This is a genomic window from Geobacillus sp. C56-T3, assembly GCF_000092445.1.
GTDB lineage: Bacteria > Bacillota > Bacilli > Bacillales > Anoxybacillaceae > Geobacillus > Geobacillus thermoleovorans.
On the sequence record NC_014206.1, the window covers coordinates 2850120 to 2906657 of the forward strand.

58 protein-coding genes, 1 pseudogene and 1 other annotated feature (2 of these 60 running past the window's edge) are annotated in these 56538 nt (G+C 52.6%); of the genes and pseudogenes, 19 read left to right on the top strand and 40 right to left on the bottom strand.

The features are described 5' to 3' along the window. From GC56T3_RS14055 to GC56T3_RS14070, 4 genes are all read left to right on the top strand, one after another. Positions 1-11 carry the end of an NAD(P)-dependent oxidoreductase gene (locus GC56T3_RS14055; protein WP_013146055.1) on the top strand. The gene continues 946 nt to the left of window position 1, outside the view, so only the last 11 of its 957 coding nucleotides appear in the window; its start codon lies beyond the left edge, outside the window; the stop codon is at positions 9-11. After that, complete coding sequence (locus GC56T3_RS14060) at positions 8-1162, top strand: glycosyltransferase family 4 protein (RefSeq protein WP_013146056.1); 1155 nt, start codon at positions 8-10, stop codon at positions 1160-1162. The genes GC56T3_RS14055 and GC56T3_RS14060 overlap by 4 nt, the downstream gene beginning before the upstream one ends. A 254-nt stretch (positions 1163-1416) precedes the next feature. Then, on the top strand, positions 1417-2511 hold the full coding sequence (locus tag GC56T3_RS14065) for a CotS family spore coat protein (protein WP_013146057.1): 1095 nt from the start codon (positions 1417-1419) through the stop codon (positions 2509-2511). A 2-nt stretch (positions 2512-2513) separates the two neighbouring features. Next, a complete protein-coding gene (locus tag GC56T3_RS14070; protein WP_013146058.1) occupies positions 2514-4085 on the top strand; it encodes a glycosyltransferase family 4 protein in 1572 nt (523 codons plus the stop codon). Between the two features lie 159 nt (positions 4086-4244). Here GC56T3_RS14070 and GC56T3_RS14075 read toward each other — a convergent pair whose 3' ends face one another. After that, positions 4245-4655: a CotO family spore coat protein gene (locus GC56T3_RS14075; protein ID WP_013146059.1), complete on the bottom strand. Its 411-nt coding sequence runs from the start codon at positions 4653-4655 to the stop codon at positions 4245-4247. Between the two features lie 118 nt (positions 4656-4773). Further along, positions 4774-5550 (bottom strand): enoyl-ACP reductase FabI, encoded by a 777-nt coding sequence (gene fabI / locus GC56T3_RS14080; RefSeq protein ID WP_013146060.1) that lies wholly within the window; start codon positions 5548-5550, stop codon positions 4774-4776. A gap of 198 nt (positions 5551-5748) precedes the next feature. On the opposite strand from fabI, the gene GC56T3_RS14085 reads away from it, so the two are divergent. Next, the gene (locus GC56T3_RS14085; protein WP_013146061.1) at positions 5749-6924 is read left to right on the top strand and encodes an FtsW/RodA/SpoVE family cell cycle protein; all 1176 of its coding nucleotides are present in this window, start codon (positions 5749-5751) and stop codon (positions 6922-6924) included. 214 nt (positions 6925-7138) lie between these two features. Further along, positions 7139-7876, top strand: a complete 738-nt coding sequence (gene prpE / locus GC56T3_RS14090; protein ID WP_013146062.1) for a bis(5'-nucleosyl)-tetraphosphatase PrpE — start codon at positions 7139-7141, stop codon at positions 7874-7876. Here prpE and GC56T3_RS14095 read toward each other — a convergent pair. The 4 genes from GC56T3_RS14095 to GC56T3_RS14110 form a co-directional block, all read right to left on the bottom strand. Further along, positions 7873-8787 carry an RluA family pseudouridine synthase gene (locus GC56T3_RS14095; protein WP_013146063.1) on the bottom strand — a complete coding sequence of 305 codons (915 nt, stop codon included), beginning with the start codon at positions 8785-8787 and terminating at the stop codon, positions 7873-7875. The genes prpE and GC56T3_RS14095 overlap by 4 nt on opposite strands. 156 nt (positions 8788-8943) lie before the next feature. Beyond that, the gene (locus GC56T3_RS14100) at positions 8944-9759 is read right to left on the bottom strand and encodes an NAD kinase (RefSeq protein ID WP_011230331.1); all 816 of its coding nucleotides are present in this window, start codon (positions 9757-9759) and stop codon (positions 8944-8946) included. After that, positions 9756-10394, bottom strand: a complete 639-nt coding sequence (locus tag GC56T3_RS14105) for a GTP pyrophosphokinase family protein (RefSeq protein WP_011230330.1) — start codon at positions 10392-10394, stop codon at positions 9756-9758. Before GC56T3_RS14105 ends, GC56T3_RS14100 begins: the two co-directional genes overlap by 4 nt. Positions 10395-10529: 135 nt before the next feature. Continuing rightward, positions 10530-10901: a hypothetical protein gene (locus GC56T3_RS14110; RefSeq protein ID WP_013146064.1), complete on the bottom strand. Its 372-nt coding sequence runs from the start codon at positions 10899-10901 to the stop codon at positions 10530-10532. Between the two features lie 135 nt (positions 10902-11036). On the opposite strand from GC56T3_RS14110, the gene GC56T3_RS14115 reads away from it, so the two are divergent. The 5 genes from GC56T3_RS14115 (at position 11037) to GC56T3_RS14135 (ending at position 14275) form a co-directional block, all read left to right on the top strand. Beyond that, entirely contained in the window at positions 11037-11630 is a 594-nt protein-coding gene (locus GC56T3_RS14115; RefSeq protein ID WP_011230328.1) for a CYTH domain-containing protein, read from the top strand. Next, positions 11627-12250 carry a lytic transglycosylase domain-containing protein gene (locus GC56T3_RS14120; RefSeq protein WP_013146065.1) on the top strand — a complete coding sequence of 208 codons (624 nt, stop codon included), beginning with the start codon at positions 11627-11629 and terminating at the stop codon, positions 12248-12250. Before GC56T3_RS14115 ends, GC56T3_RS14120 begins: the two co-directional genes overlap by 4 nt. Positions 12251-12352: 102 nt before the next feature. Further along, the gene (locus GC56T3_RS14125) at positions 12353-12766 is read left to right on the top strand and encodes a hypothetical protein (protein WP_011230326.1); all 414 of its coding nucleotides are present in this window, start codon (positions 12353-12355) and stop codon (positions 12764-12766) included. Then, positions 12759-13652, top strand: coding sequence for a ClpXP adapter protein SpxH (gene spxH / locus GC56T3_RS14130; protein WP_011230325.1), 894 nt, complete (start codon positions 12759-12761; stop codon positions 13650-13652). Before GC56T3_RS14125 ends, spxH begins: the two co-directional genes overlap by 8 nt. Before the next feature lie 425 nt (positions 13653-14077). Further along, positions 14078-14275, top strand: coding sequence for a hypothetical protein (locus tag GC56T3_RS14135; RefSeq protein WP_013146066.1), 198 nt, complete (start codon positions 14078-14080; stop codon positions 14273-14275). 13 nt (positions 14276-14288) lie between these two features. Here the strand turns inward: GC56T3_RS14135 and pepF are convergent, their stop codons facing one another. The 4 genes from pepF to mecA form a co-directional block, all read right to left on the bottom strand. Then, positions 14289-16112, bottom strand: a complete 1824-nt coding sequence (gene pepF, locus GC56T3_RS14140) for an oligoendopeptidase F (RefSeq protein WP_013146067.1) — start codon at positions 16110-16112, stop codon at positions 14289-14291. After that, on the bottom strand, positions 16112-17440 hold the full coding sequence (locus GC56T3_RS14145; protein WP_013146068.1) for a competence protein CoiA: 1329 nt from the start codon (positions 17438-17440) through the stop codon (positions 16112-16114). The genes pepF and GC56T3_RS14145 overlap by 1 nt, the downstream gene beginning before the upstream one ends. Before the next feature lie 182 nt (positions 17441-17622). Next, positions 17623-19131, bottom strand: coding sequence for a cardiolipin synthase (gene cls / locus GC56T3_RS14150; protein WP_011230321.1), 1509 nt, complete (start codon positions 19129-19131; stop codon positions 17623-17625). Positions 19132-19227: 96 nt separating this feature from the next. Beyond that, positions 19228-19908, bottom strand: a complete 681-nt coding sequence (gene mecA, locus GC56T3_RS14155) for an adaptor protein MecA (RefSeq protein ID WP_013146069.1) — start codon at positions 19906-19908, stop codon at positions 19228-19230. Between the two features lie 210 nt (positions 19909-20118). Between mecA and GC56T3_RS14160 the strand changes: the two genes are divergently transcribed. Next, complete coding sequence (locus GC56T3_RS14160; RefSeq protein ID WP_013146070.1) at positions 20119-20778, top strand: TerC family protein; 660 nt, start codon at positions 20119-20121, stop codon at positions 20776-20778. A gap of 50 nt (positions 20779-20828) precedes the next feature. Here the strand turns inward: GC56T3_RS14160 and spxA are convergent, their stop codons facing one another. Continuing rightward, entirely contained in the window at positions 20829-21227 is a 399-nt protein-coding gene (spxA, locus tag GC56T3_RS14165; protein ID WP_011230318.1) for a transcriptional regulator SpxA, read from the bottom strand. A gap of 298 nt (positions 21228-21525) precedes the next feature. Between spxA and GC56T3_RS14170 the strand changes: the two genes are divergently transcribed. Beyond that, on the top strand, positions 21526-21708 hold the full coding sequence (locus GC56T3_RS14170; protein ID WP_011230317.1) for a hypothetical protein: 183 nt from the start codon (positions 21526-21528) through the stop codon (positions 21706-21708). Positions 21709-21796: 88 nt separating this feature from the next. Here the strand turns inward: GC56T3_RS14170 and GC56T3_RS14175 are convergent, their stop codons facing one another. The 5 genes from GC56T3_RS14175 to GC56T3_RS14195 form a co-directional block, all read right to left on the bottom strand. Beyond that, entirely contained in the window at positions 21797-22732 is a 936-nt protein-coding gene (locus GC56T3_RS14175; protein WP_013146071.1) for an ABC transporter ATP-binding protein, read from the bottom strand. Then, positions 22725-23786, bottom strand: a complete 1062-nt coding sequence (locus GC56T3_RS14180; protein WP_013146072.1) for an ABC transporter ATP-binding protein — start codon at positions 23784-23786, stop codon at positions 22725-22727. The genes GC56T3_RS14175 and GC56T3_RS14180 overlap by 8 nt, the downstream gene beginning before the upstream one ends. A 21-nt stretch (positions 23787-23807) precedes the next feature. Beyond that, entirely contained in the window at positions 23808-24830 is a 1023-nt protein-coding gene (gene opp3C / locus GC56T3_RS14185) for an oligopeptide ABC transporter permease (protein WP_013146073.1), read from the bottom strand. After that, positions 24827-25756: an oligopeptide ABC transporter permease gene (gene opp3b, locus GC56T3_RS14190; protein WP_011230313.1), complete on the bottom strand. Its 930-nt coding sequence runs from the start codon at positions 25754-25756 to the stop codon at positions 24827-24829. The genes opp3C and opp3b overlap by 4 nt, the downstream gene beginning before the upstream one ends. 120 nt (positions 25757-25876) lie before the next feature. Further along, positions 25877-27529: a peptide ABC transporter substrate-binding protein gene (locus GC56T3_RS14195; protein ID WP_013146074.1), complete on the bottom strand. Its 1653-nt coding sequence runs from the start codon at positions 27527-27529 to the stop codon at positions 25877-25879. A gap of 429 nt (positions 27530-27958) precedes the next feature. Between GC56T3_RS14195 and GC56T3_RS14200 the strand changes: the two genes are divergently transcribed. Continuing rightward, positions 27959-28333, top strand: coding sequence for a DUF3899 domain-containing protein (locus GC56T3_RS14200; RefSeq protein WP_013146075.1), 375 nt, complete (start codon positions 27959-27961; stop codon positions 28331-28333). Between the two features lie 50 nt (positions 28334-28383). After that, positions 28384-28617 (top strand) — a binding site (T-box leader). 49 nt (positions 28618-28666) lie between these two features. Continuing rightward, positions 28667-29653 carry a tryptophan--tRNA ligase gene (gene trpS / locus GC56T3_RS14205; RefSeq protein ID WP_013146076.1) on the top strand — a complete coding sequence of 329 codons (987 nt, stop codon included), beginning with the start codon at positions 28667-28669 and terminating at the stop codon, positions 29651-29653. 61 nt (positions 29654-29714) lie between these two features. Here trpS and GC56T3_RS14210 read toward each other — a convergent pair whose 3' ends face one another. The 5 genes and pseudogenes from GC56T3_RS14210 to GC56T3_RS14225 all read right to left on the bottom strand — a co-directional run bounded on the left by GC56T3_RS14210 (position 29715) and on the right by GC56T3_RS14225 (position 33392). Next, complete coding sequence (locus GC56T3_RS14210) at positions 29715-30455, bottom strand: YjbA family protein (protein WP_011230309.1); 741 nt, start codon at positions 30453-30455, stop codon at positions 29715-29717. Between the two features lie 85 nt (positions 30456-30540). Next, positions 30541-30747, bottom strand: coding sequence for a hypothetical protein (locus GC56T3_RS14215; RefSeq protein ID WP_013146077.1), 207 nt, complete (start codon positions 30745-30747; stop codon positions 30541-30543). A gap of 136 nt (positions 30748-30883) precedes the next feature. Further along, positions 30884-31075: pseudogene (locus GC56T3_RS18875) on the bottom strand (DUF2268 domain-containing putative Zn-dependent protease); the annotation flags it as partial. Between the two features lie 105 nt (positions 31076-31180). Next, on the bottom strand, positions 31181-32419 hold the full coding sequence (fabF, locus tag GC56T3_RS14220; RefSeq protein ID WP_013146078.1) for a beta-ketoacyl-ACP synthase II: 1239 nt from the start codon (positions 32417-32419) through the stop codon (positions 31181-31183). A gap of 40 nt (positions 32420-32459) precedes the next feature. Then, complete coding sequence (locus tag GC56T3_RS14225; protein ID WP_013146079.1) at positions 32460-33392, bottom strand: beta-ketoacyl-ACP synthase III; 933 nt, start codon at positions 33390-33392, stop codon at positions 32460-32462. Between the two features lie 258 nt (positions 33393-33650). Between GC56T3_RS14225 and GC56T3_RS14230 the strand changes: the two genes are divergently transcribed. After that, positions 33651-33902, top strand: coding sequence for a hypothetical protein (locus tag GC56T3_RS14230; protein WP_013146080.1), 252 nt, complete (start codon positions 33651-33653; stop codon positions 33900-33902). Positions 33903-34069: 167 nt separating this feature from the next. Here the strand turns inward: GC56T3_RS14230 and GC56T3_RS14235 are convergent, their stop codons facing one another. Further along, entirely contained in the window at positions 34070-34810 is a 741-nt protein-coding gene (locus GC56T3_RS14235; RefSeq protein WP_021321874.1) for an alpha/beta hydrolase, read from the bottom strand. A gap of 133 nt (positions 34811-34943) precedes the next feature. On the opposite strand from GC56T3_RS14235, the gene GC56T3_RS14240 reads away from it, so the two are divergent. After that, positions 34944-35132 (top strand): YjzD family protein, encoded by a 189-nt coding sequence (locus tag GC56T3_RS14240; RefSeq protein WP_011230302.1) that lies wholly within the window; start codon positions 34944-34946, stop codon positions 35130-35132. A 459-nt stretch (positions 35133-35591) separates the two neighbouring features. Here the strand turns inward: GC56T3_RS14240 and clpB are convergent, their stop codons facing one another. The 9 genes from clpB to argC form a co-directional block, all read right to left on the bottom strand. Continuing rightward, positions 35592-38186, bottom strand: coding sequence for an ATP-dependent chaperone ClpB (gene clpB / locus GC56T3_RS14245; protein WP_013146082.1), 2595 nt, complete (start codon positions 38184-38186; stop codon positions 35592-35594). Between the two features lie 107 nt (positions 38187-38293). Further along, complete coding sequence (locus GC56T3_RS14250) at positions 38294-38473, bottom strand: YjzC family protein (RefSeq protein WP_011230299.1); 180 nt, start codon at positions 38471-38473, stop codon at positions 38294-38296. Positions 38474-38665: 192 nt separating this feature from the next. Next, complete coding sequence (argF, locus tag GC56T3_RS14255; RefSeq protein WP_013146083.1) at positions 38666-39604, bottom strand: ornithine carbamoyltransferase; 939 nt, start codon at positions 39602-39604, stop codon at positions 38666-38668. Further along, positions 39601-42729: a carbamoyl phosphate synthase large subunit gene (locus GC56T3_RS14260; RefSeq protein WP_013146084.1), complete on the bottom strand. Its 3129-nt coding sequence runs from the start codon at positions 42727-42729 to the stop codon at positions 39601-39603. The genes argF and GC56T3_RS14260 overlap by 4 nt, the downstream gene beginning before the upstream one ends. Then, a complete protein-coding gene (locus GC56T3_RS14265; RefSeq protein ID WP_013146085.1) occupies positions 42722-43786 on the bottom strand; it encodes a carbamoyl phosphate synthase small subunit in 1065 nt (354 codons plus the stop codon). The genes GC56T3_RS14260 and GC56T3_RS14265 overlap by 8 nt, the downstream gene beginning before the upstream one ends. 88 nt (positions 43787-43874) lie before the next feature. Beyond that, a complete protein-coding gene (locus GC56T3_RS14270; protein WP_013146086.1) occupies positions 43875-45035 on the bottom strand; it encodes an acetylornithine transaminase in 1161 nt (386 codons plus the stop codon). Then, positions 45032-45808, bottom strand: a complete 777-nt coding sequence (argB, locus tag GC56T3_RS14275; protein ID WP_013146087.1) for an acetylglutamate kinase — start codon at positions 45806-45808, stop codon at positions 45032-45034. The genes GC56T3_RS14270 and argB overlap by 4 nt, the downstream gene beginning before the upstream one ends. A 12-nt stretch (positions 45809-45820) precedes the next feature. Beyond that, positions 45821-47053: a bifunctional ornithine acetyltransferase/N-acetylglutamate synthase gene (gene argJ / locus GC56T3_RS14280; protein WP_013146088.1), complete on the bottom strand. Its 1233-nt coding sequence runs from the start codon at positions 47051-47053 to the stop codon at positions 45821-45823. 17 nt (positions 47054-47070) lie between these two features. Beyond that, entirely contained in the window at positions 47071-48105 is a 1035-nt protein-coding gene (gene argC / locus GC56T3_RS14285; RefSeq protein ID WP_013146089.1) for an N-acetyl-gamma-glutamyl-phosphate reductase, read from the bottom strand. A gap of 323 nt (positions 48106-48428) precedes the next feature. Here argC and GC56T3_RS14290 point away from each other — a divergent pair, with 323 nt between their 5' ends. Then, positions 48429-49115: a Crp/Fnr family transcriptional regulator gene (locus GC56T3_RS14290; protein WP_013146090.1), complete on the top strand. Its 687-nt coding sequence runs from the start codon at positions 48429-48431 to the stop codon at positions 49113-49115. Positions 49116-49441: 326 nt separating this feature from the next. Here GC56T3_RS14290 and GC56T3_RS14295 read toward each other — a convergent pair whose 3' ends face one another. From GC56T3_RS14295 to GC56T3_RS14325, 8 genes are all read right to left on the bottom strand, one after another. Continuing rightward, positions 49442-49696, bottom strand: coding sequence for a hypothetical protein (locus tag GC56T3_RS14295; RefSeq protein WP_013146091.1), 255 nt, complete (start codon positions 49694-49696; stop codon positions 49442-49444). Positions 49697-49809: 113 nt separating this feature from the next. After that, positions 49810-50544: a DUF6426 family protein gene (locus tag GC56T3_RS18880; protein WP_013146092.1), complete on the bottom strand. Its 735-nt coding sequence runs from the start codon at positions 50542-50544 to the stop codon at positions 49810-49812. 653 nt (positions 50545-51197) lie between these two features. Next, entirely contained in the window at positions 51198-51926 is a 729-nt protein-coding gene (locus tag GC56T3_RS14300; protein WP_013146093.1) for a YwiC-like family protein, read from the bottom strand. A gap of 5 nt (positions 51927-51931) precedes the next feature. Continuing rightward, a complete protein-coding gene (gene moaD, locus GC56T3_RS14305) occupies positions 51932-52162 on the bottom strand; it encodes a molybdopterin converting factor subunit 1 (RefSeq protein ID WP_013146094.1) in 231 nt (76 codons plus the stop codon). Continuing rightward, positions 52159-52626, bottom strand: a complete 468-nt coding sequence (locus GC56T3_RS14310; RefSeq protein WP_013146095.1) for a molybdenum cofactor biosynthesis protein MoaE — start codon at positions 52624-52626, stop codon at positions 52159-52161. Before GC56T3_RS14310 ends, moaD begins: the two co-directional genes overlap by 4 nt. Beyond that, on the bottom strand, positions 52623-53123 hold the full coding sequence (gene mobB / locus GC56T3_RS14315; RefSeq protein WP_013146096.1) for a molybdopterin-guanine dinucleotide biosynthesis protein B: 501 nt from the start codon (positions 53121-53123) through the stop codon (positions 52623-52625). Before mobB ends, GC56T3_RS14310 begins: the two co-directional genes overlap by 4 nt. Beyond that, the gene (gene glp / locus GC56T3_RS14320; RefSeq protein WP_013146097.1) at positions 53120-54379 is read right to left on the bottom strand and encodes a gephyrin-like molybdotransferase Glp; all 1260 of its coding nucleotides are present in this window, start codon (positions 54377-54379) and stop codon (positions 53120-53122) included. Before glp ends, mobB begins: the two co-directional genes overlap by 4 nt. A gap of 49 nt (positions 54380-54428) precedes the next feature. Beyond that, positions 54429-54611, bottom strand: a complete 183-nt coding sequence (locus tag GC56T3_RS14325) for a hypothetical protein (RefSeq protein ID WP_041468527.1) — start codon at positions 54609-54611, stop codon at positions 54429-54431. Between the two features lie 200 nt (positions 54612-54811). Between GC56T3_RS14325 and ric the strand changes: the two genes are divergently transcribed. Next, the gene (gene ric / locus GC56T3_RS14330; protein WP_013146098.1) at positions 54812-55519 is read left to right on the top strand and encodes an iron-sulfur cluster repair di-iron protein; all 708 of its coding nucleotides are present in this window, start codon (positions 54812-54814) and stop codon (positions 55517-55519) included. Positions 55520-55606: 87 nt separating this feature from the next. On the opposite strand, the gene moaA is transcribed toward ric, so the two are convergent. Beyond that, positions 55607-56538: the 3' portion of a GTP 3',8-cyclase MoaA gene (gene moaA / locus GC56T3_RS14335; RefSeq protein WP_013146099.1), read on the bottom strand. Its footprint extends 94 nt past the window's final position; 932 of the gene's 1026 nt are visible here — the last part of the coding sequence; the start codon falls outside the window, past its right edge; the stop codon is at positions 55607-55609.

Here is a 56538-nt window from a genome sequence, read left to right on the forward strand (position 1 = left end):
AGCATTCATGAAAATCGCCTATGTCTGCACGGAAAAGCTGCCCGCCCCGGCAGTGCGGGGCGGGGCCATTCAAATGATGATCGATGGGATTGCTCCCTTGATCGCCCGACGCCACGAACTGACGATTTTTTCAATCGCTGATCCGCTTTTGCCGCCTGAAGAGACAGACGGAGACATCCGCTACATCCGTTTTCCAAAAGCCACGTATGAAACGGATGTGGCACGTGCGCTGGCCGCGCACAAATTTGATGTCGTCCACGTTTTCAACCGTCCTGTTCCACTCATCGATTACCAAGCGGCGGCTCCGCAAAGCGTCTTTGTGCTAAGTCTTCATAACGACATGTTTTCCCCGCTGAAAATGACAGCAGAACAGGCGAAGCGGGCGCTAGACGCCTGCACCTTGCTGACCGCCGTCAGTGAATACATCAAACGGACGGTGACTGAACGGTACTTGGTGAACCCGCAAAAAATCAAAGTCATTTATTCCGGAGTCGACCTTGCCCAGTACATCCCCGTCTGGACAGAAGAGGGCAAGCGCATACGCCAGGCAGAACGCGAAGCGTACGGACTCACTGATAAAAAAGTCGTTCTCTTTCTAGGCCGACTCAGCAAAACAAAAGGACCGCATTTGCTGATTCAATGCTTGCCATCCCTTTTGGTCCGCCATCCCGAGGCAGCGCTTGTCATCGTCGGCGGAAAATGGTTCGGCGACACCGGACGAAGCGAATACATCGACTGGCTTCATGAGCTCGCGGCGCCGATGGCCGATCGCGTTCTGTTTACGAATTACGTTCCGCACAGTCATATCCCCAAACTGCTCTTAATGGCCGATGTGTTTGTATGCAGCTCGCAATGGCACGAGCCGCTCGCCCGCGTTCATTACGAAGCGATGGCCGCCGGCATTCCGGTCGTGACAACCAACCGCGGCGGCAATGCCGAAATCGTCCGCCACGGCGAAACCGGCTTTGTCATCGATGACTACCAAAACCCGCACGCTTTTTTTGAAGCGATTGATTACATGCTTGTGAACAAACATGAAGCGGAAACCATGGCGAAAAAGGCAAGAAGGCTCGTTGAACAGCAATTTCAATTCCACCATGTGGCCAAGCGGTTTGAAACGGTTTATATCGAAGCATGTTCCTCCCTTTCCCCAAACCAATAAGGGCTGTCTAAGAGAAATGTTTTCGGGACAGCCTTTTTCTCTTTCTCCGATGAAATCAACCATGCCGCTCCTTGTGCATCTATCCCCACTCGTCACACTTTCGCCGCCCCCAGTTCGTCAAACTGCAGAGGCTTCGGGAAATATCCTCTATTTAATGAGCTTACCCAGTCCAATTTCGTTCTCCATACATATCCTAGTAGCAATCACACATATTTCGCTTCGTCCATTCCCAAATACCTGACAGGAGGGATAGCATGAAAGACATCGTTATTGAACCATGGCTCGTCGATGAAACGACCCATGAATTTTTTGTCCCTGAGTATATGATCCAGCTGGCAGAGGAAGTGCTGAAAAACTACGATTTATCCGTTCAAAACATGCAAATCGTTACGACAAAACCGGACAAGGGAGGAGCGATTTGGAAGCTCGAAACGAAATCAGGCCCGAAAAGTTTGAAGCTGCTGCACCGGAGGCCGACAAGGAGCCTATTCAGCCTAGGAGCACAAGAATATTTAGTGGAAGTGCGCAAGGCAAGAGTGCCGCCAATTGTAAAAACAAAGGATGGAAAAAGTTATGTCGAGGCAGGAGGAAAACTATGGTTTGTGGCGGAATGGATTGAACCGTTGACGCCAGTTACAAAGGATTTGGAAGGAGCAAGAAAGCTTTGTTATGCCCTTGGTGAATTCCATCGGCTAAGCAAAGGGTATGTCCCCCCAAAACAGGCGGAAATGGCTTCGCGGTTGCACAAATGGCCAAAAAACTATGAAAAAATGATTACGAAAATGAGCTGGTTTCGGAACATTGCCAAATACTACCCTGAAATGCCGGCAAGCCCACCGTTATTAGAGGTAGTTGACCGATTTGAAGAACAGGCGCGAAAAGGCATGGAACGATTCCTGCAATCCAGCTATGTTGAATTCGTCAAGCAAGGAACGGCTCATTGGGGGTTGGTTCACCAAGACTACGGTTGGTCCAACGGCCAAATGGGCGCGGACGGAATGTGGATTATTGATCTCGACGGAGTTGCCTTTGACCTTCCGATTCGTGATTTACGAAAACTCATTAGCGGCACAATGGCGGATTTATACAAATGGGATGCAACATGGGTGCGGGAAATGATTCTAGCGTATCATGAAGCAAATCCAATCACACCTGAATTATACGAGCTTTTGATGATTGACTTGGCCATGCCAAACGAATTTTATAAAAATATGAAAGAAGTCGTCTATGAACCGGAAATCTTTCTCAATGAACAAACCGCACAGCTCATTCAAACGATTGTCGAAACTGACCAGTCAAAGTGGCCTGTATTGGCAGAAATCGAAAATGACTGGAAAGGAGTGGGATAAATATGAGGATTTTGATGGTTTGTACAGAAAAACTCCCCGTTCCCCCTGTACTCGGCGGAGCCATTCAAACGTATATTTCCGGCATTCTTCCACATGTAAGCCAATTCCATGATATTACCGTTTTAGGCATCAGCGATTCGTCGCTTCCCGAGCAAGAAACGATCCAAGGCGTTCACTACGTGCGCGTACCGGGAAAAATATTTGAAATATACCGGGAAAACGTTGTTCGTTATGTGGAAGCGAACAAGTTCGATCTCATCCATATCTTTAACCGCCCCCGCCTTGTTCTGCCCATCCGGCAGGCAGCGCCCGACGCCAAAATGACGTTAAGTATGCACAATGATATGTTTCAACCGGAAAAAATCGATCCAGAAGAAGCAACGGCGGCCATCGCAGAAGTGGCCTACATCGTAACAGTGAGCGATTATATTGGCAATGTCATCCGCAGTCTATATCCGCAGGCATCGCCAAAATTGCGCACGATTTATTCTGGAGTAGACAGCGAACGATTTTTGCCGGGAAATCATCCAAAAATGCAGAAAATACGCAACGACATTCGGCGGGCACATGGGTTGGAAAACAAAACGGTCATTTTGTTCGCCGGAAGGCTGTCGCGCAATAAAGGGGTCGATAAACTCATTCTAGCATTGCCGGAGCTGGCAAAAAAATTTAAAAACTTAGCCCTGGTGATTGTCGGGAGCAACTGGTTTAGCGAAAATGACATTACTGATTATGTCGCATATGTAAGAGCACTGGCGAAACGAATGCCTGTCCCCGTTGTCACGACAGGCTTTGTCCCACCGAATGAAATCCAAAATTGGTTTGCGGCGGCTGATTTGTTTGTATGCACCTCGCAATGGCAGGAACCGTTGGCGCGCGTCCACTACGAGGCCATGGCAGCAGGCCTTCCGATCGTAACGACCGCGAGAGGCGGCAATCCGGAAGTCATTTTCGCCAATGAAAACGGCCTTATCGTAGAAAATCCGGAGGACCCGAGTGATTTTGCCAACAAGATTGCCCAAATATTATGGGATCAATCATTGATGAGAAGAATGGGAGAAAAAGGCCGGCAGCTTGCGATTTCGATCTATCATTGGGAGCGAGTCGCTTCCGAGTTATTGGAAGTTTGGGAGCAGGCGGAGAAAACAGAACAAGCTGTAGTGAGTGAAGAACAAGCAGCCGGCATGACAATAGAACCGCTGAAAGAAGATGCAACAGAACAACTGAACCGGCCAACCCCTAAAGCGGATGCAAAAGAAAAAGTCCACTCGAAAAAGAACGCGGCAGCGTCATCCGACAAAACGAAAAAGGGAAAAGCCAAAAAAGAGCGTGCCATATCAATGGAAGACCATCAACAAACAGCCAAACAAAAAGAAGCTGCGGCAGAGCGAACTGAACTCGCGAAAAGCGCCCCAGCTCCTAAACAGCCCCAAACCGGCCGCCACATAAAACCTTTTACCATTGCAAGCGGCAACCAACAAACGCTGGACGCGTCGCCTAAAACGCATTTGAACCGCAAATTGGCTCAAGCGAAACATGACACCAAACATTTTACGATTGCAAGCTCACACTAACACGAATCGAAAATCGCCAACGAAGAAAATGACGGACATCCAAAATAAAAATGAGAATACACTCCCACAGCAAATGAAGGAAACAAACCCTCATCATCCTTTCCTGGCGCCGCAACGCATTCGGATAAAGATGTGCTTCCTCACAGGAAAGGGAAGGCATTACTGCATAAACCCGATCATCGTCACCGCGAGAAGCTGCGCGCGCCCGATGACCGTTTCGTTTCCCTGTTCATCGGCGATCGTCAACTCGGTCGCCGTGCACTTCTTTAATATGCCTTCATAGCTCTTATCCTTCATGACAAATTGGCATTTCAGCGGCGGCAAATGGCCGGGCAGCTCCGCCAAAAAGGCCAGCCGCTCGTCGAGCGCCATCGCTTGGAATTCTTTTTTGGCAAAAAATTCAGTCGGTTCCTCCTCGCCGCCTCGTTCATCGCTGGAACTTCCTTCCTCTTCCTGTTGCATTCGGCTAGTCCACATAAACGTTTCTTGCATATGCGCCGCCGCCCGCATCGCTTTTGGCTGCACAATGTAAAGCAACGGCTCCGTCTCCACAACGTTTTGTTTCCGCACGTCGATCCCCCTTTCCATGCTTGCCTTACCTTATATATGTATGCCCGTGATCTCAATAATTGCCCAAGTCAAGCAAAAAACAGCCGCTCCATCAACAGGAACGGCTGCTCGCACGTTTTTAATATCCTAAAATGTGGTATCCCGAGTCGACGTGAATAATTTCCCCGGTGATGCCGCGCGACAAGTCGCTGAACAAAAACAGCGCCGCATCGCCGACTTCTTCTTGGGTCGTCGTCCGGCGGAGCGGAGCGCGTTCTTCGATTTGCTTTAAAATCGAGTTGAAATCGCTCACCCCTTTGGCCGACAGTGTGCGAATCGGTCCAGCGGAAATGGCATTGACGCGGATGCCGTATTTGCCTAAATCGTTCGCCAAATATTTCACGCTCGCATCAAGCGACGCTTTCGCCACACCCATAATGTTGTAGTTTTGCACGACGCGCTCGCCGCCTAAGTACGTGAGGGTGACGATGCTGCCGCCTTCCGTCATCAGTCCTTTCGCCTCGCGCGCGACCGCGGTGAGCGAGTAGGCGCTGATGTTGTGGGCGAGCAAAAAGCCTTCGCGGCTTACGTTCATATACTCACCGCTCAAGTCTTCTTTATTGGCATAGGCGATGCAATGAGCGACGCCATGGATGACGCCGACTTGTTCTTTGATTTGCGCGAAACATTGAACGATGTCTTCGTCTTTTGCCACATCGCATGGCAGCAGAAGCGAACGTTCGTCCCCAAGCGTATCCACAAGCGCCCGCACCTCTTTTTCAAACCGCTCTCCGGCATACGTAAACACCAACCGAGCGCCGGCAGCGTGAAGCGAACGAGCAATGCCCCAGGCGATGCTTCGTTTGTTCGCCACCCCCATCACGACATATGTACGTCCTTCCAACGATAAGACCATTCGTTCATCCTCCCAATTATCATTTATTCTTAGCACCAGGTGTTAATTCTATTATAGGCGATGCGGCGGGCGATGTAAATGCACGCTTCCCTTTTGCCTTCCGATTCCTTCATGCTGGCGGCGGTTTTTCCCACTTTGCAAAACCGGCGCGATTCGCTAATATGGTATATGGCACATTTGAATGGAGAGGATCGTTCCATGGATCATGATCGTTTTTCCAAATCGAAGCTTGATTACCATATGCTGTTCCTTTTATTCTTGATGGCCGTCATCAGCGCCATCGCCATCCATAGCGCAGAACCGATGCTGCCGGAGAAACTGCAAAACGTCAACTTCGCTTCGAAACAGCTGCAATGGTACGCCATCGGCGCTGTCGTGATCGCCTTGACGATGATCATTGACTATGATCGGCTGTTTCAAATCGCTTGGTATTTGTATGGATTCGGGATGTTGCTGTTGCTTGGGCTGGAATTGAATGTCCCAGGATCCGTAACCATTAAGGGGGCGACGAGCTGGTACCATCTACCTGGAGGCAACTTTCAGCCATCCGAGCTGATGAAAATTTTTATGATCATCGTCCTAAGTCGCATCATCGTCAACCATCGGGAAAAATATCCCGAACCGACGATCAGCGATGATTTTAAATTGCTTGGCAAAATCGCTTTGACCGTCTTGCCGCCGCTCATTTTGCTCGCCAAGCAGCCGGACATGGGCATGTCGATGGTGTTTATGGCCATCACCGCCACCTTGGTGCTCGTTTCCGGCATCCGCTGGCGCATCATTTTCGGCATTGTCTTTTCCGGTGTAACAATGGTGGCAGTCGTTGTGTTCATTTTCTTTTATTTTCCCGATTTCTTCCATAAATACATTATTAAAGAAGATTATCAGTTGAACCGGTTTTACGGCTGGTTGGCTCCATATGAATATTCCAACGAACAAGGCTTCCAGCTCATCCGTTCGCTCATGGCCATTGGGTCAGGGGAACTGTATGGGAAAGGATTGGGCAACTTACAAGTCTATTTGCCGGAGGCGCACACAGACTTTGTGTTTGGCGTCATCTCAGAACAGTTCGGATTTGTCGGCTCAAGCATCGTCGTGTCTCTCTTTTTCCTGCTCATTTATCGCATGATCCATATTGCCTTGGAGAGCAACGATTTATACGGCAGCTATTTATGCGCCGGCGTCGCGGGCATGATTACGTTCCAAGTGTTCCAAAACATTGGCATGACGATTGGACTTTTGCCGATCACGGGGTTGCCGCTTCCGTTCATCAGCTATGGAGGAAGCTCGCTGGCGACTTATATGCTGGCGATCGGCCTCGTCTTAAACGTTCATTCGCGAACGCGGAAGTTTATGTTCTCGAGCGATGAATAAAGCCGCTTGCTGTGTCCGCAGGCGGCTTTATTTTGGCCGTCACCCGGGCCAAGGCCCCTTCTTTGTTCCACTCTCCGCCGTGGCCTCTGCTCCCTGGACAGCGCCTCCGCTCGCACGCCTTCGATGGATAGAGCAGGCTGCCTCATCTTTTCTTTTCCTTGTCGAACGGACATACTGGTAGTATAACGATTCGGGCTAGAAAGGAGCTCATCCTATGCAGGTGGACATCATCGGCGACATTCATGGCTGCTTCCGCGAATTTGCCGCATTGACGGAAACACTCGGCTACCATTGGGACGAAGGGGTGCCGATTCATCCCGACGGACGAAAGCTCGGCTTCGTCGGCGATTTGACCGACCGCGGTCCTGAATCGCTGAACATGATCGAGATCGTCTGCGCCCTTGTTGAGCGAAATTTGGCTTACTACGTGCCAGGCAACCATTGCAATAAACTGTACCGCTTTTTTTTAGGACGAAACGTGCAAATCGCCCACGGGCTTGAGACGACTGTCTCCGAGTACCGCACCTTGCCTCCAAGCGAACAGGAGATGATCCGCCGCAAGTTCATCCGCCTGTATGAACAGGCGCCGCTGTATGCGGTGCTCGATGAGGGGCGCCTTGTCATCGCCCACGCCGGCATCCGTCACGACTATATCGGGCGGACGGACAAAAAAGTCAAGACGTTCGTCCTGTATGGGGACATCACCGGCGAAACGAACCCGGACGGGACGCCGGTGCGCCGCGACTGGGCGAAACGGTATCACGGCAGCGCATGGGTTGTATATGGCCACACGCCGGTCGAAAAACCGCGGTTTGTCGGGCGGACGGTCAACATCGACACCGGCTGCGTATTCGGCGGCGCGCTGACCGCCTTGCGCTATCCGGAAATGGAAACAGTCTCCGTTCCTTCCTCGATGCCGTTCGTTCCGGAAAAATTCCGCACGTTCTCCTAATCATCAGCGTACCGTCTGCGCGTTGCCTCGATGAGGAGCTCCATATCGTCAGGAAGCGGGGCGGAACATGTATACCAGCGCCCGGCAAACGGGTGAAAAAACGACAGCTGCCGGCTATGAAGCGCCTGGCGGCCGATCATCTCCCGGCTCCCGCCGTACAGTTCATCGCCGGCGAGCGGGTGGCCGAGATAAGCCAAATGGACGCGGATTTGGTGCGTGCGCCCCGTCTCCAGCCGGAGCGAAACGTATGTATAGCCATAAAGCCGCTCAAGTACACGAAAATGAGTGACAGCCGGCTTCCCGTCTTCCCGCACTTCGCGGGCAATGATGCTGTCACTTTGGCGGCCGATGGGGGCGTCAATCGTCCCTTCATCCTCGACGATGACGCCATGGCAAATGGCCTCATACGTGCGCACAACGTGCCCTTTTTGCTGCAATGCCGACAACAAATGATGAACGTGGCGGTGCTTGGCGACGAGCACGAGCCCGGACGTGTCGCGGTCAAGCCGGGTGACGATATGGACGGTCGAGTCGAGCTGCTGCTTTCGATAATGGTGAAGCAAGCCATTGGCGAGCGTCCCGCCCGGATGGTGGCGCGACGGAATCGTCGCCAATCCCGCTGGTTTGTTGACAACAAGGACGTAATCGTCTTCATACAGAATGTCAAGCGGCATCGCTTCTGCGTCCATCCAATCGCTTGTCCGCTCCGGCGGAAAGACAACCGACAGCGTCTCGCCGGCGCGCAGCACATGGCGGACGGTGACGGGCCGACCGTCAACCAACAGCGCCCCGCCATGGAATTTAATATCGGTAAGCGCCGTCCGCGAAATGCCGTTCTCTTGCAAAAACTGGCGCAGCAGCTTTCCGTCGTGCTGTTCATCGATGGAAAAGGTCATGGTAAACGGCGGCAATGTTCGTCACCTTTCTGATCAAAAATCTCCGTCTTGCTCATCGTGTTCCATCCACTTTTCTTTGGCGCCGCTAAAACGGAATCGGCATCCGCGCCAAAAGACCATCACCTCGCCGCAAACAGGAAGCGTTGCCTAACCAAGGAGGCGGGCTTTCCCTCAGTCGGCGATAAACGAGTCGCGCACCCGCCGCCAAAACGGAAACGGCCGAAAGCGGGCGAAACGCACCTTTTCATCGGCCACCCGGCATTGAATCGACTTCACTTCTTTATGCAACAGTGACAAATGGTCGATCGTAATTTGAAAATCGACGTGGTTGACCGGCTTGAGTAAACACGTATGGTGCGCCGGCAGCACGAGCGGCGAACCGATTGTCCGAAACACGCGGTTGTTGATCGACGCCATCTCGGTCACTTGAATCGCCTCAAGCGAAGGATGCAAAATCGCGCCACCGAGCGCTTTATTGTAAGCCGTGCTGCCGGTCGGCGTCGAAATGCACAACCCGTCGCCGCGGAACCGCTCAAACAAGTCGCCGCGAATCTCGACATCCATCACGAGCGTCCCGCTGACGCACTTGACTGTGCATTCATTGAGCGCTAAATACTTTGCCTCGCTTCCGCCGTTGAGATAGCGGATCGTCACCTCAAGGAGCGGGTATTCGACCACTTGGTACGGCGTCTTGGCGATGGCGATGACGAGCTTTTCGAGTTCCTCCGGCACCCAGTCCGCGTAAAAGCCGAGATGGCCAGTATGGACTCCGACAAACGCCGTCTTGTCCAACCGATGGCAATAGCGATGGAACGCATACAACAGCGTTCCATCACCGCCAACCGAAATGACGAGATCAGGTTCCTCTTCATCGTAACGCAAGTCAAAGTCAAGCAAATACGTTTTCATTTTTTGCGCCAGAGCGTTTGATATGTCGTCGCCTTTGGACGTGATGGCGAACACGAGCGGCGCGTCCGTCCGTTTCATTGCCCTTCTCCTTTTGCTTCTTGTTTTCGAGAAAAAGCAGCCTGCGCTTCTTGAATTTCAAAGCGGATTTTCGACATCTCCTCATCGAGGCGATAGGCCGCCTCCGCGGCGCGCTGCAACCGAACTTTGATATCTTCGGGGAAACGCCCGCTGTACTTATAGTTCAACGAATGCTCAATCGTCGCCCAAAAGTTCATCGCCAACGTTCGAATTTGAATCTCCGCCAAGATGTTTTTTTCACCGCGGATCGTCTGCACTGGATAGCGGATGACGACATGGTACGAGCGGTAGCCGCTCTCTTTTTTTTGCGTGATGTAATCGCGTTCTTCGACAATCGTAAAATCGTTGCGCTGGCGCAATAGCTCGACGACGGTCTTAATGTCATCGACAAACTGGCACATGATGCGCAGCCCCGCAATATCTTGCATCTCTTCCTCGAGACGGTCGAGCGGGATGTTTTTCTTTTGCGCCTTATCCAAAATGCTGGCAACTGGCTTCACCCGTCCGGTGACAAACTCAATCGGCGAGTGCGCTTCAATCATCTCGAATTGGGCGCGAATGCCCCTTAGCTTCACTTTCAGCTCCTCAACCGCCTGCTTATACGGGGCTAAAAACAAATCCCAATGGTTGACCATCGTACCACCTGCCTACATGTTTTCGATCTCCCGCGGCTTACGTCTCTTGTTGCTCGATGGAACCGCTCATCTGTCGAATTCACCGGGCCGCTCCCGATCCTAACGCGCCGGAAAGGGAAACCCCCGGCTTATTGCTCAAAAAAACACGTCTTGCACCGCCTGTTCAAGCGCCTCGCCATAGTTGGCGTTGCCGCGAATATTTTCAAGCAAATAAGACAGTTCATCGTGAAACTGTTCAAGCTCAAGCGTCCTCTCTCCACATCGAAGCCAGACCGGCTCCTTGGCGTCAAGCGCCGCCTTTAGCTCAGGCCACCACAGCTTCGGAATCATGACATATAGAAAGCGGTCATCGGTTTCCAAAATGTACGCAAACGCCAACGCATCCGAGTCGACAAGCATATGGCGTTTCGGCGTTACGCGGGCAAGCGGAACCGGAGCATCATTGACATACAGCCAAAGCCGGCCGCCTTCCCGCTCCGCCCGCTCGACGATCCATTTTTCGTTCATGTTTTCTCTCCTTCCGCATCAACCATCCGCCCTTTATTTTACCATATTCACCCTATACAGGCGAAATAATTGATATTCGCCGGAAAACAGCTGATAATAGAGGGAGACGACTATCCTGTCTGAAGGGGATTCACGATGCATCAAGAAATCGAAATCGAATTAAAAAACTTGTTAACGGCAGCGGAGTTTGCTGCCGTCCGCGCCGCCTTCCGCCTTGATGATGGCGCTTTCTTCCGCCAGGAAAACCATTACTTTGACACCCCGTCATTCGCCCTGAAAGAACGAGCGGCAGCGCTGCGCATCCGGGCGAAAGAGGGACGCCTGACCTTGACGCTGAAACAAACGCGGGCGGACGGGACCATTTTGGAAATCCATGAGCCGCTTTCGCTGTCTGAAGCGGAAGCGTTGCTTGCTGGTATAGCGGCGCCGCGCGGGGCGATCGCCGATTTGCTTGCAGAACTGGGCATCAACCCACACGAGGTGCGCTGCTTTGGCTCCCTTGTCACCGACCGAGCCGAATGGCCGCATGAAGGCGGCACGCTATGCCTTGACCATAACTGTTACTTGCAAAGCGAAGATTACGAACTTGAATATGAAGTGGATCACGTGGAAGCGGGTGAAAAGCGGTTTTTGCGCCTGCTTGAGGCGCTCGGCATCCCGCGCCGCCCGGCGCCAAACAAAATCGCCCGCTTTTACGCCCGCATGAAAGAAATGGAGGAAAGACGATGACCGTTTCGCCATTAAAGCTGCTCATCGAATGGCAGGCGCTCAATGCGTTCTCACCCGGACGCTCCAGCCTGTTGCCATCGCCGGTGCCATCCTTGTTTTCAAGCTTGCTTGCCGAATCTCTCAGCCGCGGGGAGGAATCCTCTGCCGAGGCGCCTCAAGCTGCCCTAAGCGGTCAGCCCCCGGCGCCCGCCGGCCATCGCAGCGCCCCGCTCGAACATGAAGCGGGTGCTGCAACCAACTCATCTTCTTCCATCGATGCTTTAATCGCGGCGGCAGCGGAAAAATACGATGTTGACCCGCAGCTCATCCGCGCCGTCATTCGCCATGAGTCAAATTTCCGTCCCGATGCGAAAAGCCCGGCTGGAGCGCTTGGACTCATGCAGCTCATGCCAAGCACGGCAAAAATGCTCGGCGTCCACAACCCGCTTGATCCGGCGCAAAACATCGACGGCGGCGTAAAATATTTGCGCCAGCTCCTTGACCGGTACAGCGGCAATATCACTCTCGCCTTAGCCGCCTACAACGCCGGGCCCGGGCACGTCGACCGCTATGGGGGCGTGCCCCCATTTGCCGAAACGCGGGCGTATGTCGAACGCGTGTTGAAAAGCTACCGCACATAAACGAGCGGTGCTCGAGTCACTTTGTTTGAGATCCATGCGTGCTGTTGATAAAATAGCAATCAAACGACAACGAATGATTTTCAAACAAAAGGAGCATCCGCGATGGGTGAACAATGGCAAACTCTTTATGAGGCGATCGGCGGAGAGGAGACGGTTGCGAAACTTGTCGAAGCATTTTACCGTCGCGTGGCCGCGCATCCGGACTTGCGGCCCATTTTCCCTGACGATTTGACGGAAACCGCCCGCAAGCAAAAACAGTTTTTAACACAATATTTAGGCGGCCCCCCTCTTTACACGGCAGAGCATGGACACCCCATGCTGAGGGCGCGCCATCTCCGCTTTGAAATCACGCCGAAGCGGGCGGAAGCGTGGCTTGCCTGCATGCGGGCAGCCATGGACGAAATCGGCTTGTCCGGGCCGGCGCGCGAACAGTTTTATCACCGGCTCGTACTCACCGCCCATCATATGGTCAATACCCCAGATCATCTGGACAGAAAGGAGCATACCCTTGAGTGAGAAGTTTGCTGGGAAGACGACATCAACTTGCTACCCTTCCCAGCCGCTAGGCAACACGAACAAACCGCTCGAGCTGTATTTGTTTATCGATCCTTTATGCCCGGAATGCTGGGGGCTTGAACCAGTCATCAAAAAACTGACGATCGAATACGGCCGTTTTTTTACCTTAAGGCACATATTGAGCGGAACATGGGCGACATGGAGCGCGCGCAAAGGAACGAAGCCGGAGGCAATGGCGAAAGCGTGGGAGTGGGCGGCGAACCGCACCGGCATGTCATGCGACGGCAGCGTTTGGCTCGAAAACCCGATTTCGAGCCCGTTCGCCCCATCGCTCGCCATTAAAGCGGCGGAAATGCAAGGAAAGCGGGCTGGCCTTCGCTTTTTGCGCAAGCTGCAAGAACAGCTCTTTCTCGAAAAACAAAATGTCGCCGATTTGTCGGTGCTCGCCGAATGCGCCGTCAAAGCGGGCTTGGATGTCGATGAATTTTTGCGCGACATGCACTCGCCGGGAGCGGCGAAGGCGTTCCAATGCGATTTAAAAATCACATCGGAAATGGACGTCGACGAAATTCCGACGCTTGTGTTGTTTAATGAAAACATTGAAGACGAAGGCATTAAAATTTCCGGATGCTATCCGTACGACATCTACGTCGAATTGATCGCTGAAATGCTCGGCTTCCATCCTGAACCGTCCTCTCCTCCTCCGCTGGAATCATTTTTAAGCCATTTTAAATTCGTCGCCACAAAGGAAGTTGCCGTTGTGTACAACTGGACGATCCAAGAAGCGGAAACGGAAATGAAAAAGCTGCAGCTAAAGCAAAAAGTGGAGCGGGTGCCCGTCAAACACGGAACATTTTGGCGCTATATCGATGATTCCCGTCCCTAGCAGCAGGGATGGGCGCAAGAAAAAGCCCGGCTGACGCCGGGCTTTTTCTTGTTGCCAAGACAACAAAGGGGATGGGAGAAATTGTTCACGGTCAAACAAAGGGGTATCAGGTTTTGTCTTCCGTTCACGTTTTTATCTTACCAAACGTCCAACCAAATTGGCAACCCGTTTGCTCGTTTGTTCACATTATTGTCATAATTCGCCCTGCGTCATGATCAGGCAGACAAACAGCATATAATCAACTAGGCTCTTCACCAAAAGTTGTACTTGATTTTTTCTGAACATACCCTATTTACGCTTGTGAGGGAAAATCAACAAATCAGTGATTTTTGCACATCTTTGTGCAGGAAACCGTATTGCTTGTCAAGTACATGTTGTGGTGAAGAGCCATCAACTAAAGCAAATGGGAAGAGGTGGCCATCGCCATGAAGCAGCGCATCGTCTTATCCCTTTGGGCGGCGGCATCCACTGCCGCCTTTATTCTGAACTTGTTGGGCCTCATGCAGCTCCTTCCGCTTTGGGCGACCATGCCGCTTTTGTTTCTCTCCTTGCTTGGATTGGTAGCGACATGGAACCGCCGCCATCAGTTTCGTGGATTTCCGTCCAAACGAATGCGGCTGTAGCGCCGCATTCGTTTCATTTCTCAAGCAGCCGCTCCATCTCATCAAGCTTCTCCGCAAACACTTGGCACGCTTGGCGGATCGGCTCGGCGCTCGTCATGTCGACGCCGGCTTTTTTCAATACTTCAATCGGGTAATCAGAGCTGCCGGCTTTTAAAAAGTCGATGTACCGTCTCACCGCCGGTTCGCCTTCTTCCAAAATTTGTTTGCTAAGTGCAGTCGCCGCGCTGAAGCCGGTTGCGTATTGGTACACATAGTAGTTGTAATAAAAATGCGGAATGCGCGCCCACTCGAGGCCGATTTCTTTGTCCACGACAATATCATCGCCAAAATACGTTTTATTTAAGTCGTAATAAAGGGACGTCAACGTCTCGGCCGTCAATGCCTCGCCTTGTTGCGCCTTCAAATGGATCAAATGCTCAAACTCCGCGAACATCGTCTGGCGAAAAACCGTGCCGCGGAACCCCTCAAGATAATGGTTGAGCAAATAGAGCCGCTTTTTCTCATCATCGATCGTTTTCAGCAAATAGTCGTTCAACAGCGCCTCATTGCACGTCGACGCCACTTCGGCGACGAAAATTGAATAATGCGCATACGGATACGGCTGCGTTTTGCGCGTATAGTAGCTGTGCACCGAATGGCCAAACTCATGCACAAGTGTAAACAAATTGTTCACATTGTCCTGCCAGTTGAGCAAAATGTACGGATGGGTGCCGTACGCTCCCGACGAATAGGCGCCGCTTCGCTTTCCTTTGTTTTCGCGCACATCGACCCAACGGTTGTCAAGACCTTCTTTCACGATCGCCACATATTCCTCGCCAAGCGGCGCGAGCCCTTCAAGCATATATTGCTTCGCTTCCTCGTACGTCACTTCCATTTTCACTTCTTGCACAAGCGGCGTGTACAAATCGTACATATGCAGCTCATCAAGCCCAAGCACTCGTTTGCGCAGCCGCACATACCGGTGCAGCAATGGCAAATGTTCATGAATCGTAGCAATTAGGTTGTCATAGACGCTCTCCGGAATGTTGTTCGCATCCAACGCCGCTTCCCGCGCCGAACGGTAGCGGCGGATACGGGCGAAAAAGTTGTCTTTTTTCACCGTGCCGGCAAGCGTATTGGCGAACGTATTTTGAAACTTCTCATACGTATGGTATACGGCGTAAAACGCATCGCGGCGGACGCGGCGGTCCGTGCTTTCTAAAAAGCGGATGAACCGGCCGTGCGTGACTTCGACTTCCTCGCCGTTTTCATCGATGATCGTCGGAAACGTCAAATCAGCGTTGTTCAGCGCGCTGAACGTATTGGATGTCGCCTGCATCACCTCGGCTGCCTGCGCCAAGATCGCCTCCTCTTCCGCCGACAGCACGTGCGGGCGCTGGCGCGTAATTTCGTCTAACGCGTGCGCATACAAGCGAAGCGGCTCGTATTGTTCCAAAAACGAGCGCAGCACCGCTTCATCGATCGCCAAAATTTCCGGCACGATAAACGCCATCGCGCTCGATGCTTCGCTGTACAAGCTTTTCGCCCGGGCGTCGAGCCCTTGGTAAAACGAGTTGGTCGTATCTTGATCATAGCGCATATGGGCGTATGTATACAGCTTGCCGAGGCGCATTGATACGTCATCTTGGCATTGCAATGCTTCATACAGCACTTCCGGCGATTCGCCAAGCCGCCCTTTGTATTCGCCAAGCTTTGGAATCATTGCCTTCACTTGTTTGAACTCTTCTTCCCAGGCGTCATCGGTGGGAAAAATGTCCTCAAGCCGCCACGTTTCTTCCACCGGAATCTCGCTTCGCAGCGGCAGCGACTTTTTCGCTTTCTTTTCCTCCACCGTCATCATTCCTCCTTATACAAATAATCGATACACGAATTATTATTCACCATTCCGTTCATCTTTTCCTGTTTTCTGTTCATTTTCTCCGCGTTTTGAAATTCAAGCGCCTCCCAATAGCGGCTAAGTGCTGGCGTTTGATGAATTTGCTCAAGAAGCGCAGCATCTTGATGAATCATCTGATCGACGGTCGACGGAAACGACAGCGGCTTCACCAAATGAAGCTGGTCGCCCTCTTCGCGGCGGAGATAGCCGAGCAGGCTCAACCAATGCAAATACTCGCCGACGGCCTCACGATACGTATCCCGGCCGACAAGCGGCAGCTGGCGCGGAACGAGGCGGCCGGTGCGGATTTTGTCGTCGAGCCACTGAAATAAAGATACTGCCGTTGCCGGCCGTCCGGTCTTTCTAAGAAGAAACAAAAGGACATACGTTTGCCAAATGAACGGCGCCGTCTCCCATAAATACCCGCGCGGCACTGGCCAGCCTGCTTCGGTCGGAAACAGTGACGGAACGATGCCCGCCTGGTAAAAATCAGCACAAATGCGGCGCACGGTTTGGTTCGGATAAAGCGGAAACGTCCGCCGCCATTGTTTTTTTCGTTCGAGCCATCGTTCCCAAAACTCGGATGGAAGCGGCAGCGGGCAGGAGGCCATCCAATCGGGGAACGAAAACGACGAAAGCGGAATCGAATCGACCGCGGCCAATGTTCGCTGCACCGATAGCGGCAACGGGCGAAAAAGGCGGATGAAGCGTTTCGTCTCTGGACTGTAGTACCATATATGTGGAACGACTGAATATGGAGCGCGATGGGCAAACAACCATTGAAACCGGGAGAGCTGCACTTCCCCCGAATATTTTGGCGAACGCCGCAAATGATGGGCTCCTAACACCCACAACGGGCGGATGCCAAGGAGACGGTAGCCGTCATTGCGTTCGCGAAACAGCGATTCATCGATCGTGGAACATTGGTATTCGAGGGCATAAAGGTGTGGGCCATGGCGGAACAATATGTCAGGACGCTGCTTGATGGCGGGCAAATACGGCTCGAGCTTCGCCTCCATGCCTTGGCGAATGAGCCACGCGAACAAGTCTCGCTTCCCAGTTAAGTGACGCTCCGACTCCGGTTCGTGCTCGACCGGGCAGGCCGCCCCTTTTCGATGGGCGAAATGCGGCAAACGGTAGCGGCCCGACCGGAGCACCACTTCTTGACGGCACGCGGGACAAAAAAACGGTTCCTGTCGTTTCAGGCGCATCAGCCCCTCTCGTTCCCATCTTTCCGCCCCGGCAAGCGAAACCGTCCTGCCATCAGCTGTGAGAGCGACAAACAACATGATCACTTCCTTTCCAGTAAAAAATAGTTGTCTGTGAGCGGGAACAGCTGGAATTGTTCTCTGCTGCCCCCTTCACGGTTCTTCCCTTTTATTCGTTGACCATCGCCGGTTTTCCTGCCCAAAGCCAAACTGCGCCGAAAAAAGTCCGCCGATTCGGCGGACTGGCGTTTACAAGCGGTTGGTTACAACAGAGGCGACAACAGCCGGGAGACCGATTCAGCGATACGCACCCGGAACGGGCGCTGTTGAAACTGTTCGTAGTCGATCATGGAAGCGTGGCGAAAATCTTCCAAAAAGTCGCGGACGAGTTTATGAATGCTGTCGGTATAATACAAAAAGGCGTTCACTTCAAAGTTTAAATGGAAACTGCGCATATCCATGTTCGCCGTGCCGATCGAGGCGAGCTCGCCATCGACGACGATGACTTTGCTGTGCAAAAACCCTTTCTCATACTCGTAAATTTTCACCCCAGCCTCGAGCAGCTCGGGAAAATACGAGCGCGAAGCGTAAAAGACAATTTTTTTATCCGGACGCTTTGGCGCCAGCAGGCGAACATCGATGCCGCTTAACGCCGCCACTTTGAGCGCCGTCAAAATGTCTTCATCCGGCACAAAGTACGGCGAGGCAACCCAAATCGACCGTTTGGCCGACGTAATCATGGCAAAATACAGCTGTTTGATCACTTCCCACTTTTGGTCCGGACCGCCGGCAATGAGCTGCACCCCGCCTTGCCCTTCCTCGACGATGAGCGGCGGCGACAAATAGTCCGGCGTCAACAAGCGTTCTCCCGTCATGTAATACCAATCTTGCAAAAAAATGAGCTGGAGCGTCCGGACGGCTTCACCGCGGATCAATAAGTGCGTATCGCGCCAAAATCCGAAATATTTGTTTTTTCCTAAATACTCATCTCCGATGTTCAGCCCGCCGACAAAGCCGACGCCTCCATCGATGACAATGATCTTTCGGTGATTGCGGAAATTGATTTGGTTGCTTAAAAACGGGAGGCGCACTGGTGAAAACGGGATCATCTCGACTCCAGCCGCGCGCAGCTCCTCGATATAGGCGTTTGACAACTTCCAACTTCCAACGGCGTCGTACAAAAAACGGACGCGCACCCCTTGGCGCGCCTTTTCCATCAAGACGCGCTTCAACTGTTGGCCGATTTCATCATGACGGACGATATAATATTCTAAATGAATATGGTGTTCCGCTTTTTCCAGTTCAGCAAAAATAGAAGAAAATGTCTCCTCTCCGTTCGTCAACACTGCCGTCTGCGAGGCGAGTGAAACCGGATGCTGGCCGATGCGATAAGCAAGGCGCAAAAGCGGACGCTGATGGGGCGCCATCGGCAGCCGCTCGACGGCAATCGGCGACGGCTCTTGAAACTTGAGCAGCACCGCCTCATCAAAATCGGCTTTCTTTTTATAGCGCCGTTGTTGCCAATAGTTGCGTCCGAACAATAAATAAAACAAAAAGCCGACAATCGGAAAGCTCCCCAGCACCGCCAGCCAAGCGATCGTCTGCGCCGGCTTTCGATTCTCAAGAGAAATGACCAGCGCAATAAAGATGACGGAACAAGACATCAATACGCTGAAAAGACCAAGCAGCTTCCCTTCCCAAAACCCGTTCGTCAATGCCAGCAACGCGCCGACAATGACGACGAGAATCGCCACTCTCGATGTGTTTCGCAACAAAACCCCTCCACCCGGCTCTTCATGATGGCCGTTTTTCTTCCGCTAACGTAGAAAACGCCGATTTCTGGCGGCGAAATCGGCGGAATGGAAACATTATGAGGCTGGAAAATACGTTTTGATCGTTTCGAGTGCATTGTCGCCCATAATTTCAGTCCCGTATTCTTCAAGTCGATAAATCGTCAGCTGGGAATCGCTTCCGTATTCCAACAGAAGGCTGAGCATATTGTCCACTTCCTGCTCGGTGTAGCGCTCGTCAAACTCCACGAACAAGTAATAGCGGCCTTCAAATTGGAACAGGCGGTTCGACAACCGAGAGAAGTCAGCGCGATGGGCCAAGGAAATGACATCCTCGATATCCTTGAACGAAAGGATGAATGGAAGGACATCTTGCTCTTCTCTCTCCTCGGCGTCCCCGTTTTGACCAAAGTGGAAATGGTGGCCGAACAGCGATTCCACCTTTTCATCAGCTGACAGCGAAAACTCGCGCCATTTCTCTTCTGGAAGCGGCAGCTCGAGCTTGCTTCCGTCTTTGGACAACTGCGCTTTCGTCACGACGACTTCAAGCCCTTTTTCGAGCGCCTGCACTTGGATCCAAAGCGGGCCATCGAGCGAAAAATCGCTTTCCCCATGAACTTCATCCATCATTTCCCAAAATAATTCTTCGCTTCGTTCCCGATTGTACCAAATTTCCTCGCGGTCAAAGCCGCGCTCCTCTATATCAACATAGGAAATGTAGAACTTCACCGTATGTTCATTGATGCGTTCGATTTCCATTTCTCAACTCTCCCTTCTAAAACAAAGAAATAAAAAAGGAAGGGATTGTGCCCCTGAAACTATTTAAATCAAAACTTATGATCTTGTACTTTTATTTTATGATAAAAAGCGAAAGAAGGGAAATAAAAAAACGCGTTTTTAAAAATTGGTTATGAAACCGGCCATGTCCTACTATAATGATGATGAACACGGACGGAATGAGGGACGCCTATGGTGGATGAATACATCGTTTCCATCTTGCTGATTATCGGCATTGATGTCATTCTTGGCGGGGACAATGCGGTTGTCATTGCGCTAGCAAGCCGCAACTTGCCGGAACAAAAGCGGAATGTGGCCATCATTGTCGGCACCGCGCTGGCGATCGCTGTTCGCATTGTCTTGACGGTGGCCGTCGTTTGGCTGTTGACGATTCCGTTCTTGCAGCTCGCTGGAGGCGTCGTCCTCTTTTGGATCGCCTTGAAACTGATCAGGCAAAAAGACGAAAAACCGACTATGATCAAAGCCGAACCGTCGCTTTGGAAAGCCATCCAGACGATCGTCGCCGCCGATGTCGCCATGGGTCTTGACAACGTCATCGCCATCGCTGGAGCGGCTCAAGGCCATATCGGACTTGTTGTGTTCGGTTTTCTCTGTTCCGTTCCTATCATCATTTTAGGCAGCAAAATCATCCTTTATGCCATGGAACGGTTCCCGATTCTCATTTATGCCGGCGGCGCCCTCTTGGCGTACACCGCTGGAAAGATGATCGCTGCCGAAGAGCGGTTGCGCCCGTTTTACCCCCCGAATGGGGAGGCGCTGTTTCCAATGGCGGCGGCCGTTCTTGCCGTTTTGCTCGGCTTGGCGGCCCACCGCCGGTCGCGCGCCGCATAAAGCAAATGATAAAAAACTTCTACATGGCAGACCATGTAGAAGTTTTTTTATTACCCGTTCACCAGCCGCTGCGCTTCACGAAGCTGATACGCCCGCACTTTGCGCGGCAGAAAGCGGCGGATTTCATCTTCGTTGTAGCCGACTTGAAGCCGCTTTTCATCAATGATGATCGGCCGGCGCAAAATGCCTGGGTTTTTTTGAATGAGTTCGTACAAATCTTGCAGCGGCAGAGCTTCCAAGTTAATGTTCAGCTTCTGGAATACTTTCGAACGGGTGGAAATGATCTCATCCGTCCCCGTTTCCGTCATCCGCAAAATCTCTTTAATCTCCTCGACCGTGAGCGGCTCGGAGAAAATATTGCGTTCGACATAAGGAATATTGTGCTTCTCGAGCCACGCCTTCGCCTTCCGGCATGACGTGCAACTCGGTGATGTGTATAGCTTGACCACTTCGATCACTCCTTTTGACAAGGAATCCCTTGCTTCCCTCGTCCGTCAGACGACAGACGTGCACCGCTATGCCGGTTTGACGTCTGACAGCATAGCGACACGGCTTGGACGCCAGTCTGGCGATCAGCCGCTTTGCCAATCGTTTGCAAATTGAAATGACTTTAACATGATATATTATACAATACATCGGCCAAGAAAGATATAGTTTTTCGATGATAAATGCAATTTTCTTTCCTCTTCCAAAGTGAAGGCAAATCCTCTACAATCAAAGTAGAAAAGGAAAAGGGAGGAAGAACCGATGGCCGGCTATTTCATCGACTTTGCCATTGCTTCGGCATTGATCGTCGTCCTCACCGCATTGATGGGGAACATCAGCAACACGATCGGAGAGCGGATGTTCGGCCGAAACAAAAGTGGAAAGCATGTCGAGGCCTCTCGCCGCATCCAACAAGGATGGAAAGTCGTCGGGGGAAAAAAATAACGCGCCAAGACAGGCGCATAGGTGGGCGCCGCCTCTTTCACCGTTCGCATCATGCGGCGATGAAGGAGCGGCGCTCTTTTCTATTCTGCTAGGCATACATCGCCCGATACCGCTTATACTCTTCCTCCGAACAAAGCACAAAATGGCCAGGCGTAATTTCACGGAATTCAAGTTCCTCTCCATCTTTGTAGCCATGTTGCGCCGGATCGTAAACGATCCGCTTGCGCGTCCGCTCCGTTTCCGGATCAGGAAGCGGAATGGCTGACAAGAGCGCCTTCGTGTATGGGTGGATCGGATTGCGATACAGCTCTTCTGATTCAGCAAGCTCGACCATTTTCCCGAAATACATGACGCCGATCCGGTCGCTGATGTATTTGACCATCGACAAGTCATGGGCAATAAACAAGTACGTCAACCCTTTTTCACGCTGCAGGCGCTTCAGCAAATTGACGACTTGCGCCTGAATGGAAACGTCAAGCGCCGAAATCGGCTCATCGGCGATGATGAATTCCGGCTCGACGGCAAGCGCCCGGGCGATGCCGATCCGCTGGCGCTGACCGCCGGAAAACTCATGCGGGTAGCGGCTGGCATGCTCGCGGTTCAAACCAACCGTCTCAAGCAATTCATACACGCGTTGCATCCGTTCTTCTTTCGTTTTCGCCAGCCCATGGATGTCGATGCCCTCAGCGATAATATCCGCGACCGTCATCCGCGGATTCAACGACGCATACGGATCTTGGAAAATCATCTGCATTTTCCGATTTAACTCTTTCAGCTCTTTTTTTGATTTTTTGCCGTGCACATTGACCCCGTTAAACAGCACTTCCCCGTCTGTCGCCTCATACAGCCGAATGATCGTCCGCCCCGTTGTCGACTTGCCGCAACCCGACTCGCCGACAAGGCCGAACGTTTCACCTTTATAAATGTCAAAGGTGACGCCGTCGACCGCCTTTACCACCTCACCGCGGCCGGCTGGGAAGTATTGTTTTAAGTTTTTCACCTCGAGCAGCTTTTCTTTAGCCACGCGGTTTTCCTCCTTTCCGGGCGACGATGTCAGCAAACCGTTTCATCCGCTCGCGCACGATAGCCGGCGGTTCCACTTTCGGCGCCATCTCATGCAACAGCCATGTCGCCGCATAGTGCGTATCAGACACTTGGAACATCGGCGGCTCGAGCTCGTAGTCAATTTTGAGCGCATACGGATTGCGCGGCGCAAACGCATCGCCTTTTGGCGGATTTAACAAATCCGGCGGCGAACCCGGGATCGAATACAGCTCCGTATCTTTATGATCAAGGCTCGGCATCGAGGCCAGCAATCCCCACGTGTACGGATGTTTCGGATTGTAAAAAATTTCATCCACCGTGCCGATCTCCACGATTTTCCCGGCATACATCACGGCCACTCGGTCGGCCATGTTGGCGACAACCCCTAAATCATGGGTGATGAAAATAATCGACATGCCGAGCTTTTTCTGAATGTCTTTCATCAACTCCAAAATTTGCGCCTGAATCGTCACATCAAGCGCTGTCGTCGGTTCATCAGCGATCAAAATTTTCGGATTGCACGCCAAGGCGATGGCGATGACAACACGCTGGCGCATCCCGCCGGAAAATTGGTGCGGGTATTGCTTCATGCGCAACTCGGCGTTTTTAATGCCGACCAGCTGCAATAGTTCAATCGCCCGTTTGCGCGCTTCATCTTTCGACAGCTTTTGATGCTTTAAAATCGCTTCCATAATTTGTTTTCCAATCGTCATCGTCGGATTGAGCGACGTCATCGGATCTTGAAAAATCATTGAAATTTTCGCACCGCGGATCGATTGCATTTCTTTCTCCGACAGCTTGGTCAAGTCTTTTCCTTCAAATAAAATTTCCCCTTGCTTAATCCGGCTCGGCGGTGTCGGCAACAGGCGCATCAACGCTTTTGAAGTCACTGATTTCCCAGACCCTGACTCGCCGACGATCGCCAGCGTTTCTCCCTTATACAAGTCGAACGTGACGCCGCGAACCGCCTGCACTTCACCGGCGTGGATGTCAAAGGAAATATGCAAATCGTTCACCTGCAAAATTTTCTCCATCGGTTTCACCCCTTCCGTCGGTTATTTGCGCATTTTCGGGTCAAGCGCATCGCGGATTCCATCTGCCACCAAGTTGAAGCTTAAAATGAGCAAGCTGATGACAACGGCCGGAATAATCATTAAATGCGGATATGTTTGGATCGATTTGTATCCATCATTGACAAGCGAGCCAAGCGACGCTTCCGGCGGACGGATGCCAAGGCCGATAAAGCTCAAAAACGCTTCGGTGAAGATGGCCGATGGAATCGTGAACATCGTCGTAATAATGATCGGGCCGATGACGTTCGGGATCAAATGTTTGAAAATGAGCCGTGATGTCGGCGCTCCGAGCGTCCTTGCCGCCAGCACGTATTCCATGTTCTTTAATTTCAACACTTGTCCGCGCACGATCCGCGCCATCGTCGTCCAACCGGTAATGACCATCGCCAACGTGATGGAAATGATTCCAGGCTCAAAAATCAAAATGAACAAAATGACCATAATTAAATACGGGATGCCGTTTAAAATTTCGATGATCCGCTGCATCACATTGTCGACGCGGCCGCCATAGTAGCCGGAAATGCCGCCGTACGCAATCCCGATCAATAAGTCGATCAACGCCGCCAGCAAACCAATGTAAAGTGAGATGCGCGTGCCATACCACGTTCTCACCCACAAGTCGCGTCCTAAGTCATCCGTGCCAAACCAATAGTACTCTTTCACGCCGCGCTGTTTATACACATCAACGCCGTTCGCATCCCGGCCGTCAAACGGAAGCCAATGAACATGCTCGAGCACCGGGATTTTCGGCGGAAGTTTCGCATGCCGCAAGTTTTGATCTTTATACGTCCGGTCGCTCGCCATCGGGGCGATGATCGCCATGAGCGTCAAAATGATAATCATCACGAGCCCCACGATCGCTGCCTTGTTTTCCCGAAGGCGAAGCCAAGCATCCTGCCAAAACGTCAAGCTCGGACGATTGATTTTTTCCTGCTCACCGACGTTCGGCGGGGCGGGCTGAAACCATTCCGGTGAAAGTTGTTCGTATTGTTGTTTCGCCATCATTTTTTCCCTCCCGCTAACCGGATGCGTGGGTCGACAACCCCGTACAACACATCAACGATAAAGACGGCCAAAATCAACAAGGCGGAATAAAACAACGTCGTTCCCATAATAACCGGGTAATCGTTCAGTTCAATCGAACGGACAAACTGCTCTCCAAGACCAGGGACAGCAAACAGTTTCTCAATGACAAGCGTTCCCGTCATTAAATTGACGGTCATCGGTCCTAAAATGGTAATGACGGGGATAAGCGAGTTGCGGATGGCGTGCTTGATGATAACCCCCGCCTGGCTGATCCCTTTCGCCCGAGCCGTCAAAATGTAGTCAGAGCTTAACACTTCAAGCATTTCCGTGCGCATAAAGCGGGCGATGCTGGCGATGACCCCGACAGACAGCGCCAATGTCGGGAGAATCGTATATTTGAAGCCTTCCCAAAAGGCGACCGGAAGCCATTGCAGTTTCACAGCGATAAAATATTGCAAAAACCCCCCTAACACAAACGACGGGATCGAGGCGCCCAACACCGCAATGACCGTAGCGGTGTAATCTTCCCAATGATTATGTCGAATCGCCGCGACAATTCCGAGAATCAACCCAACGATCGTCCCAAAAACAATCGCCTGAAACCCGAGCTGGGCCGACGGGCCGATTCGATCGCTGATGAGCTCTGTCACTGGGCGGTTGTCATATTGGAACGATACCCCCAAGTCTCCTTTCAACAAATTCCCTAAATATTGAATGTATTGAACAGGCACGGGCTTATCCAATCCGTACTCTTTTAAAATAAGCGCCTTCTGTTCCGGCGTTAATTTCTCTTGGTTCTGAAGCGGCGAACCAGGCAACAGCTTCATTAAAAAGAACGTCAACGTAGCAATGATAAACAACGTGATGATCATATAAACGAACCGCTGAAGCGTATACCGCGCCATGACCGCACCTCCTCTGCTTTTCTATAATCTTCGTTGTTTTTCGACATTTTTCGCCTTATCAGTCAAAAGGAGAGTATATGCCTATGCATATACTCTCCTCCGCATCTCTCAAGAGAACGGTTACTCAATATACGCCCATTTCAAGCTGTAGTCGGCGCCAAACGTGTGCGTGACGAAATCTTTGACGTATTCGCGTTGCAAATACGCAGCGCCGCGTTGGTACAGCGGAGCGATCGGCATTCCTTCAAAGACGATTTTTTCTGCTTTCAGCATCGCATCCCAACGAGCTTGCTCGTCGTTGGCAAGCGTCGTTTGCGCGTCTTTGATCAGCTTGTCGTACTCAGGATTCGACCAGCCTGTTTCGTTGTGCGGGCTTGTCGACGTCCAAAGCTGCAGGAACGTCATTGGGTCTTGATAGTCCGGACCCCAGCCGGAGAACGACAAATCATATTGCATGTTGCTTTCGAGCTTCAGTTTTTGTGCAAACGGTTGTTGCTTAATGTTGATCGTCAAGCCCGGCAAGTTTTGTTCAAGCTGCGCTTTCACATACTCGCCGATTTTCTTCGCGTTGTCGGTGTCATAGTTCAGCAGTTCAAGCGTAAATTTGTCTTTGCCCAGCTCTTTTTTCGCTTGCTCCCACAGTTTTTTCGCTTCGTCCAGATTGTAATTGACCAAATCGCCATTCACATCGCGGAAGTCTTTGCCATCCGGACCGGTGACGAAGTCTTTCGGAACGGTGAACTTCGCCGGAATCGAACCGTTGTTCAAGAGCGTATCGACCATCGCTTGCGTGTCGATTGCCATCGCAATCGCTTTGCGGGCGTTGACGTTGTTCAACGGCTCATGTTTCGTGTTCATGCGCAGCCAGTAGAGCGACGGGTCCAACTTCGTATGGAAGTTTTTGTCGTTTTTATACTTATCGACGAACTCCGCCGTCAAGCCGACGCGGTCCACTTGTTTTGTTTCATACAAGTTGACGGCCGTCGCCGTGTCTTTTACGACTTTCACATTGACTTTTTCCAGCTTGACGTTGTCTTTGTCCCAGTAGTTCGGGTTTTTCGTATATACCCAACCTTGTTCGTGCTTCCACTCGCTCAACACGAACGGGCCGTTGTACAATGTTGTATTCGCTTCCAATCCATATTTGTCGCCTTGAGCTTTGACAAATTTTTCGTTTTGCGGCATAAACGTGCCAAACGCTGTCAAGCCGACGAAATACGGAACTGGGTTTTTCAGCTCGACTTTAAGGGTGTAGTCATCAAGGGCTTTGACGCCGACTTGGTCAAGCGGCACCTTGCCTGTGTTGGCTTCTTCCGCGTTTTTAATGTCGTACATAATGTACGCATATTCCGATTTCGTCTTCGGATCAAGCACGCGCTTCCAAGCGAATTCGAAATCGTGCGCCGTCACCGGATCGCCGTTGGACCATTTGGCATCTTTGCGGAGCTTGAATGTATACGTTTTGCCGTCTTGGCTCACTTCATAGCTTTCCGCGATCCCTGGCACCGGCTTGTTGTCTTTGCCTAAACGGTACAGACCTTCCATGACGTTGTTCAAGACGATAAACGATACTTGGTCGGTGGCGAGCGCCGAATCAAGCGACGGGATCTCTTGGCTTTCAAGCAAGTTCAGCACCTGCTCCTTCTTCTCCGCCGGCTTTTCGCCGCCCTGGCCGCCTTGGGCGTTGTTGTTGTCCTTGCCCCCGCCGCACGCCGCTAAAAACGTCGACAGCGCGAGAAGCAGAACGAGGAATAAAGAGAATCGCTTCTTCACTAAAAAACCCCCCTTAAAGTTTATGTAGTGTATTACAAATCTTCTGAACCATTTGATTTCAGAAGATTGTACTTACATCGCTTATTATATCCTGTGTTAGTATATTTGAAAAGGATTTTTTTATTTTCTTAAATAAAAAAATTTCAAACTACTTATTACAAACGGGATGAGGATCGGATTGCATTTACACCTGCATTGTAACGACTTTTGCCACAATTGTAAACAAAAAATTTCTGCCTACAGAAAAAAGAAAACGCTTACAATATAATTTTTTTGCCCTTCCTCTCAGCTTCGAAGCAAATCTCTCCTGAACTTCCATGTTTCTTCTATATTTTTCAATATAATTTTGTTAATAATTTTGACAATCTTCCCGCCCATATGATTTATGATAAAATAAGCAGTGAGAAGGGAAAGGCGGGAACAGACGATATGAAACAAACGGCTGTGCGGATTGGATGGCTCGTCGCCGCGATGCTGGCGGTGAGCGCACTCATCGTAATAGGGCAAGGAGCATGGACCACGGTGGCCTTTATTAACGTTTCGTTTTTGCTCTCCCTTTTGCCTCTGTCGCTTGGCGGGCTTTTGTTTGTTTATGAACGCGGGTTTTTCAGCGGATTCGCATACGGGTTTCGCCGATTGCGCAGGAATCGAACGAAGGTGGAGCGGTATCTTGAGGAAGCGGCAGCAGAACATGAATCGGATGAGCTGCTCGGTCCGCGGCGTTTCGCCATCACGTATCCGCTTCTCTTTTCTGGTCTGCTTCTGTTTCTGGCGATGATTGCCGCCGGATATGCCGTGCAATAAGGTTGCAACAGCTGAATGTTTTCCGTATAATATAAGGCAAATCTAGGATCAACCGAGCGATGAGAAAGAAGAGTACATATTGGCGATGCCTTCAGAGAGCTTGTGGACGGTGCGAACAAGCGGCTAGCCATATGGAATGGGCTTTCGAGCTTCCCGCCGAACCGGCGACGCAGTAGGCGAGGACGTTTCCCCGCGTTACAGGGACCATGCGCTAAGCATGGGCTGAGCGATTGCGCTTGTCGGCGCAATAAGTAGGGTGGCACCGCGGTCCTACCGTCCCTATCAGAGGGCTGGCAGGGCCTTTTTTATTTTTGCTTGAGGGAGTGAAGATCGATGAAAACCATTTTTTCCGGCATTCAGCCAAGCGGCGTCATCACCCTTGGCAACTACATCGGGGCGCTGCGGCAGTTTGTCGAGCTGCAGCATGAATACAACTGCTATTTTTGCATCGTTGACCAACACGCCATTACGGTTTGGCAAGACCCACACGAACTGCGGCAAAACATCCGCCGCCTCGCCGCTTTGTATTTAGCAGTCGGCATCGACCCGACGCAAGCGACGTTGTTCATCCAGTCAGAAGTGCCGGCGCACGCTCAAGCCGCTTGGATGCTGCAGTGCATCGTTTATATCGGCGAACTTGAGCGGATGACGCAATTTAAAGAAAAATCGGCCGGCAAAGAGGCGGTCAGCGCCGGACTGCTCACGTACCCGCCGCTGATGGCCGCTGACATTTTGCTTTATAACACCGACATCGTCCCGGTCGGCGATGATCAAAAGCAGCATATCGAATTGACGCGGGATCTGGCCGAGCGCTTCAACAAACGGTATGGCGAGCTGTTCACGATCCCTGAGGCGCGCATTCCGAAAGTCGGCGCCCGCATCATGTCGCTTGTCGACCCGACGAAAAAAATGAGCAAATCCGACCCCAACCCGAAAGCGTACATCACACTGCTTGACGATGCGAAAACGATCGAGAAGAAGATCAAAAGCGCGGTCACCGACTCGGAAGGAACGATTCGCTACGACAAAGAAGCGAAGCCAGGCATTTCGAACTTGCTCAATATTTATTCGACGCTATCCGGTCAATCGATCGAGGAGTTGGAGCGGCAATACGAAGGAAAAGGATACGGCGTCTTCAAAGCCGACCTCGCTCAAGTCGTCATCGAAACGCTTCGACCGATTCAAGAGCGGTATCACCATTGGATGGAAAGCGAGGAGCTTGACCGCGTGTTGGATGAAGGGGCGGAAAAAGCAAATCGGGTTGCATCGGAAATGGTGCGCAAAATGGAGCAAGCCATGGGGCTCGGGCGGCGGCGGTAAATAGCCGCGTCCAGCGAAGCCATACAAAAACGGGCAGGCGCCTATCGCCTTGACCCGTTTTTTAATTGACTTTTGGTTCTTGCTCCATTTCCCACAGTTTTTCGAAAAATGGCTGCCCTTTGATCAAGTTTTCGCACAGCTGCTCATGCCGTTCAGACCACCCGTATTTCGTCTCGTTATACAATTGTTCCCACGCTTCATCAAAAGACATTTTTTGAATAGCGGCGTATTTTTCCGGCGCCCATTCCGTATACCAATAGCGCATCTGGGCAGTATTTTTTGTCGAATAAAGCTGGTCAAGCGCCATAAACAACAGCTGTTTCAACTGCCGCTCTTTGCGCGTGAGTCCGCACATCAGTTCCGGAGCCGGCGATAAAATGTGGTATTCTTTTTCATACCTCGGCAGCGGATAGTCCCGTTCCTCCGCTTCGGCCGCCATTTCGTAGACGAGTTGTTCCTGACGCGGAATGAGACGGCTTTTGCGAATCGGGATTTGATAACCGATTGTATCGACAGCCAAAACGCCGGCGCCGTCCGTGACAACGAAACAATAGTCCAGCTGAATGCGTTCATGGTTTTTGCGGACATACGCCTTCTGATGCACATCGTCTAGCAGCGGTTTTGGAAGATCGGACAAGCTGTTTTCAATGTAATGAAACAGGGCCGGGGATACTTTTAACAGCGGCACTTGGTCGAGCAGCTCGATTTGATCGTCCTTGCGCCATTCATGGAAATGGCAGACGTTGTATCCGTTCTCTTCTCCTTCAAACCAGTTGACCCAAATGTCGTGCAGATAAAGCATGCGAGACCCCTCACTTCCAGACGTGTTTGTCCATCAGTATAGGCAGAGGGGGAGAATTTTATTCCATTTCGTCCTCTTTTCCCCTCTAGGGGCTGCGGCTTGGAAACGTCAAGCTCCCCCACATCAAAAGAAGGCCAATAGGGAATAAATAACATTCCACCCTTGTCGAAATATAAGATAAGTATTCGCTAAAACCGCGCTCTGGAGTGATGATGTTCAAATAGGTGATCACCATCATGCCGCCGACGACCGAAAAACCGAAACCGACCAAATAAAAAAACAGGCGGATCACCGGGCTTTCCCTTCCTTCTTGTCCACGTCCTTGTTCTACATATATGTCGGCGCCATGGACAACATGCCTGTTTGCGCCCGATGTCCCTAAGATTCTTGTGATAACCGGACAGCGGCGGTCGCCATGCGGTTTCGAGCTAAGACGCTCCCTGTTCGCCTGAAAAGCCCGCCAACTCCGCGATGTCTTTCGCTTCCATCGTCATCAATTGGGCGAGCGAATATCCTCTTTCTAGGCAACGGCGGACGATGGCATACCCAACGGCATAGCCCCCCATTTTCGGATGCCATCCAAGTCCGTACAAAATGCGGGAAGTATTATGTCGGCAGGGAAAAGACGGTGAAACAAAACAAAAAAGAGAGCCTGACGCTGAACCGAACCCGCCGTTAGTCACGCGTTTTCAGCTCTGCTCAACCAAGGCTCTCCTTTTCATCCATTACACATATTTTTTAAAAATCAATGTCGCATTATGGCCGCCAAATCCAAATGAGTTGCTTAAGACCGCACGCACGTCTTGCTTGCGCGCTTCATTCGGCACATAGTCAAGGTCGCATTCCGGATCCGGTGTTTCGTAGTTGATCGTCGGCGGAATGATGCCGTCGCGGATCGCCAGCACGGAGAAAATCGCTTCCACCGCGCCGGTCGCTCCGAGCAAATGCCCGGTCATCGACTTCGTCGAGCTGACGGCGAGCTTATATGCATGATCGCCGAATACTTCTTTGATCGCCGCCGTCTCATACTTATCATTGTACTCGGTGCTCGTGCCGTGGGCGTTGATGTAATCGATCTCCTCCGGCTTCAGGCCAGCGTCATGAAGCGCTTGGCGCATCGCCCGCACGCCGCCTTCGCCGCCCGGAGCCGGCGCGGTGATATGGTACGCATCGGCGGTCGCACCGTAACCGACAATTTCGGCGTAAATCTTCGCGCCGCGGCGCAACGCGTGCTCCAATTCCTCAAGAACAACGATGCCTGCTCCCTCACCCATGACGAAACCGTCGCGGTTTTTGTCAAATGGGCGGCTCGCCGTTTTTGGATCTGGATTGGTTGAAAGAGCCGTATTGGCGCAAAAACCGGCGAACGACATTTTCGTAATCGGCGCTTCCGTCCCGCCGGTGATCATGACATCGGCGTCGCCGCGCTGAATGACTTTAAACGCATCACCGATCGAGTTCGCCCCGGTCGCGCAAGCGGTCACCGTGCACGAATTGATCCCTTTCGCTCCGAGGATGATCGATACTTGCCCAGCGGCCATATCCGGGATCATCATTGGCACGAAAAACGGGCTCACTCGGCGATAACCGCGCTGCTGGAAAATCTCAAACTGCTGTTCAAACGTCTCCATGCCGCCGATGCCAGAACCAATCCAAACACCGACCCGTTCAGCGTTGCTTTCATTAATGTCGAGATTGGCATCTTTGACCGCCATGAGCGCCGCAGCGACGGCGAATTGGGTAAATCGGTCCATCTTCCGCGCCTCGCGGCGGTCGATAAACAGCGATGGATCGAAGTCTTTCACTTCCGCCGCCACTTTCGCCGGAAAGTCGTCCGGATTGACGCGGGTGACAATGTCGATGCCGGACTGGCCGGCGATAATGTTTTTCCACGTCGTTTCTGCGTCATTCCCAAGCGGGGTGACGGCGCCTATGCCTGTCACGACGACTCGTCTTTTTTCCATCGTTTCCGTCTCTCCTTTTATTTCGATAATATACGTGCCGTTAACGGCCCCAGCGCAAAGCGATCGCGCCCCACGTCAGCCCGCCGCCGAATCCGACCATAATGATGAGATCATCGTCATGGATTTTGCCCGCTTCCAACTCTTCTACAAGCGAAATCGGAATGGATGCGGCCGACGTGTTGCCATATCGACGGATGGTTGTCGATATTTTCTCTTCTGGCAGCTCGAGCCGCTGTCTGGCCGCTTCGACGATGCGAATGTTCGCTTGATGCGGAATGAGAAAGTCGACATCGTCTTTCGTGAGCCCGGCTTTTTCAAGCACACGCACGCTTGATTCTCCCATTTGCCGGACGGCGAACTTGAATACTTCACGGCCGTTCATGACGATATATTCGTCTTTGTATAAATGTTTTCCTCCTGTTCCGTCAGCTCCCAACTCGAAAGATAAAATCCCGCGCCCGGGCGACACCGGACCCATGACGACCGCTCCGGCGCCGTCGCCGAACAGCACCGCCGTGTTGCGGTCGGTCCAATCGGTGATTTTCGATAGTTTGTCTGCCCCCACTACTAATATATACTTGTAGGCGCCTGTGTCAATAAATTGGGCGGCCGTGACCATCCCGTACATAAACCCCGCGCAGGCAGCGCTAATATCAAGCGCAGCGGCGTTGACGGCGCCAAGCCGCTCTTGCAGCATGCAAGCGACCGACGGAAACGGACGGTCCGGGGTGACGGTGGCCACTAAAATGAGATCAATATCCTTCGCCTCCATGTCAGCGTCTTGAAGCGCCCTTTCTGCGGCAAAATACGCCATATTGGACGTATCGATGTCATCCGGAGCGATGCGGCGCTCCTCGATCCCGGTGCGCGTCCGGATCCATTCATCCGATGTATCCATCATTTTTTCCAAATCAAAGTTGGTCAACACTTTTTCCGGCACATAGCGGCCGACCCCGATAATTCCTGCTCCCATATCATTCATCTCCTCTTTCTTTCCCAAAATGGCAAAAAAACGCTCACGCTGACAACCAAACTTGAATGTACAATCAGTCTACATCACCAATTATTATTACTTGGTACTAATTTTAGCCGAAAGAGCGTGGATGCGCAATAGAAAACGAAAGTTGAACCAGCGCTTTCCGTTCCCCTAAGGCATTTGTCCAAACCGCTTTTTCCTTTCTGCCATACAATACAAATACGAGCAACCATCGCATGAAAGGGAGGATCGCCCATGGCCAACGGCGAAGCACAAGAACAACATCACGAACGGCAAGACCGTTTTTTCCGCCTAATGTTCGGATCTTTTCCTTCTCGCGCAACCGGCGAGCGCGAAGATCAAGGGAGCGGGGCAGAACCGCCTTTACTGCCGAACATCGATTTCATGAAGCTGTTTGAAAACGTCAATACGCTAGCCGACTCATTGCAACAATTAAAACCGCTCGTGAAAAAGATCACCTCGCTCGTCGACTTATTGAAAAAATAGCAGGGGCTGGTCCAAAAGAGCGGCAATGCCCCTATCTGAGGCAACACGGAAAAATAGACCACCTCAAAAATCCGGTAAAACCAAGGGTTTCAGAGGTGGTCTCTTTCACATACTTCGATTAAATTTCATCAAAAAGGAACTTTTGAGTCAGCTCCTGCCCTTGTCATTTACGGGAGTTCATTGTATTGGCAGAAAAATTGCCCGATTTGCCGAGCCAGTTGGCGCCGTTTCTCCGGCAGCTCGTAAACGACGCGCACCCGGTTGTTTGTCGTTTTCATCCATTGTTCATATTTACGGCTATGCAAGGCGGATGGATACGGGCTCACTCCGGCCAGCTGCCAAATCGTCACCGGAACGTCATGAGGACTGAGAAAGAGGGACGGAACAGCCTCGAGCACCTCCTCTTCTTTCAAGCCATAGGCAGTCGCGATTTCCCTCACCATCCGCCGGTACACGAATGGATGTTCCTGTTCATAGTCAAGCTGGGCGCGTACGTCAAGGCAAGGGTTGATCATGGCGACGGCGCGGATTTGACTTGGCATGGCGCCAAGCAGTTGCAAGGCAACGAGCGCGCCCATTCCTTCGGCAACGATATAGATGCGCTGGTTCACAATTTCGCTTTTCAACACCGAGTAAATGAGTTGGCGCGCCAGCCGGACCGCTTTCGGACTTCCCCAATGCCGGCCGTACAAATGGGACGAAAAGACCGTATACCCACGTTCCAACCAATCTTCCAGCCATTGGCGCCGCCCCGGATGCTCGAGCCAAAAACTCGTCTGTTCGTTCACAAAATGGTCGCCGTCGCCCATTAAAAAAAGGGCAAACCCATTTGGGCGCTCCGGCACGTGAACGATGCACCATTGCTCATCGAGTTGAAAAAACCGCCGTTGTCCTGCCATCGTTTCCATTCACCCTTGTTTGGCAATGCATAATGGTACAGTATACGATATGCGCGGCCAAAAAAAACGTCCGGGTATATGCCTACGCGACAAATTGTGATAAGATAAGAAAAGGAATGACGAGAAGATGGGAGGAACAAAGATGCGCTTGTTTTGGACGTTTTTTTGGACGTTTTTGCTCGTGCAAATGGCAACGTACGTCATGGGCTCGATGCAAGGGATCGGCTATAACTTCGCAACCGGTGCTTTGCTTGGCGTCATCGTGACGATCTTAGTCTTCGTGATTGCAGCCCTGATTCCGGACGAGCCGGCCGGGGATCACCATCATTGATCATTCGCTTCATAAGACAACGCCTTGGGGTGAAAGTCCCAAGGCGTTGTTTTTTGTCATCTTTAACCGAGAATCCTCCCACTTCAACACCTATATATAGATGCAATTTGAAGCTTTAACATTTGTAGCTTTTACCGAGCATTTGATCGACTGTCGGGCGACCGAACAACGCCGCTTTCAGACCCATGTATGGGTCTGTGAAGCGGGTGGTTGTTCGGGTCTTCCGTCACGCCTTGGCGTGACGGAGGCAAGCCTGTGGCTTGCCTTCGACAGTCGAAAAATGGACAAGCGACTTTTCCATCAAGGATATGTTAAACTTTTTCGTTGCATCTATATAGGTGTAAGTGGAGGAGCATTCCATCCCTATTGATCCAGACTTGTGTTTTCCGTCCATGCTCAAACAATGCGACCAACCCCGGCAGACAGGAAGCACGTCTCTCCGCGTCGGCGGCGCCCCCTTCAGCTCGTTTGCGCCGACGGACGAATGACGATCTGCCCGTTGTCAACATCGACCGTGACGGTGCTGTAATCTTTCACCCGCCCAGCGATCAGCTCTTTCGCAAGCGGCGTTTCGATTTGCTTTTGCATAAACCGTTTGAGCGGGCGGGCGCCGTATACTGGGTCGAAGCCCGCTTCGGCGATGTATTGCTTCGCCGCTTCGGTCAGCACGAGTTCGATATGCCGATCGGCCAAACGGGCCGACAGCTCGCGGGCGAACTTTTCGACGATGCCTTTCACTTCATTCATCGACAATGGCTTAAACAAGACGATATCGTCGATCCGGTTTAAAAATTCTGGGCGGAAATGGGCGCGCAGTTGGTCAAACACTTGTTTGCGCGTTTCTTCATCGATGTCGCCCTGTTTGTTTTCCAACAACAGCGGCGATCCGATGTTCGATGTCATAATGACGACCGTGTTTTTAAAGTCGACCGTCCGCCCTTGCGAATCGGTGAGCCGTCCGTCATCCAGCAGCTGCAGCAGGATGTTGAACACTTCCGGATGAGCTTTTTCGATTTCATCGAACAACAGAACGGAATACGGCTTGCGCCGCACTGCCTCGGTCAGCTGGCCGCCTTCCTCATAGCCGACATAGCCGGGCGGCGCTCCGATCAAGCGGGAGACGGCGTGTTTTTCCATATACTCGGACATGTCAAGACGGATGAGCTGCTCCTCACTGTCAAACAGCGCCTCGGCGAGCGCTTTGGCCAGTTCCGTTTTGCCGACGCCGGTCGGTCCGAGGAACAAAAACGATCCGATCGGGCGGTTCGGGTCTTTCATGCCGGCCCGCGCCCGCAAGACGGCGTCAGCGACAAGCTCGACCGCTTCGTCTTGACCGATGACCCGTCTATGCAGCAATTCATGAAGGCGAAGCAGCTTCTCTCTCTCTCCCTCGACGAGGCGGGTGAGCGGAATGCCCGTCCAGCGTGACACGATTTCGGCAATCTCTTCTTCCGTCACTTCCTCGCGCAGCAATTTCCCTTCACTTTGCTCACTGATTTCTTGCTCGAGCTGTTTGAGTTGCTTTTCCAACTGCGGAATGCGGCCATGGCGAAGCTCCGCCGCCTTGTTTAAATCATACTCGTTTTCCGCCTCTTCCAGTTCGCGTTTTGCCCGCTCGAGCGCCTCGCGCAAACGGCGGACGCGGTCAAGCGCCTCTTTTTCTTTTTGCCATTGCGCTTTCATGGCGTTCGCCTTTTCACGCAAATCGGCAAGTTCTTTTTGCAATGCCGCAAGCCGCTCGCGGCTCGCTTCATCCGTTTCTTTGCTTAAGGCCGCCTCTTCAATTTCAAGCTGCATGACGCGGCGCATCACTTCGTCCAGCTCCGACGGCATCGATTCCATTTCCGTCCGGATCGTCGCGCACGCTTCATCGACTAAATCGATCGCTTTGTCAGGCAAAAAGCGGTCAGAGATGTAACGGTCGGACAAAACGGCGGCCGCGACGAGCGCGCGATCGTGGATTTTCACTCCATGGTGCACTTCATACCGTTCTTTCAATCCGCGCAAAATCGAAATCGTGTCCTCGACACTCGGCTCTTGGACAAGCACTTGTTGGAAGCGGCGCTCGAGCGCCGGGTCTTTTTCGATGTATTGCCGGTACTCATCAAGCGTCGTTGCCCCGATGCAACGCAGCTCGCCGCGGGCAAGCATCGGCTTGAGCATATTGCCGGCGTCAATCGCCCCTTCCGCTCTGCCGGCGCCGACGATTGTATGCAGTTCGTCAATAAATAAAATGATGCGGCCGTCGCTTTTTTTGATTTCATTGAGCACCGCTTTCAGCCGTTCTTCAAATTCACCGCGAAACTTTGCTCCGGCGACGAGCGCGCTCATATCAAGAGCGAAAATCGTTTTGTCTTTCAGCCCTTCCGGGACGTCTTTGCGCACGATGCGTTGAGCGAGCCCTTCGACAATAGCGGTCTTCCCGACGCCCGGCTCGCCGATCAACACCGGGTTGTTTTTCGTCTTCCGCGACAAAATGCGGATGATGCGGCGAATTTCACTGTCGCGGCCGATGACCGGGTCGATTTTTCCCGCTTTCGCTTCCGCGACAAGGTCGCGCCCGTATTTTGCCAACGCTTCATAGGTTGCTTCCGGATGTGGACTCGTCACGCGTTGATTCCCCCTTACTTTTCTCACTGCCGCTAATAGTGCTTCCTTCGTCAGTCCAAACGACGCCAGCTGCCGAGCGACCGGCTCGGCGCCATGAGGCAACGCGAGCAGCACATGTTCGACCGATATGTACTCGTCTTGCATTCGCTTCGCTTCGTTTTCCGCCTCCTCAAGCAGCCGCGCTAAGGCGGGCGCAACATACAGCTGCTCGTCCGCCCCATGCACTTCAGGCTTTTGGCGAAGCTGGCTGCGAAGCCAGTCCGCAACCTTTTCCTTGTCGGCGCCGGAAAGCTCCACGAGCCGCGGCGCCAGGCCGCCTTCTTGTTCGAGCAGCGCAATCAGGAGATGCTCGACATCAAGCTGTTGATGATGTCGTTCTTTGGCGAGCGACTGCGCCGCCATCAGCGCCTCTTGCAGTTTTTCCGTCAAACGGCTTGCGTCCATGCCGTTCCCTCCATTTGACCTTCTTTGACCATAAATCATTATAGCCGATCGCGAAGCACACGGCAAATCAAAAGCCACTCCATACTTGGAATGGCTTTTGTTGTACTTCACGGTTTGCGCAAATACGTCCAATGCCGATTATGGTTCGACGTTTCTGGGAACGTATCGCCGGCTTTCAGTTTCAGCTTTTTCGGGTGTTTTACATTGTCGCCCGTTTCGCCGATTTCAATGTACACGCCGTTGTTCGGCGCTTTATCCCCTGGTTTGAAATGGCGCGGTTGGCCCATTTGTTTCATCCCCCTTGCTTCGATTGCATTTGTTAGCATTCCCGGTTTTGCCGCTGTTCATAAGAAGGGAAATGATGGGGCCGCCGCACACGGAGCGTCAAGCCGTTCACAATAAAAACGTTTCTTCCTCATGGAAATCCTTTTCCTTGCAAAGAACGAAAAAGGAACTCCCGAAACGGGAATTCCTTTTTCCTATAGGATCGACACTAAAATCGCTTTTTGGGCATGAAGCCGGTTGCCGGCCTGCTCAAATACGACCGAGTTCGGGCCGTCCATGACGCCGGCCGTCACTTCTTCGCCGCGATGGGCCGGCAGGCAATGCAAAAAGAGGTAATCCGGCTTCGCCGCTTTGGCGAGCTCTTCATTCACTTGGTACGGCTGAAACACTTGAAGCCGCTCGGCGCTTTCGCTTTCTTGGCCCATGCTCGTCCATACGTCCGTATAAATCGCATCCGCTCCGGCCACTGCCTCAAGCGGGTCGTGCGTCACAACAACTGTTGCTCCGGTTTTCTCGCCGATCTGGCGCGCTGCCTCGACGTATTCCTCCTTCGGCTCATAGCCTGGCGGACAGGCAATGAAAATATCCATTCCCACTTTGGCTGCGGCCGCAAGCAAGGCGTTGGCGACGTTGTTGCCGTCGCCGACATAGGCGAGTTTGACGCCTTGGAACGTTTTCTTCGCTTCGTAAATCGTCAGCAAATCCGCCAGCGCCTGGCACGGATGATCGTCGTCCGTCAAGCCGTTGATAACCGGAACGGACGCATACTCGGCCAATTCCTCGACTTTTTGATGGGCAAACGTCCGAATCATCATGACATCGACGTATTGCGACAAGACGCGCGCCGTATCCGCAATCGTTTCACCGCGGCCAAGCTGCAAATCGTTGCCGTTTAAATACATCGCCTGGCCGCCAAGCTGGATCATGCCGACTTCAAACGACACGCGCGTGCGCGTTGAGGGCTTTTCAAAAATCATCGCCATTGTTTTGCCGGAAAGCGGCGCATACGGCACGCCGGCTTTTTGTTTCGCTTTTAAATCGGCTGCTAGCGCCAACAAGTCCATAATTTCGTCTGTTGAAAAATCGAGCAGCGTTAAAAAATCTCTCCCTTTTAATGACATCACTGCATTCATGCGATCACCGCCTGTTCTGCCTGTTTTTTCTTTTCCAACCAGCCGTGGATCGGCTGCACATCAAGATGATCCACATCGAGCGCCTGCAAGAAGAGCTTCAATGTCTCACGTTCCGTGAAGACGAGCAATTGTCGGGACAACGCAGTCATTCGTTTGTTTGCCTCGTCTTCCTCTTTGCCCAAGTTGATCACCGCGAGCGCCGTGTCGCGCTTCACCCAATCGGCAAACGGGACATCTGACACGATCACAAGCTGTTTCGCTTCGATTTCCGCGGCCAGCGTCTCATCGATGCCGCCAATCACATACATTTCATTGGCGTTTGCTTTCTTTCGCAAGTACGCGTAAAACGCTTTGTACGCCGCTTCTTCCTTCGTCGCGGCGATGCTGATGCCTTCACCGGTCGATTTCATCTCCGGTCCAACCATCGGGTCAACCCCCGGCAGCTTATGGCTCGAAAAGACCGGATACTTTAACACGGCGTACGGCATGACCGCCAATCCGCGAGCTTTTTCGTCAACGATGTCGACGAGTGATTTCCCAAGCAATAACTTTGTCGCAATTTGCGCCAATGGCACGCCGGTCGTTTTGCTGACGATCGGCACCGTCCGGCTCGCGCGCGGGTTCACTTCAAGGACGTATACATTGCCGTCCGCAATGACGTATTGAATGTTCATGATTCCTTTAAAGCCAAGTTTTTTCGCAATCCGGCCCGCATAGTCGATGATTTTCGCTTTTTCTTCGTCTGTGAGCGTCTGCGCCGGCAGCCAAGCATAGCTGTCGCCGGAGTGGACGCCGGCTTTTTCGACATGTTCGATAATCGTCGGCAGTAAAATGTCCGTCCCATCCGTGGCGATGTCGGCCTCCGCCTCTTTCCCGTCCAAATACGCATCGATCAAAATCGGATATGTCAACTCGCCTTGCTCAATCAAAGCGACGAGCTGCGCCTCGCTATGGACGATAAACATGCCGCGGCCGCCGATGACATACGACGGGCGAAGCAGCACCGGGCAGCCGATCTCGGCCGCTTTGGCGGCGAGCTCCTGGGCGTTGTTCGCCATCAAGCCCGGTACGTGCGGGATGTCAAGTTCCTCGAGCAACTGGTAAAAACGATCGCGATCCTCAAGCTGGTCAATCATATCGTACGTGACGCCCAACAGCGGCACACCTGCTTCTTCGAGTCCTTTGACCAAATTGATCGCCGTCTGTCCACCAAACTGAACGATGACATGCTTGATTTGTTCCGCTTCAATGACATCCAAGACGCTCTCTAAGGTAAGTGGCTCAAAGTAAAGGCGGTCGGCGACGGCAAAGTCCGTGCTGACGGTTTCCGGATTGTTGTTGATCATCACCGTTTCATAGCCTTCTTTTTGCAAGGCGAACACGCTATGAACGGAGCTGTAGTCAAACTCAATGCCTTGGCCGATGCGAATAGGTCCGGCTCCAATGATCAGCACTTTCTCCTTGCCGCTCGCTTTCTTCCGCTCGTCTTCGCCGAAATAGGTCGAGTAGTAATAATCCGTTTCCGAATGAAATTCGGCCGCGCACGTGTCGACCATTTTGTATGACGGCACGATGCCAAGTTCCTTCCGCTTGTTGCGCACATCAAGCTCCGTCACGCCCCACGTTTCGGCCAAAAAGGCGTCGCTTGCCCCTTTTTCTTTCAAGAAGCGCAACGTCGGCTCATCGATCGTATCAATCGTGGTGGCTGCCGCCTGTTTTTCGAGCGCCACGAGCCGTTCGAACGAAGCAAGGAAAAAGCGGTCGATTTTCGTCCATTCGTGAATGGCTTCGACCGCCACCCCGCGGCGGAGCAGTTCCAAAATGGCGAAAAAGCGGCGGTCGTCTTTGTCGACAAGCAGCTGTTTCAGCTCGTCATCCGTTTTCGCCGAAAGCTCCGGCAAAAACAGTCCGTTGTTTTTTCCCTCGAGCGACTGCACCGCTTTTTGGAACGCCCGCTCCATATTGCGATCGATCGCCATCACTTCCCCGGTCGCTTTCATTTGCGTACCGAGCTTCCGGTCCGCGTGCGGGAACTTGTCAAACGGCAAGCGCGGAAACTTGACGACGACGTAGTCCAAGGCCGGCTCGAAGCTGGCGTACGTCGTTTTCGTCACCGGATTGACGAGTTCCGCGAGCGTATAGCCAACCGCCAGCTTCGCCGCAATGCGGGCGATTGGGTAGCCGGTCGCTTTCGAGGCGAGCGCTGACGAGCGGCTGACGCGCGGGTTGACTTCGATTAAGTAATATTGTTTGCTGTTCGGGTCAAGGGCGAACTGAATGTTGCAGCCGCCGATGATCCCTAATGCGGAAATGATCTTCACCGCCGACGAACGGAGCATTTGGTACTCCTCATCGGTCAACGTCTGCGACGGTGCGACGACGATCGAATCGCCCGTATGGATGCCGACTGGATCGACGTTTTCCATATTGCAAACCGTGATGCACGTATTCGACTGGTCGCGCATCACTTCGTATTCAATTTCTTTAAACCCAGCGACGCTCCGTTCGATCAAACATTGGCGGATCGGGCTTTCGGCCAGCCCTTTCTCCACGAGCGCGAGAAACTGCTCCATGTTTTCGGCAATGCCGCCGCCCGTCCCGCCGAGCGTATACGCGGGACGAATAATGATCGGAAAACCGATTTGTTCGGCAAACGCGACCGCTTCCTCAACGCTTGTGACAATTTCGCTCTCCGGCACCGGTTCGCCAAGCTCATGCATTAACGCGCGGAACGCTTCGCGGTCTTCCCCGCGCTTGATCGCTTCAATCGGTGTTCCGAGCAGTCTCACCCCATACTTTTCAAGCACGCCGGCTTCATGCAGCTGAAACGCCAAGTTGAGCCCTGTCTGGCCGCCGAACGTGGCGAGCAGCCCGTCCGGGCGTTCTTTGGCAATAATCGCTTCGACCGCATCGACGGTGAGCGGTTCAAAATACACGGCATCGGCATGAACTTCATCGGTCATGATCGTCGCCGGATTGTTGTTCACTAAAATGACGCGATATCCTTCTTCCTTTAAGGCGATGCACGCTTGTGTGCCGGAATAATCAAACTCGGCGGCCTGGCCGATGACAATCGGCCCCGACCCGATCAGGAGAATCGACTGAAGCGAAGAATCTTTAGGCATACACGTTCTCTCCCTTGAACACGGTTTGCAAAAATTCGTCGAAAATATAGCCGGTATCTTGCGGCCCCGGATGCGCCTCCGGGTGATATTGCACCGACAAAATCGGTTTATGGCGATGGACGATGCCTTCGATCGAGCCGTCGTTGACGTTGATGAAGCGGATGTCAAACGGCTTGCCCGCCAAGCTTTCCTCTTTGACGACGTAACTATGATTTTGCGATGTCATCATTACTTTTTGCTTCCCGGCGTCCCACACCGGCTGATTGGCGCCGCGGTGCCCGAAGCGGAGTTTTTCCGTATCCGCCCCGTACGCTAAGGCGACAAGCTGATGGCCAAGGCAAATCGCAAGCGTCGGATACCGGTCGATAAGCTGACGGATAGCGGGAAGCTGATGGCTTAACTGTTTCGGATCGCCTGGGCCGTTCGAGAGGACAAGCCCGTCCGGTTTCAGCGCGTCAATCGCTTCCGGCGCCGTATCATGCGGCACGACCGTCACCCGGCAGCCGCGTGCAAGGAGCGACTGCAAAATCGACTTTTTATAGCCGAAATCGATGAGCACCAAATGCGGCCCGGCTTCGCCGTATGTTTCGATCGTTTTCGTTGACACCGCGCGCACTGGAAACGCCGCTTCCTCATCAGCAACTGCTGGAATGGGCGACAAACTTAATTCCGCCATCATCGTCCCAGCGGTGCGGATTTCTTTCACAAGGGCGCGCGTGTCCACGTGCGTGAGAAGCGGAATGTTCCAATGCTGCAAGTATTCTGCCAAGCTGTATTTCGCCCCGTAATGAAATCCTGTGCCGCTCGCTTCGTAGACGACGACCGCTTCGACGTGCGGCCGCTTGCTTTCAAAATCGTCTTCATTAATGCCATAATTGCCGATCAGCGGGTACGTAAAAACGATGATTTGGTTTTTATACGACGGGTCGGTCAACACTTCTTGATAACCGGTCATGCCGGTGAAAAAAACGATCTCCCCGCTCACCTTTTCTTCAAGCGGAGCGGCGAGCTCGCCGCTGAACGTTTTTCCGCTCGCCACATGCAAGTACGCTTTCATTGGCGCCACCTCATCGTTTGAGTTTTTATAACCGTTCAAGAATTTTTATGCATGAACAGGAATAAAAATTAAGCCGTCGGCCGTCCGTTTACAAGACGGCTGAGGCGTTGGCGTTGTTCAACACGTTTGTTAAAATGTCCACCGCTTCATCGATTTCCGCTTTCGTCACCACAAGCGGCGGCAGCAGGCGGATCACCTTCGGCCCCGCCGAGAGGACAAGCAAGCCGTTTTCATGAATCAATGGCAACAGCGGCGCGACGTCCGTTTGGCACTCGACCCCGACAAGCAGCCCGAGCCCGCGCACGTCCTTGACGATGTCAAGCGGGGCGAGCGCGTCATGGAGGCGCTCAAGCAAATAGCGGCCTTTCTCCTGCACTTCTTGCAAAAATACCGGATCGAACACCACTTCTAACGTCGCCTTGGCAGCGGCCATCGCGATCGGGTTGCCGCCAAACGTCGACCCGTGCACGCCAGGCCCAAACGACTCTTTCAAAAACGCTTTGCCGATCATCGCACCAACCGGAATGCCGCTTCCAAGTCCTTTCGCCACGGTGATGATGTCGGGCTCCACGCCGAAATGCTGGTAAGCAAACGGCTTTCCGGTCCGGCCGATGCCGGTTTGCACTTCGTCGATGATCAGAAGCGCCCCGTGCTGTTGACACAGCTCCGACGCTATTTGCAAAAACGCCGGGTCAACCGGGCGGACGCCCCCTTCCCCTTGGACGACCTCAAGCATCACCGCGGCCACTTCTTCGTTCATTGCCTGCTTGAGAGCGTCGACATCATTCAGCGGCAAGTGAATGAATTCCGGAAGCAGCGGACCAAAACCGCTATGCACTTTCTCCTGCCCGGTCGCGGCCATGGTCGCGAACGTCCGGCCGTGAAACGATTGGGAAAACGTGATCACTTTGTGTCGTCCGGTATGTTTGCGCGCCAGCTTCAGCGCCGCTTCGTTCGCCTCGGCTCCGCTATTGCAGAAAAAGACGCAGTCGCCGGCGCTGTGGGCGACAAGCAAGGACGCGACCTCTTCTTGAATGGGAATCGTAAACAAGTTCGATACGTGCCAATATTGATTCAGCTGCTTTTCAATCGCCTTTTGGACGTGCGGATGGCGATGGCCGAGATTGCAGACGGCAATGCCGGAGACAAAGTCGAGATATTGTTTTCCGTTTACATCGGTCACAACCGTCCCTTCCGCGGCTTGGACGGCGATCTTCCAACGGTTGTATGTCGGAAACAGCGCGCTCATAAATATACCCCCACTTCTTTGCGAATCGTTGTGCCGTGCCATGTTCCGTTCTGGTAAAACGTCGTTTTGCCGCTGACGATCATCACCTCGGGCAGCGTATCGGACAGGGCGGACAGCGCCGCTTTCACTTTCGGAATCATCCCGCCCGTGATGACGCCGTCTTCGATCAGTCGTTCAATCGTTTCCGCCGTCGCCTCGGCCACGAGCGCGCCGTCTCGCAAAATGCCGGGCACGTTCGTCACAAACGCGAGCTGGCTGGCGCCAATGGCGGCCGCGACCGCCCCAGCCGCCGTGTCGGCGTTAATGTTGTATGTTTGCCCGTTTTGGTCGATGCCAAGCGGCGAAACGACCGGAATGTAGCCCGCCTCAAGCAGCGTGCGCAAAAGACGGGAGCGAACCGTTTTCACACGGCCGACATAGCCAAGTTTAGCAAAGTCAATCGGTTCAGCTTCGAGCAGCCCCCCGTCCACGCCGGAAACGCCGACCGCCGGCAAGCCGTTCTGCCTGAGCATCGCCACAAGCTGTTTGTTCACTTTGCCGGAGAGCACCATTTCCACAACGGCCAGCACCTCTTTCGTCGTTTTCCGCAAGCCGTTGACAAACTCGCTCGGCACCGCCAGTTTTTTCAACATTTGCCCGATTTCCGGCCCGCCGCCGTGGACGATGACGACCTCCATCCCTTGTTCCCGAATCGTTCTGACGCTGGCAAAAAAGGCGGGAGACAGCTCATCGAGCACGCTGCCGCCGCATTTGATGACGACCGTTTTCCCCATCGTTCTCTCTCCTTACGTCCGATAGCTGGCGTTGATTTTCACATAATCGTACGTCAAGTCGCAGCCCCACGCGACGCCGAAGCCATCGCCCAAGTGCAAATCCACCTCAATGACGACCGTCTCTTGTTGCAAATACGCCGTCGCTTCTTCTTCCGAGAACGGCTGCGGCTCGCTTCCTTTCAGCATCACAATCGGCCCGATCGCGACATCAACATTGTCCGGATCAACGTCAGCGTCCGCATAGCCGATCGCGCCGATGATCCGCCCCCAGTTGGCATCCGCGCCGTAAACGGCCGTTTTCACTAAGTTGGAGCCAACGATTTGCTTCGCGACTTTTTTCGCCTCATCGTCCGTTTTCGCGCCGCGCACGCGCACTTCAATGAGCTTGGTCGCCCCCTCGCCGTCTCTGGCGATTTGCTTCGCCAAGTCTTCGCACGTTTTCCGCAGCGCCTCGTAAAAGTGTTCCCAATCCGGATGATTCGGCGTCAGCTCGTCATTTCCGGCAAGACCGCTTGCCATCACCACAACCATGTCATTCGTCGACGTATCGCCATCGACGGTAATTTGATTGAACGATACATCGGTAATCGACCGGAGCGCATCATGCAGCACCGCCGAAGAGATGTTGGCATCGGTCGTAATGAACGCGAGCATCGTCGCCATGTTCGGATGGATCATCCCCGATCCTTTCGCCGCCCCGCCGACGGTGACCGTTTTCCCATCGACGGTCGTTTGGTAACAGGCGCGCTTCATCACCGTATCCGTCGTTAAAATCGCCGTTTGAAACGCCTCAGCATCCGCCATCGTCGCCCCTGGAACAAGCTTTTCGATGCCCGCGCGAATTTTTTCCATCGGCAAATATTCCCCGATCACGCCCGTTGAAGCGACAGCCACATGGTGCAGCGCCAGGCCAAACTGTTTCGCGCACAGCTCGCGCATTTCATAGGCGTCCTTGAGCCCCTGCTCGCCGGTGCAGGCGTTCGCGCATGCGCTGTTGACGATGACCGCCTGCAATTTTTGTTCTACAGCGAGGCTCGCCTGCGTCACTTTGAGCGGCGCCGCCTGGAAATGGCTTTGCGTATACACCGCCGCCGCCGAAGCCGGCACGTCGCATAGAATAACCCCTAAATCTTTTTTCGAATAGCGCAGCCCGGCGTGCACCCCAGCCGCTTGAAATCCTTTCGGCGTGACGACCGTTCCATCGGCGACCGCCGTTACTTGCGCCGTTTGTTTCGTCGCTGTCATTGTTCGTTCCCCTTCCCTCACGGATAGATCGGCAAGGATTGGAGGCCCTCGGCCTCATCCCACCCCATCATCAAATTGAAGTTTTGCACCGCCTGCCCGGCAGCGCCTTTCATCAAGTTATCGATCACCGACACGACCGTTACCCGTCCCGTCCGTTCATCATAGGCGAGGCCGATGTCGCAATAATTTGAGCCGCACACTTCTTTTGTCGCTGGAAACTGTCCAAGTTGACGGATGCGGACAAACGGTGAACCTTCATAACTTGTTTTATATAAATCTACCAAGTCGTTTGGCGAAATCGATTGTTTCGCCTTCGCATAGATCGTCGCCATAATGCCCCGTGTCATCGGAATCAAATGAGTGCTGAACGTAATCGGCTCCATCGCTTCATTCCACGTTTGCAGCGTTTGCTCAATTTCCGGAATGTGCTGATGGACGTTCACTTTATAAATTTTCACGTTTTCGTTCACTTCGGAAAAATGCGTCCCAAGCCCTGCTTTCCGCCCCGCGCCCGATACGCCGGACTTGGCGTCAACGATGATCGAGTCTTCCTTAATCAATCCTTCTTTGACAAGCGGCGCCAAGCCAAGCAGCGTCGCCGTCGGATAACAGCCCGGGTTGGATAGGAGCACGGCCTCGCGCACCGCCTCCCGATTCCACTCGGTCAGCCCGTACACCGCCTTTTGCAAATATTCCGCCGGCGCCGTCTGCCGCCCGTACCATTGTTCGTACACCGCTCCGTCTTTCAAACGGAAATCGCCCGATAAATCGATCACTTTCACTCCCCGATCCACGAGCGCCGGCGCCCACTCCCCGGACACCCCGGGCGGCGTGGCGAAAAAGACCGCATCGTAACGGGAAAGCGCCTCGATTTCAAGTTTATGCAACACCGCACCATCGACCGAACCGACGTGCGGGAAACTTTCCGATACATGAACCCCGTCCTGCGACGACGAGAAAACGTCGCAACGGCTCACATGCGGATGCCCGTGCAACAAGCGGAACAACTCCGCTCCGCTGTACCCCGTCGCCCCGATAATGGCTACGTTCATCATGTTCCCCCTCACCCGTATGCCTCATGTAGTTCTCATTATAATACTGTATAAAAATAAAATCAAATGTATATTTAATAATTTTCGAGGATTTTTTTCTTGCCCCTCCCTCCGTCTATGGGAAACGAATACCGATTTGTCCCGGCAGCCAAGGTGCATCCTTGACTCCATCGCCCTCATGTTCTCGGGATGCAAAGACTTTCACAAACGATTCCATCGATGTTCAACAAGTTTTCAATCTTTCCACTATCCTTATATTGACTTCCCTCTTTTTTCCTGTACACTTTTATATAGCGATACATTTTACGTAAGGTTGTGATCGGATGAACGAGATTGAATCTCGTGAATGGCAGAAGTGGCTTACACCGCTTGGGCGCGATCTTCGCCTTGAGAAGGGAACGTACTTGTTTCAAGAAGGGGAAAAAGCAGACGATATTTACTATATCCAATCGGGGAAAATCCAAATCAGCAAAATGGATATGGACGGACGGGAGCTCGCGCTGCGCATTTGCAGCGAGGGCGATTTGATCGGCGAGCTGACGCTGTTTTGCCCTGGGGCCCGCTACATGCTGACGGCGAAAGTGCTTGAAGACGGCGTCGTTTCCGCCATTCCGCGCGAAAGGCTCGAACAAGAGCTCGCCAATCATCCGACGCTGGCGATCGAGCTCATGAAATGGATGAGCGTCCATTTCCGCAAAACGCAGACGAAATTCCGCGACTTGATTTTACACGGCAAAAAAGGAGCGCTCTATTCGACGCTCATCCGTTTATGTAACAGCTACGGCGTGATGAAAGAAGACGGCATTTTGATCGACGTGCCGCTGACGAACCAAGAGCTCGCCAACTTTTGCGGCACCGCCCGCGAAGTCGTCAACCGCATGCTCGGCGATTTGCGGAAAAAAGGCGTCATCTCCGTGCAAAAAGGAAAAATTCGCGTCCACAACTTGCAATATTTGCGCGACGAAATCTCCTGCGAAGGCTGCCCGCCCGAGCTGTGCCGCATTGACTGACGGGCGGGTGCGGCAAAAAAAGGAGCTGACCCAAAAGAGCGGTAATGTTCCTATTTAGGGCGACATGGAAAAACAGGCCACCACGAAAAACCCGGTAAAACCAAGGGTTTCAGAGGTGGTCTCTTTCACATACTTCGGTTAAATTTCACCAAAAAGGGGGCTTTTGAGTCAGCCCCTTTTGCTCTTTTCGGAGCAATCATTCACACCGCACCTTACTTCACTATATCGCGATCCATCCAACTCAGACGGCCATCGTCTCCATTAAAAAAGATAACAAAAAATGCGCAAATACACACCTCTCGCTGCCCTGTAGGCAAATACGATGTTTACTGATGATGATCGTTAAGAAAAGAAAACAAGCCCACAAACAAAAAAATCCCCCCTAGCGTTTTATAAGTGCTTATATATTCTTTTAACATTTGCAAATATTCTTGAGAATCCACAGATCCCCCCATGGATCGAACCCAGGATGAAGCAAAACGACTCCCTAATTCAGGACTATTTAACATCAACCACAATCCGATGAGAGAAAGAACGAGTGAAACAAACTTCATTTTGTTTGGACTTTTTAAAATATTCATTTTGCATCCCCCTTTTTAACTATCCGTTATGCTTAAACGAAACACAAAAAACAGAAGCAAGTTCCATCGGGAAACTTGCTTCAATATTTCTATAAATAACGGAACACAGAACATTACTCATAGTAATAAAAACATACCCCTACAGGCTTAGCAGCATATCCATACCCTACTTTAGAATCCCATCCAATAAGTGGGTCGTACCAAACTTCAAAGTTATAAACTTTGTAATACGGTCTAGCTATTATGGTATAGGTTTTTCCTGCTGGAACTTGAATTTGATAAGTGTCTGTAACTTCATAAGATTTTGTTACGTTAAATCCCAACGCTGCCGAAACTGTTTCAGCGCTTATATTTGTGTTCGATGACCATGTGGCAGAAACCCCTTGTTTTATAGACATGGTAGCTGTTGATGGTCCTTTAAAAGTAGATTGTCTTATTATTTCTGTTCCACATGCTTCACTAGTAGTAATGTTTTTTAGATAATAACCCGTTCCTAATTGTGGAGTCACCACAGGACGATCCCCTGGAAGGGATGACTCTTGTGCTTGAGTGTATGCGATTGAAACCCCAACTAGTTTTTTCCCTTTTGGTCCAGGAACAGAAGTTTCTAATCTTTTAAGAAATTCTAGGTCTGTTATTTCAACCACCTTGTTCCCGCTTTGAGATACGACCACACTCGATTCTTTCGCTCTATCTAAAAACCCATTTACTGTCACATTCGTCTTGCTACTGAGTGAACATCCTGCATTTGAAGTCCCTTCTTCGGCAGAAGCGATGATACTGCCACCCAGCAACAGACCGAAAACTAACGAAAAAGAAAGGATTGATTTGAGAAGATCTTTTATCATTATAACCTCTCTCCAATTACAAAAATTATGTCCTCCAAAAGCAGCCAAGCAACGCGATCTGCCCACTATCTCTAAGCGCGAAACATTTTGACGGCAACTATTCGCACCCCCTTTTTTTAACCTTTATTTTACAATTAGATTATATTTCGCCTTTACTAAAATTGTCAATAAAAAGTTGAATTGTTTGTTTTTTGTCACATAAAGTAAGATTTTTAAGCTTTATCGAGTTGTTTTTTGGCTCATCACCAAATTTTGTGATTTAGTGACAAAAAAGAGAAAGCACTGACGAGATCCTGGCCATAATGTTAGCGGTGAAATCAACATTAAGGAAGTCTCGTAAGGGCTTTCGATACCACTAGGATTGCTAGAATTGAAAACGATTGATTTCCCACTCATGTTGAGTGACTTCCATGCGAACCACTGGGAAGTCGAACACTTGGCGAATGTCTACTTGAAGTGGATCGACATGTTCTAATTTTTATTTATTTGAGAATGAGCATAGAAGAAGAGGTAGGCTTTTGAAACGACCCTTTGCAAAACCGTTACAAGGAATTCATGCCCATTTCACATCATGCTTGTGCAATGAAAAAGCAATACCGCCTAACCAAAAGAAAACCCCAAACGGTCATGGATGCCTCCCGTTTGGGGTTCGTTCAAGAGTAAAGCACGATCATCGCGATGAAAAAGTACGCCGCGTTGGCGATTTCCAGCATGCCGAGTTTCATGATCGGCAGCGACTTGCCGTATAAATAGACGGCGCGGGTGACGCTCGGGGCATAGGCCAAAACGGCGAACGGCTCGCCGATGGCGATGAGGCCGACGATCAACAAGGCGTGGTAGCCCCATGACAGCCATTTGTACCGCTCGTTTTTCTTTTCCCGAATCATCGTTTTGACGTAAAACGTGCTGCCGATGAAAAAGAGGAAGGAAAACAGGGCGAGTTCAAACGCTTCGATCGTCAACGCCCCGCGTCCGGCGTAAAAGGCGGCGAGGCCGCCGATGCAAAACGCCGCGATGGCCGCTGCATCATTCCAAAAGGCGCGCTCATTCTTTTTCTTGCTGTAGTAGGTGTTTACTAGGAAAAACGGGATCATCGCCAATCCGAAGAGAACAAGGGTCGGCCGCTGCCAAAGGGAAACGGCCAGGGCCGGCGCGGCGATGGCGCCATAACGGGCGGCGGCGGGCACGTACGGCTCGTTCCGCTTCGTTTTCACCGCCATCAAGAGCGGATACGTCGCCAAATAGAGCGCGACCCAGGCGACAAAGAGCGGCGCGTGAATCCACGAAAGCCCACCGGCGTACGCCCCGAGCCAAAACGGGATGATGAGCATCGCCCAGGCGCCGTGTTGTTTTGGCATCACCCATTTGCTTTTGTTCGCCATCCGTCTCATCCTCCGCTTACCGGTGGAATAAAGGCGACCGTGTCGCCGGCGTGAAGCGACGCTTCGTCGCGGACATACTCCTCGTTGACCGCTGTCATGACGCGCCCGAGCGAGATGCCGTAGCGCTCTTCCACTTCGGCTTTCAGTTTTTTCACCGTTTCCGGAACATTCGGCCACATCACTTCCCGCTCGCCGATTTGCTCGCCCAAATGGGCGAAAAACAATAGACGGATCATTCCTCTTTCACCTCCGGTTTTCCGGACGGATACGCCGTTGTTTCAAGCTGGTCGCCCACCCAGGCGCTTCCGTCCTCCCATTGCTCTTTTTTCCAAATCGGCACGATTTGCTTGATCCGCTCAATGGCATAGCGGTTCGCCTCATACGCTTCGGCGCGGTGCGGCGAGGAAACAGCGATGACGACGGCGATGTCGCCGATCTCAAGGCGCCCGATCCGGTGGGTGATGGCGGTTTTCACCCCTGGCCATTTCTCGGCGATTTCCGCTCCGATTTGCGCGAGCATTTTCTCGGCCATCGACACGTACGCCTCATATTGCAAAAAGAGCGTCCGCTTGCCGTTTGTCCATTCGCGCACCGTGCCGGCAAAGACAGCGACCGCCCCCGCTTCCGGACGCATCACTTTTTTCATCACATCCTCGACCGAAATCGGCCGGTCGGTAATGGCAAACAACGGTTCTGTCATGTTCGTGTTCTCACCTCGTTCATGAGCCATGGAATATATTCGTCATCATCGGCCAGCGAAAACACCGGGTGCGCTAGCAGCCCTTCGAGCGGCTCCCAGGCGATGACGGCGCGGATATTGGCGAGGTGCTGAAGCGACGCCCAATCTTCCCAAGTGCGGACGAGCACGACTTTCGGGTGCCGCTCTTGTTTGTAGCCCTCCACCAACACAAAATCGAGCCGAAGCGGCGCATAGAGCGCCAACACATCATCCAACCGCCACAACGGGCGGCGGAGATGAAGCTGCAAAAGCCCGTCCCCTTCCACCGCCGTTGCCACCGCCCCGGCCCGCTCATGGCGGACGGAATCGACGCCCTCCGGCCGCGCGGGCTCGCCGCCATGGCCGTGGTGCTTCACCGTCCCGACGCGCCATCCTTCCCGGACCGCGGCCGCCACCCATTTTTCCATAAGCGTCGTTTTGCCGCTATGTTTATATCCGACGACTTGCCAGACGTTCATTCGCTTGACCCCTCATCGTCATCAAGAAGCCACACTTCGACCTCATCGCCAACCGCAAACCCTCTCGTTCCGCCCGGCAGCACCATCAAGGCGTTCGCAAAGGCAAGCGAGGTGACGATGTTCGACTTGTCCATGCCGACCGGCTTCACGACAAGCCGACCGTCAACCGCCTCGACCCGGCTGCGCACGAAGCGGATGAACGGGTTCGGCTTCGGAAAATCGGCGCCAAGGGTGGCTTTCGCTTTTTTCAAATACGGCTTGGCCGAAAACAGCCGCGTGCGCACGACCGGGCGGACGAACAGCTCATACCCGACGTAGCACGCCGACGGGTTTCCGGATAGACCGAACAGCAGCTTGCCATCAATCTCGGCGACGGTCGTCACGCTCCCCGGGCGCATGGCGATTTTGTTAAACAACACGTTCGCTCCGAGCCGCTTGTAAATGGCGGGCAAATAATCGAAATCCCCAACCGAGACGCCGCCGGTCGTAATGAGCATGTCCACTTGATCGAGCGCCTGGCGCACAGCGTGAAAACACGCATCGAGGTCGTCGGCGAGCTGGCCCAAATAAATCGGCTCGGCGCCGCTTTTGAACACCTGCGCCTCGATCATGTAGGCGTTGCTGTTGCGGATTTTTCCCGGCACAAGCGGTTCCGAGACGTCGAGCAGTTCGCTTCCAGTCGCAAAAATGCCAATCCGCGGCTTTTTCGCCACCTTCACTTCGGCGTAGCCGAACGTCGCCAAGAGCGCTGCCACCCCGGGATTGATGCGCGTTCCTTTTTCGACAAGCGGCTGCCCTTTTTTCGCATCTTCCCCTTGAAACGAAATGTTGTCGCCAGGGCGGAACGGGCGTTTAATGGCCATATACGTTTTTCCATCCCGCTCGTACTGTTTAGCGAGCTCGAGCATGACGACCGCATCGCATCCTTCCGGAATTTGCGCCCCGGTCATCAAGCGCACCGCTTGAAACGGGCCGACGGGCTGCTTCGCCACTTGCCCGGCGCCGATCGTTTCAATGACTTCAAACTCGACCGGATGGTCAAGTCCCGCTCCTTCCGAGTCGGCGGCGCGAATGGCAAATCCGTCATACGGCGAGCGGTCAAACGGCGGCACGTCATGGTCAGCACGCAAATCTTCGGCCAAATAGCGGCCATACGACTGGCGAAGCGGCACCGTTTCCTCTTCTCCCACTCCGGCATAACGCATCACCCGATCGATCGCTTCCGCTACAGGAATCGGGGTTCGTCTTTCGATCATCTCTCTCTCTCCTTTCGATCATACGGCTGGCGGCAACCATATCGTTCTTTCAACGTTGTTGCCATTGTTGCAGCCGTTTTATGCCGTCCGCCAACTTTTCCTCCACAACACGAGCATCGGCAATATGCCGCAAAATCATCTCCCGCGTTTCGCCAAACAAAGCGGCAGACTGTTCGAGCTCTTGCATCACTTCATCCGCATAGCGGCATTGTTCTTGAATATAGTTTAGCACGTCTTGAGCCCGATTTTCGACTCGATCGATCAGCTGATTTCGTCTGTTTTATTGTACAGGAAAGAAGAGAAACAACGTTGTGATGTTGATCACATTCCCTTGTTGTCCGCTTTTTTTGCTTGTGTGAGATGCATCACAACGTTGACATGGAAAACAAGGTATGCTGAAGCTGTAACGATTTGGTGATGGAGGGATCCGAAATGGAACAGCGGTTTACCGAACAATCGTTGATTGGTGATATTGTTACGGTCTTTCCGAAAGCAGCGGATTTGTTGAAAGCGCATCGCATTGATTTTTGCTGCGGCGGACAGCGTCCATTAAAAGAAGCCATCGAAGAGCGCGGGTTGGATGGCGAAGCGCTCCTTCGCGAGCTGAACACCCTTTACGCGGAGGCGCAAAACAAGCCGTCCGGAAACTGGAGTGAAGCGCCGCTAGCCGACTTGATCGAGCATATCATCAACACGCACCACCGCTATTTGAACGAGGAACTGCCGCAGCTCAGCCCGTATGTCACGAAAGTGTTGCGCGTGCACGGCATGCACCATCCGCATCTTTCCCGCGTGCATAAACTGTTTCATGAGTTAAAAACAGAACTCGAGCAGCATCTCATTAAAGAGGAAACGGGAGCGTTCCCGCTCATTTTGCAATTTGCCGACAACCCGTCGCCGGAAAACCGGGAGGCGGTCGAGCGGGCCGTTCGCGAACTGGTCAATGAACATGACGCAGCCGGCGATTTGATTAAAGAAATTCGTGAAATCACAAACGACTTCACCCCGCCGGAAGACGCATGCGGCACGTACCGGCTCGTCTACAACCGGCTGGCCGCGCTTGAAGACGATTTGTTCACCCACATCCATTTGGAAAACAACATCCTCTTCCCGCGCGTGTTGGCGGCGGTGAAGAATTAAAGGAAGAAAGACGCCGATTCGCACTTCCGAAAACATAAACCAAAAACGGGATCGCTTCTTCTATGGAAAGAGCGCTCCCGTTTTTCTTCATCCCCCAATATACGACATTTCAATTTTCGGGCGCTGTTTCGCTGTCTCTGCCGTCCGTTCTTCCGAATAGCGGTCTGTCCGTCGGTTCCAGACCGTTGTGATCAAGGCCTTGATCTCCTCTTTCCCCTCGCCGGCGCGCAGTTTGTCTTTCAACGACACGCCTTTCGAGGCAAATAAACACGTATACAGCTTTCCGTCTGCGGAAATGCGCGCCCTCGTGCAGCTTTGGCAAAACGTTTCCGTCACTGAAGCGATAAAGCCGACTTCGACGTTCGTGCCCGCGTACCGGTAGCGGCTCGCCACCTCGCCGAAATACTCTTTCTCGACCGGCTCGAGCGGATGCATCGCGTTGATTTGCTCATACATCTCTTTTTTCGTCACGACATGGGAGTAATCCCAGCCGTTGGTCGTGCCGACATCCATAAATTCAATCAAGCGGAGCGGGATGCCCAAGTCTTTAAAGTAAGCCGCCATCGGCACGATTTGTGAGTCGTTCCATCCTTTTTTGACGACCATGTTCACTTTGACTCCGAGCCCCGCCGCCAGGGCGGCTTCAATGCCTTTCAACACCGGGGCGGCGCCGACGCCGATGCCGTTCATTTTGCGGAAAATGTCATCGTCCAACGCATCGAGGCTGACGTTGACGCGTTTCAACCCGGCTGCTTTCAACCGTTTCGCCCATTTCACTAAATGGACGCCGTTGGTCGTCAATCCAATATCGCGCAGGCCAGGGAGCGCGGACAGCCGCTCAATGAGCGCATCGAGGTCGCGTCGAAGCAGCGGCTCGCCGCCAGTCAGGCGGATTTTTTCAACGCCAAGCTCGACGAAACATTCCGCTAAAAGCGCCATTTCCTCAACCGTCAACAGTTGGTCTTCCGCCAAAAAGCGAAAATTCGGCCCGAACACCTCAGCAGGCATGCAATAGACGC

Bases quoted from the DNA above. Each gene is read 5' to 3' on its own strand.
- pepF (WP_013146067.1), bottom strand. From the start codon at position 16,112: ATGACGGTGGAGGAAAAGAAAGCGAAAAAGTCGCTGCCGCTGCGAAGC.
- glp (WP_013146097.1), bottom strand. From the start codon at position 54,379: ATGATCGAAAGACGAACCCCGATTCCTGTAGCGGAAGCGATCGATCGG.
- GC56T3_RS14260 (WP_013146084.1), bottom strand. From the start codon at position 42,729: ATGCCTAAAGATTCTTCGCTTCAGTCGATTCTCCTGATCGGGTCGGGG.
- mecA (WP_013146069.1), bottom strand. From the start codon at position 19,908: ATGGAAATCGAACGCATCAATGAACATACGGTGAAGTTCTACATTTCC.
- GC56T3_RS14180 (WP_013146072.1), bottom strand. From the start codon at position 23,786: ATGGAGAAAATTTTGCAGGTGAACGATTTGCATATTTCCTTTGACATC.
- GC56T3_RS14065 (WP_013146057.1), top strand. From the start codon at position 1,417: ATGAAAGACATCGTTATTGAACCATGGCTCGTCGATGAAACGACCCAT.
- GC56T3_RS14300 (WP_013146093.1), bottom strand. From the start codon at position 51,926: ATGGCGAACAAAAGCAAATGGGTGATGCCAAAACAACACGGCGCCTGG.
- GC56T3_RS14250 (WP_011230299.1), bottom strand. From the start codon at position 38,473: ATGGGCCAACCGCGCCATTTCAAACCAGGGGATAAAGCGCCGAACAAC.
- GC56T3_RS14110 (WP_013146064.1), bottom strand. From the start codon at position 10,901: ATGAACGAAAAATGGATCGTCGAGCGGGCGGAGCGGGAAGGCGGCCGG.
- GC56T3_RS14115 (WP_011230328.1), top strand. From the start codon at position 11,037: ATGCATCAAGAAATCGAAATCGAATTAAAAAACTTGTTAACGGCAGCG.
- GC56T3_RS14060 (WP_013146056.1), top strand. From the start codon at position 8: ATGAAAATCGCCTATGTCTGCACGGAAAAGCTGCCCGCCCCGGCAGTG.
- GC56T3_RS14310 (WP_013146095.1), bottom strand. From the start codon at position 52,626: ATGACAGAACCGTTGTTTGCCATTACCGACCGGCCGATTTCGGTCGAG.
- GC56T3_RS14235 (WP_021321874.1), bottom strand. From the start codon at position 34,810: ATGGAAACGATGGCAGGACAACGGCGGTTTTTTCAACTCGATGAGCAA.
- moaD (WP_013146094.1), bottom strand. From the start codon at position 52,162: ATGATCCGTCTATTGTTTTTCGCCCATTTGGGCGAGCAAATCGGCGAG.
- mobB (WP_013146096.1), bottom strand. From the start codon at position 53,123: ATGAACGTCTGGCAAGTCGTCGGATATAAACATAGCGGCAAAACGACG.
- GC56T3_RS14145 (WP_013146068.1), bottom strand. From the start codon at position 17,440: ATGTTGTTTGTCGCTCTCACAGCTGATGGCAGGACGGTTTCGCTTGCC.
- GC56T3_RS14270 (WP_013146086.1), bottom strand. From the start codon at position 45,035: ATGAGCGCGCTGTTTCCGACATACAACCGTTGGAAGATCGCCGTCCAA.
- opp3C (WP_013146073.1), bottom strand. From the start codon at position 24,830: ATGATGGCGAAACAACAATACGAACAACTTTCACCGGAATGGTTTCAG.
- GC56T3_RS14230 (WP_013146080.1), top strand. From the start codon at position 33,651: ATGGCCAACGGCGAAGCACAAGAACAACATCACGAACGGCAAGACCGT.
- GC56T3_RS14135 (WP_013146066.1), top strand. From the start codon at position 14,078: ATGAAGCAGCGCATCGTCTTATCCCTTTGGGCGGCGGCATCCACTGCC.
- argJ (WP_013146088.1), bottom strand. From the start codon at position 47,053: ATGACAGCGACGAAACAAACGGCGCAAGTAACGGCGGTCGCCGATGGA.
- GC56T3_RS14225 (WP_013146079.1), bottom strand. From the start codon at position 33,392: ATGGGAGCAGGAATTATCGGGGTCGGCCGCTATGTGCCGGAAAAAGTG.
- trpS (WP_013146076.1), top strand. From the start codon at position 28,667: ATGAAAACCATTTTTTCCGGCATTCAGCCAAGCGGCGTCATCACCCTT.
- GC56T3_RS14200 (WP_013146075.1), top strand. From the start codon at position 27,959: ATGAAACAAACGGCTGTGCGGATTGGATGGCTCGTCGCCGCGATGCTG.
- GC56T3_RS14125 (WP_011230326.1), top strand. From the start codon at position 12,353: ATGGGTGAACAATGGCAAACTCTTTATGAGGCGATCGGCGGAGAGGAG.
- fabI (WP_013146060.1), bottom strand. From the start codon at position 5,550: ATGGTCTTATCGTTGGAAGGACGTACATATGTCGTGATGGGGGTGGCG.
- argF (WP_013146083.1), bottom strand. From the start codon at position 39,604: ATGAATGCAGTGATGTCATTAAAAGGGAGAGATTTTTTAACGCTGCTC.
- GC56T3_RS14240 (WP_011230302.1), top strand. From the start codon at position 34,944: ATGCGCTTGTTTTGGACGTTTTTTTGGACGTTTTTGCTCGTGCAAATG.
- GC56T3_RS14295 (WP_013146091.1), bottom strand. From the start codon at position 49,696: ATGAATATTTTAAAAAGTCCAAACAAAATGAAGTTTGTTTCACTCGTT.
- fabF (WP_013146078.1), bottom strand. From the start codon at position 32,419: ATGGAAAAAAGACGAGTCGTCGTGACAGGCATAGGCGCCGTCACCCCG.
- GC56T3_RS14120 (WP_013146065.1), top strand. From the start codon at position 11,627: ATGACCGTTTCGCCATTAAAGCTGCTCATCGAATGGCAGGCGCTCAAT.
- GC56T3_RS14160 (WP_013146070.1), top strand. From the start codon at position 20,119: ATGGTGGATGAATACATCGTTTCCATCTTGCTGATTATCGGCATTGAT.
- GC56T3_RS14105 (WP_011230330.1), bottom strand. From the start codon at position 10,394: ATGGTCAACCATTGGGATTTGTTTTTAGCCCCGTATAAGCAGGCGGTT.
- opp3b (WP_011230313.1), bottom strand. From the start codon at position 25,756: ATGGCGCGGTATACGCTTCAGCGGTTCGTTTATATGATCATCACGTTG.
- GC56T3_RS18880 (WP_013146092.1), bottom strand. From the start codon at position 50,544: ATGATAAAAGATCTTCTCAAATCAATCCTTTCTTTTTCGTTAGTTTTC.
- GC56T3_RS14290 (WP_013146090.1), top strand. From the start codon at position 48,429: ATGAACGAGATTGAATCTCGTGAATGGCAGAAGTGGCTTACACCGCTT.
- clpB (WP_013146082.1), bottom strand. From the start codon at position 38,186: ATGGACGCAAGCCGTTTGACGGAAAAACTGCAAGAGGCGCTGATGGCG.
- GC56T3_RS14170 (WP_011230317.1), top strand. From the start codon at position 21,526: ATGGCCGGCTATTTCATCGACTTTGCCATTGCTTCGGCATTGATCGTC.
- prpE (WP_013146062.1), top strand. From the start codon at position 7,139: ATGCAGGTGGACATCATCGGCGACATTCATGGCTGCTTCCGCGAATTT.
- GC56T3_RS14100 (WP_011230331.1), bottom strand. From the start codon at position 9,759: ATGAAACGGACGGACGCGCCGCTCGTGTTCGCCATCACGTCCAAAGGC.
- argB (WP_013146087.1), bottom strand. From the start codon at position 45,808: ATGGGGAAAACGGTCGTCATCAAATGCGGCGGCAGCGTGCTCGATGAG.
- GC56T3_RS14085 (WP_013146061.1), top strand. From the start codon at position 5,749: ATGGATCATGATCGTTTTTCCAAATCGAAGCTTGATTACCATATGCTG.
- GC56T3_RS14210 (WP_011230309.1), bottom strand. From the start codon at position 30,455: ATGCTTTATCTGCACGACATTTGGGTCAACTGGTTTGAAGGAGAAGAG.
- GC56T3_RS14070 (WP_013146058.1), top strand. From the start codon at position 2,514: ATGAGGATTTTGATGGTTTGTACAGAAAAACTCCCCGTTCCCCCTGTA.
- ric (WP_013146098.1), top strand. From the start codon at position 54,812: ATGGAACAGCGGTTTACCGAACAATCGTTGATTGGTGATATTGTTACG.
- GC56T3_RS14265 (WP_013146085.1), bottom strand. From the start codon at position 43,786: ATGAAAGCGTACTTGCATGTGGCGAGCGGAAAAACGTTCAGCGGCGAG.
- argC (WP_013146089.1), bottom strand. From the start codon at position 48,105: ATGAACGTAGCCATTATCGGGGCGACGGGGTACAGCGGAGCGGAGTTG.